At 49.0% G+C, this 57,671-nt stretch carries 53 protein-coding genes (1 of these 53 running past the window's edge); 40 read left to right on the forward strand and 13 right to left on the reverse strand.

All coding sequences use genetic code 11. The annotated features are described in order from the left end of the window. Positions 1–277 precede the first annotated feature (277 nt). Positions 278–1,384, forward strand: coding sequence for an integron integrase (locus IC617_RS14975; protein ID WP_369410414.1), 1,107 nt, complete (start codon positions 278–280; stop codon positions 1,382–1,384). 177 nt (positions 1,385–1,561) lie between these two features. On the opposite strand, the gene IC617_RS14980 is transcribed toward IC617_RS14975, so the two are convergent. Together IC617_RS14980 and IC617_RS14985 are read right to left on the reverse strand one after the other, a co-directional pair. After that, the gene (locus IC617_RS14980) at positions 1,562–2,083 is read right to left on the reverse strand and encodes a YgjV family protein (protein ID WP_191145796.1); all 522 of its coding nucleotides are present in this window, start codon (positions 2,081–2,083) and stop codon (positions 1,562–1,564) included. A gap of 349 nt (positions 2,084–2,432) precedes the next feature. Continuing rightward, positions 2,433–3,428, reverse strand: a complete 996-nt coding sequence (locus IC617_RS14985; protein ID WP_191145797.1) for a helix-turn-helix transcriptional regulator — start codon at positions 3,426–3,428, stop codon at positions 2,433–2,435. 137 nt (positions 3,429–3,565) lie between these two features. Here IC617_RS14985 and IC617_RS14990 point away from each other — a divergent pair, with 137 nt between their 5' ends. From IC617_RS14990 to IC617_RS15060, 15 genes are all read left to right on the forward strand, one after another. After that, the gene (locus IC617_RS14990) at positions 3,566–5,698 is read left to right on the forward strand and encodes a TonB-dependent receptor domain-containing protein (RefSeq protein ID WP_191145798.1); all 2,133 of its coding nucleotides are present in this window, start codon (positions 3,566–3,568) and stop codon (positions 5,696–5,698) included. A gap of 98 nt (positions 5,699–5,796) precedes the next feature. After that, positions 5,797–6,378, forward strand: coding sequence for a PepSY-associated TM helix domain-containing protein (locus IC617_RS14995; RefSeq protein ID WP_191145799.1), 582 nt, complete (start codon positions 5,797–5,799; stop codon positions 6,376–6,378). Positions 6,379–6,399: 21 nt separating this feature from the next. Further along, positions 6,400–6,894, forward strand: coding sequence for a DUF2271 domain-containing protein (locus tag IC617_RS15000; RefSeq protein WP_191145800.1), 495 nt, complete (start codon positions 6,400–6,402; stop codon positions 6,892–6,894). Between the two features lie 36 nt (positions 6,895–6,930). Next, the gene (locus tag IC617_RS15005) at positions 6,931–7,791 is read left to right on the forward strand and encodes a DUF4198 domain-containing protein (RefSeq protein ID WP_191145801.1); all 861 of its coding nucleotides are present in this window, start codon (positions 6,931–6,933) and stop codon (positions 7,789–7,791) included. 27 nt (positions 7,792–7,818) lie between these two features. Further along, positions 7,819–8,109, forward strand: coding sequence for a hypothetical protein (locus IC617_RS15010; RefSeq protein ID WP_191145802.1), 291 nt, complete (start codon positions 7,819–7,821; stop codon positions 8,107–8,109). An 8-nt stretch (positions 8,110–8,117) separates the two neighbouring features. Beyond that, on the forward strand, positions 8,118–9,728 hold the full coding sequence (locus IC617_RS15015) for a PepSY-associated TM helix domain-containing protein (protein WP_191145803.1): 1,611 nt from the start codon (positions 8,118–8,120) through the stop codon (positions 9,726–9,728). 13 nt (positions 9,729–9,741) lie between these two features. Continuing rightward, entirely contained in the window at positions 9,742–9,978 is a 237-nt protein-coding gene (locus tag IC617_RS15020) for a hypothetical protein (protein WP_191145804.1), read from the forward strand. Between the two features lie 60 nt (positions 9,979–10,038). Further along, a complete protein-coding gene (locus tag IC617_RS15025) occupies positions 10,039–10,968 on the forward strand; it encodes a 1-phosphofructokinase family hexose kinase (RefSeq protein WP_191145805.1) in 930 nt (309 codons plus the stop codon). A gap of 132 nt (positions 10,969–11,100) precedes the next feature. Beyond that, positions 11,101–11,262: a hypothetical protein gene (locus tag IC617_RS15030; protein ID WP_191145806.1), complete on the forward strand. Its 162-nt coding sequence runs from the start codon at positions 11,101–11,103 to the stop codon at positions 11,260–11,262. Between the two features lie 137 nt (positions 11,263–11,399). After that, positions 11,400–13,517 (forward strand): LruC domain-containing protein, encoded by a 2,118-nt coding sequence (locus IC617_RS15035; RefSeq protein WP_191145807.1) that lies wholly within the window; start codon positions 11,400–11,402, stop codon positions 13,515–13,517. A 17-nt stretch (positions 13,518–13,534) separates the two neighbouring features. After that, on the forward strand, positions 13,535–14,062 hold the full coding sequence (locus IC617_RS15040) for a hypothetical protein (RefSeq protein ID WP_191145808.1): 528 nt from the start codon (positions 13,535–13,537) through the stop codon (positions 14,060–14,062). Positions 14,063–14,071: 9 nt separating this feature from the next. Continuing rightward, positions 14,072–15,094 (forward strand): glycosyltransferase family 4 protein, encoded by a 1,023-nt coding sequence (locus IC617_RS15045; protein WP_191145809.1) that lies wholly within the window; start codon positions 14,072–14,074, stop codon positions 15,092–15,094. Between the two features lie 250 nt (positions 15,095–15,344). Beyond that, positions 15,345–16,127 (forward strand): polysaccharide lyase, encoded by a 783-nt coding sequence (locus IC617_RS15050; protein WP_191145810.1) that lies wholly within the window; start codon positions 15,345–15,347, stop codon positions 16,125–16,127. A gap of 244 nt (positions 16,128–16,371) precedes the next feature. Then, on the forward strand, positions 16,372–17,148 hold the full coding sequence (locus tag IC617_RS15055; protein ID WP_191145811.1) for a hypothetical protein: 777 nt from the start codon (positions 16,372–16,374) through the stop codon (positions 17,146–17,148). 5 nt (positions 17,149–17,153) lie between these two features. Continuing rightward, positions 17,154–18,125 carry a hypothetical protein gene (locus IC617_RS15060; protein ID WP_191145812.1) on the forward strand — a complete coding sequence of 324 codons (972 nt, stop codon included), beginning with the start codon at positions 17,154–17,156 and terminating at the stop codon, positions 18,123–18,125. A gap of 105 nt (positions 18,126–18,230) precedes the next feature. Here the strand turns inward: IC617_RS15060 and IC617_RS15065 are convergent, their stop codons facing one another. The 7 genes from IC617_RS15065 to IC617_RS15095 all read right to left on the reverse strand — a co-directional run bounded on the left by IC617_RS15065 (position 18,231) and on the right by IC617_RS15095 (position 29,261). Further along, positions 18,231–21,491: a BNR-4 repeat-containing protein gene (locus IC617_RS15065; RefSeq protein WP_224746043.1), complete on the reverse strand. Its 3,261-nt coding sequence runs from the start codon at positions 21,489–21,491 to the stop codon at positions 18,231–18,233. A gap of 398 nt (positions 21,492–21,889) precedes the next feature. Continuing rightward, on the reverse strand, positions 21,890–23,365 hold the full coding sequence (locus IC617_RS15070) for a sulfatase (RefSeq protein ID WP_191145813.1): 1,476 nt from the start codon (positions 23,363–23,365) through the stop codon (positions 21,890–21,892). Between the two features lie 25 nt (positions 23,366–23,390). Beyond that, a complete protein-coding gene (locus IC617_RS15075; protein WP_369410415.1) occupies positions 23,391–24,242 on the reverse strand; it encodes a DUF1961 family protein in 852 nt (283 codons plus the stop codon). An 89-nt stretch (positions 24,243–24,331) separates the two neighbouring features. Beyond that, on the reverse strand, positions 24,332–25,780 hold the full coding sequence (locus tag IC617_RS15080) for a BNR-4 repeat-containing protein (protein WP_191145814.1): 1,449 nt from the start codon (positions 25,778–25,780) through the stop codon (positions 24,332–24,334). A 134-nt stretch (positions 25,781–25,914) separates the two neighbouring features. Then, positions 25,915–27,540, reverse strand: coding sequence for a LamG domain-containing protein (locus IC617_RS15085; protein WP_191145815.1), 1,626 nt, complete (start codon positions 27,538–27,540; stop codon positions 25,915–25,917). After that, positions 27,527–28,123: a sigma-70 family RNA polymerase sigma factor gene (locus tag IC617_RS15090; protein ID WP_369410416.1), complete on the reverse strand. Its 597-nt coding sequence runs from the start codon at positions 28,121–28,123 to the stop codon at positions 27,527–27,529. The genes IC617_RS15085 and IC617_RS15090 overlap by 14 nt, the downstream gene beginning before the upstream one ends. A 217-nt stretch (positions 28,124–28,340) precedes the next feature. After that, on the reverse strand, positions 28,341–29,261 hold the full coding sequence (locus IC617_RS15095) for a glycosyltransferase family 2 protein (protein WP_191145816.1): 921 nt from the start codon (positions 29,259–29,261) through the stop codon (positions 28,341–28,343). Between the two features lie 63 nt (positions 29,262–29,324). Here IC617_RS15095 and IC617_RS15100 point away from each other — a divergent pair, with 63 nt between their 5' ends. From IC617_RS15100 to IC617_RS15175, 16 genes are all read left to right on the forward strand, one after another. Continuing rightward, a complete protein-coding gene (locus IC617_RS15100) occupies positions 29,325–30,758 on the forward strand; it encodes an O-antigen ligase family protein (protein ID WP_224746044.1) in 1,434 nt (477 codons plus the stop codon). Positions 30,759–30,898: 140 nt separating this feature from the next. After that, positions 30,899–31,939: a glycosyltransferase family 2 protein gene (locus IC617_RS15105; protein ID WP_191145817.1), complete on the forward strand. Its 1,041-nt coding sequence runs from the start codon at positions 30,899–30,901 to the stop codon at positions 31,937–31,939. Positions 31,940–31,947: 8 nt separating this feature from the next. Beyond that, a complete protein-coding gene (locus IC617_RS15110; protein WP_191145818.1) occupies positions 31,948–32,940 on the forward strand; it encodes a glycosyltransferase family 2 protein in 993 nt (330 codons plus the stop codon). A 14-nt stretch (positions 32,941–32,954) separates the two neighbouring features. Then, the gene (locus tag IC617_RS15115; RefSeq protein WP_191145819.1) at positions 32,955–34,349 is read left to right on the forward strand and encodes a lipopolysaccharide biosynthesis protein; all 1,395 of its coding nucleotides are present in this window, start codon (positions 32,955–32,957) and stop codon (positions 34,347–34,349) included. A gap of 197 nt (positions 34,350–34,546) precedes the next feature. Further along, positions 34,547–35,269 carry an acyltransferase gene (locus IC617_RS15120; protein WP_191145820.1) on the forward strand — a complete coding sequence of 241 codons (723 nt, stop codon included), beginning with the start codon at positions 34,547–34,549 and terminating at the stop codon, positions 35,267–35,269. Next, positions 35,266–36,441: a glycosyltransferase gene (locus IC617_RS15125; RefSeq protein WP_191145821.1), complete on the forward strand. Its 1,176-nt coding sequence runs from the start codon at positions 35,266–35,268 to the stop codon at positions 36,439–36,441. The genes IC617_RS15120 and IC617_RS15125 overlap by 4 nt, the downstream gene beginning before the upstream one ends. Positions 36,442–36,457: 16 nt before the next feature. Beyond that, entirely contained in the window at positions 36,458–37,888 is a 1,431-nt protein-coding gene (locus IC617_RS15130; protein ID WP_224746045.1) for a GNVR domain-containing protein, read from the forward strand. 1 nt (position 37,889) lies between these two features. Then, positions 37,890–38,981 carry a glycosyltransferase gene (locus tag IC617_RS15135; RefSeq protein ID WP_191145822.1) on the forward strand — a complete coding sequence of 364 codons (1,092 nt, stop codon included), beginning with the start codon at positions 37,890–37,892 and terminating at the stop codon, positions 38,979–38,981. A 24-nt stretch (positions 38,982–39,005) separates the two neighbouring features. Beyond that, on the forward strand, positions 39,006–40,172 hold the full coding sequence (locus IC617_RS15140) for a glycosyltransferase family 2 protein (protein WP_191145823.1): 1,167 nt from the start codon (positions 39,006–39,008) through the stop codon (positions 40,170–40,172). Between the two features lie 189 nt (positions 40,173–40,361). Continuing rightward, positions 40,362–40,721, forward strand: coding sequence for an STAS domain-containing protein (locus tag IC617_RS15145; protein WP_191145824.1), 360 nt, complete (start codon positions 40,362–40,364; stop codon positions 40,719–40,721). A gap of 25 nt (positions 40,722–40,746) precedes the next feature. Next, positions 40,747–41,550 (forward strand): OmpA family protein, encoded by an 804-nt coding sequence (locus IC617_RS15150; protein WP_191145825.1) that lies wholly within the window; start codon positions 40,747–40,749, stop codon positions 41,548–41,550. Beyond that, positions 41,534–43,663 (forward strand): SLBB domain-containing protein, encoded by a 2,130-nt coding sequence (locus IC617_RS15155; protein ID WP_191145826.1) that lies wholly within the window; start codon positions 41,534–41,536, stop codon positions 43,661–43,663. The genes IC617_RS15150 and IC617_RS15155 overlap by 17 nt, the downstream gene beginning before the upstream one ends. Next, on the forward strand, positions 43,663–44,349 hold the full coding sequence (locus IC617_RS15160; protein ID WP_191145827.1) for a P-loop NTPase family protein: 687 nt from the start codon (positions 43,663–43,665) through the stop codon (positions 44,347–44,349). The genes IC617_RS15155 and IC617_RS15160 overlap by 1 nt, the downstream gene beginning before the upstream one ends. Positions 44,350–44,373: 24 nt before the next feature. Continuing rightward, positions 44,374–47,160: a PAS domain S-box protein gene (locus tag IC617_RS15165; protein WP_191145828.1), complete on the forward strand. Its 2,787-nt coding sequence runs from the start codon at positions 44,374–44,376 to the stop codon at positions 47,158–47,160. A gap of 2 nt (positions 47,161–47,162) precedes the next feature. Continuing rightward, positions 47,163–48,593: a sigma-54-dependent transcriptional regulator gene (locus IC617_RS15170; protein WP_191145829.1), complete on the forward strand. Its 1,431-nt coding sequence runs from the start codon at positions 47,163–47,165 to the stop codon at positions 48,591–48,593. 107 nt (positions 48,594–48,700) lie between these two features. Beyond that, positions 48,701–49,738 (forward strand): CobW family GTP-binding protein, encoded by a 1,038-nt coding sequence (locus IC617_RS15175; protein WP_191145830.1) that lies wholly within the window; start codon positions 48,701–48,703, stop codon positions 49,736–49,738. Between the two features lie 22 nt (positions 49,739–49,760). On the opposite strand, the gene IC617_RS15180 is transcribed toward IC617_RS15175, so the two are convergent. The 3 genes from IC617_RS15180 to IC617_RS15190 are packed head-to-tail and all read right to left on the reverse strand — an operon-like array spanning position 49,761 to position 51,535. Further along, complete coding sequence (locus IC617_RS15180; protein ID WP_191145831.1) at positions 49,761–50,372, reverse strand: ZrgA family zinc uptake protein; 612 nt, start codon at positions 50,370–50,372, stop codon at positions 49,761–49,763. 33 nt (positions 50,373–50,405) lie between these two features. Continuing rightward, a complete protein-coding gene (locus IC617_RS15185) occupies positions 50,406–50,951 on the reverse strand; it encodes a hypothetical protein (RefSeq protein WP_191145832.1) in 546 nt (181 codons plus the stop codon). 14 nt (positions 50,952–50,965) lie between these two features. After that, a complete protein-coding gene (locus tag IC617_RS15190) occupies positions 50,966–51,535 on the reverse strand; it encodes a DUF3299 domain-containing protein (protein WP_224746046.1) in 570 nt (189 codons plus the stop codon). Between the two features lie 118 nt (positions 51,536–51,653). On the opposite strand from IC617_RS15190, the gene IC617_RS15195 reads away from it, so the two are divergent. The 3 genes from IC617_RS15195 to IC617_RS15205 are packed head-to-tail and all read left to right on the forward strand — an operon-like array spanning position 51,654 to position 54,096. Next, positions 51,654–52,364: an ABC transporter ATP-binding protein gene (locus IC617_RS15195; protein ID WP_369410417.1), complete on the forward strand. Its 711-nt coding sequence runs from the start codon at positions 51,654–51,656 to the stop codon at positions 52,362–52,364. Positions 52,365–52,366: 2 nt separating this feature from the next. Next, positions 52,367–53,611 carry an ABC transporter permease gene (locus IC617_RS15200; RefSeq protein WP_191145833.1) on the forward strand — a complete coding sequence of 415 codons (1,245 nt, stop codon included), beginning with the start codon at positions 52,367–52,369 and terminating at the stop codon, positions 53,609–53,611. Positions 53,612–53,643: 32 nt separating this feature from the next. Further along, the gene (locus tag IC617_RS15205) at positions 53,644–54,096 is read left to right on the forward strand and encodes a Fur family transcriptional regulator (RefSeq protein ID WP_191145834.1); all 453 of its coding nucleotides are present in this window, start codon (positions 53,644–53,646) and stop codon (positions 54,094–54,096) included. Positions 54,097–54,100: 4 nt separating this feature from the next. Here the strand turns inward: IC617_RS15205 and IC617_RS15210 are convergent, their stop codons facing one another. Further along, positions 54,101–54,502 carry a thiol-disulfide oxidoreductase DCC family protein gene (locus IC617_RS15210; protein WP_191145835.1) on the reverse strand — a complete coding sequence of 134 codons (402 nt, stop codon included), beginning with the start codon at positions 54,500–54,502 and terminating at the stop codon, positions 54,101–54,103. Between the two features lie 209 nt (positions 54,503–54,711). Between IC617_RS15210 and IC617_RS15215 the strand changes: the two genes are divergently transcribed. The 5 genes in view from IC617_RS15215 to IC617_RS15235 are tightly spaced (at most 45 nt apart) and all read left to right on the forward strand, a layout consistent with a single transcriptional unit that may run on beyond the window. Beyond that, complete coding sequence (locus IC617_RS15215) at positions 54,712–55,290, forward strand: SOUL family heme-binding protein (protein WP_191145836.1); 579 nt, start codon at positions 54,712–54,714, stop codon at positions 55,288–55,290. A gap of 32 nt (positions 55,291–55,322) precedes the next feature. Continuing rightward, a complete protein-coding gene (locus tag IC617_RS15220) occupies positions 55,323–55,508 on the forward strand; it encodes a DUF6435 family protein (protein WP_191145837.1) in 186 nt (61 codons plus the stop codon). A 45-nt stretch (positions 55,509–55,553) separates the two neighbouring features. Continuing rightward, positions 55,554–56,903: a DASH family cryptochrome gene (locus IC617_RS15225; RefSeq protein WP_191145838.1), complete on the forward strand. Its 1,350-nt coding sequence runs from the start codon at positions 55,554–55,556 to the stop codon at positions 56,901–56,903. Between the two features lie 9 nt (positions 56,904–56,912). Further along, entirely contained in the window at positions 56,913–57,068 is a 156-nt protein-coding gene (locus IC617_RS15230; RefSeq protein ID WP_191145839.1) for a DUF2256 domain-containing protein, read from the forward strand. Continuing rightward, on the forward strand, positions 57,065–57,671 hold the beginning of the coding sequence (locus IC617_RS15235) for a cryptochrome/photolyase family protein (protein ID WP_191145840.1). It continues 950 nt past the right edge of the window; only the first 607 of its 1,557 coding nucleotides appear in the window; its start codon is at positions 57,065–57,067; its stop codon lies off the right edge, out of view. Before IC617_RS15230 ends, IC617_RS15235 begins: the two co-directional genes overlap by 4 nt.

Raw genomic sequence — 57,671 nt, forward strand, 5'->3', positions numbered from 1 at the left:
CCTAAAATCACTAATGATACGTATCTGGAGAGTTTGAATGCCCGCTTAGGTATCGAACTATCCCACATAAGTCTACATACTCCATGTACAGCTAACAGTGTATTACTGCGAATTCGCAGTAAGTCCGAAATTCGCAATATAATTTTTCAATGATTCATTCATGACTTTTCCATCAAGAACAAGGTGTTGGAGGGGCTTGAGCGCCACTTTCGAGCCAATCCTTGGTGTGGAAAGTGAGAATGATGATTTATGTAGGTCTATATAAGCACATTAGTCGATGCTAAATCGTGTTTCAAATCATAAAGATAAAAATCGCCGCTTGCGTGAAAGTGAGAATTTCTTTGCGGGAAAGTGCGACTTACGTTGGCAGATCTGGGAATTTTCACTTATAACTGTATTTATATACAGTAATTGGGAAGGGAATCTCATGTCACCATTCATAGAATCAGTTCGAGTTGAAATTAGAACTCGCCAATATAGTTTGCAAACCGAAAAGTCATATCTTAACTGGGTAAGAGCATTTATTCGCTTTCACGATCGGCGTCATCCAAAAGAGCTTGGAAACCAAGAGATAGAGCAATTTCTTAATCATCTTGCAGTCAATCGCCAGGTCAGTTCCGCCACGCAAAATCAAGCATTATGTGCGCTGATTTTCATGTATCGGTACGTGGTCGGTCGCGAAATCGAAGGTCTCAGCTATGCATTCACCAAGGCGCCTAAGAGAATGCCAACGGTTCTTAGCGCAGCAGAAGCGCAACTGATCATTAGTCACATGCAGGGCAAATATAAACTGATCACAGCCTTATTATACGGCGCTGGCTTGCGTATCAATGAGGCGCTTAAGCTTAGGGTTAAAGATGTTGATTTTAACCATGGGTCAATTTTTATCTTTCGTGGCAAAGGAGGAAAAGATCGGTATTCAATTTTACCTCGGTCTTTAGTTGAGCCGTTGCGCCAACAAATTGAAAAATCGAAGCAAGTTCACCAACGTGATGTTGGCGATGGGTTTGGCTTGACATCGCTGCCAGCAAGTTTAATACGTAAATACGGCAATGCCGCTAAAGATCCATGTTGGCAGTATGTTTTTCCATCGTCGACACGTTGTCAGCATCCGCACGATGGTTATATTTGTCGCCACCATATTCATCATTCAGCTTATCGCAAAAATTTGCGACAAGCTGTACTCAAATCTGGTATTGCGAAACGTATAACCGCGCATACATTTCGCCATACCTTTGCTACTCAGCTGCTGCTAAATGGCTCCGATATTCGAACCGTGCAAGATTTATTAGGACACAGTGATGTGCGTACTACGGAGATTTATACCCATGTCATTGGTAGCCGGTTTGGCGGAACCATCAGTCCGATAGATATTCAACGTTAAGTATGTTTAACGTCCATTATTCATCGTGCCCGATTCCACCTCAGAACGCAGCGAACAGCTGCGGCGACTGATTCGCTTAATTGTTGAGTAAGTTGCGAACGTAGCCAGTGATCTCAGCATCCTGACTATTGTCGAACAGGCATTGCGCTGCTGTGGCTCGGCGTGCTTGACGTGTTTTTAATTCGTTAAAGAAGGTTGTTTTGTGCGCACCATATGATGGAGTCGCAATAGGTTGATGCAAATGACGGTGGACTCAAGTAGCACACCACCAATCGAGCCAATAATTAGGTTGTTGATTAACCAGCAGGTGGCGCCGCACAGAAAGCCGATTCTCATGGCGATCCCAGTTAATCTGAACAAAGTGAATGTGCCAATCACTGAGCCAGCGATTGCAAAGCAGTCCAGCCATGAGGTTGCTAGCCACAGACCCACAACGAGGTTGACGATAATGAATCCGGCAGCCACCACCATGGAGGACAGGTAGATCGACGTTGCGGTGCGAAGTACTGAAATAAGCGCACCAAAAGCTGCTACTGGTGCGTCCATCAACAGAAAGTGAATCAGGTGGTTGATGTTGAATATCAGCATCATGACTTTTAATCGCCGCGTGTCACGTTGATAAAACGTCGCGATACCTAATGCATAGCTGAGCAAACCAATGCACTGAGCAACGGATAATTCGAGGGCTATTTGTTCCATGCGTCGAGCCTGATTAGTGGAGTGATGCAGAGCCGCAGAAATTGGCGAAGGCGGGCATAACTCCCGGCCATCAAGGCCGCATTGCCCGGTCGCTCATAAGGATTAGGAATCATGGTACTGCTCACCTTGTTGCACTGGGTTTTGGCGGCGGTTGGTGTTTTAAATCGTTACTGGGAACAGGGACTGTTTTCGTGAGCGCTACGATACAGGAATAACAGAGTTGACTCAATGAAAATAAAACGATGTTTCATAATTAATTTGTAAAAATGAATGCTTCGTGTAAACCGAGCGTTAACGAACAGCTTGGGCAAGCGTGGCTTGCTTATCAAAAGATAACAGTAGGCGCTGGTTACTTTGGCTCACTATATCGCTTGGTAAGCTGTGCCGGAGTCATGTTGAAGTACTTGCGAAATGCCGTGACGAAATTGCCGACGTGATTGTAACCGGCTAAATAAGCGGCTTCGCCAATGCTGGAGTGTTCAAACAACAGAGCGCGACGCGCTTTTTCAAGACGCTGGTTACGAATGTATTCAATCACCGTGAGCTGGTGATGACTTTTAAAATAGCGTTGCAAAGTGCTGACGCTGGTACCTAGCTGTTTAGCAATTTGTTGCAGCGATAGACGCTCGTCGAGGAGGCTTTCGATTTCACTTTCATAGTGGCGCGATTGCTGGGCCGAACGTGCAGGCGAGGGGGCAATGGCAGTGACTTGCGCACTGGCTAGGTTGATTAATTGCGAGCAATGAGTGCTAAGCAGTTGATAAACCAAATGCTCTGAATCGAGTTTATGCGCTAGATCATCGGCGTGATGACTTATGAACAATCGATTGACCACATCTAGCGTTTGTTCAGTTAACTGCCATTGATAAACCGATGGTTGATTGCTGAACAACTGGTTGCCTTGCAGCCGATCCTGCTCGGCAGAGCAACGATTCAACAGCCATTGCTTATCAATCGTGATATTCAATTTTTTCACCCGCTGGCCGCTCTTCAAATAGCGGGTAAATAGTTGCGGACCACTCACCACATTGACAAAAAGAATAGGGTGTTGCTCGGCGCTAAAGGTGTACCGGCGTTCGCCTAAACCATAGTCAACCCGGCCTTCGAGCAAAAAGTTAAAGCTAATGTGGCTATCGACTTCAGCACGACTCACTCCGTCCACACTCTCATTGGCATCAGTGCAATGCAACATCACGCCTGAAGCCAGATAATCGAAGCAAATTTCACCAGATAAGACGGCTTGCTCCACCTCGGCTTTAGCATAAAGTTGCGCATTGCGATAACCGGCGTCGTGTAATTTGCGCGCGAGTTGCGGTTTTGTGAGCTCAACAGACTGATTGTCCATAAAAGTCCCTTTAAATGACGATTTGGCAAAACAAATTGGCGATTTGGCAAACCATTTAGACCGAACGGAAATTTAACACAGTGTTACCATAATGATAATCATTATCATTCAATTATTTTCACACTTAAGGGAACACTATGTTAAACCAGCGTTTTCATCGCTGCGCGATTGCGGTCGCGGTATCCTCATTCTTTGCCGTCCACTCAGCTTCGGCGGCAGAACAGCAGCAACAGCAGCAACAAGACCAGCAACAAAGTGTTGAGCGCATTGCGGTATGGAGCACCGCAGTTAGTTCATCGTCCATGTACATGAGTGCTGAGACCATTGCTGACAAGCAAGCGGATCACATTAGCGATTTATTACGCACCATTCCGGGCGTTGATGTTGGCGGCGCCCATTCCTTAAATCAGCGGATCACCATTCGCTCAATGGACGATAAAGACCTCGATATCTCCATCGATGGTGCCAAACAAAACACCTACATGTATCACCACATGGGCAACTTGCAGATCCATGCCGACATCCTCAAATCGGTTGATATTGATGTCGGCACCAATTCGGTGATCAATAGTGGCCTTGGTGGCTCGGTACGTTTTGAAACCAAGCAAGCACGTGAATTATTGCGCCCCGATCAAACTATTGGTGGTCGCATTCAGGTGACCGCAGGAGACAACTCCGGAGAAAATTACTCTGCCAGTGGCTATGGCCTGTTAGGCGAAGACTTCGATTTTCTTGCCTACTACAACTATGTCGATCGTGATAACTACGAAGTTGGTGGCGGCAAAATCAAAAATGGTAGCGGCGAGGTCATTGAGGGCACTGATGGCAAAGTTCGCGGCCTTGAAGGAGAAGTTGATGATCTGCTATTGAAGCTCGGTTGGAATTTGACGGGCAATCAACGCCTGCAACTAAGTTATGAGTCGTATAAAGACGAGGGGGATTACAGCTACCGACCTGATATGGGGCTGGCGACCGACATTGCCATTACTGAATCGTTGCAGATCCCGTTGCTGTGGCCTACTGAATTTACCCGCGACACCGTCACTCTGAACTATGAATTACTGACCGATTCAACCTTGTTAAAGGCGGCTGTATACACCAACAGCAGCGAGCTTTGGCGTGATGAAACCGGATATGGGCAAAACCCTGCTTATGCGGCGTGGGCGGCGATTGTTACCGGTGAAGCCAAAAATAGCGGCATCAATATGTTGGCTGAAACCACTGTTGATGATGCCGATTCGCATGAAATCACTTGGGGTTTTGACTACGTCAAACACGACACCGACTACAAAACTAAGTCCGACGCAGGCCAGCTTACGTCTGGCGAAGATGCCAGCAACCTCGCCATTTTTGCGCAAGACCGTATCCGCTTTAATGACCAATTTTCGATTACGCCAGGTTTTCGATACGACAAATATGACATTGACTCAGCCGTTATTGACGACAGTTTCAGTAACACCGCATTTGCCTTAGCAGCCGAATATCAGCCTGTCGATAACCTAGTGATTAAGCTGAGCGGAACGCAATTGTTCAAAGGTCCGGAAATCAGTGAAGTGTTTGTCGGCGCAGGTCTAGATGAGGTGCCTAATCCAGATATTAAAGAAGAAACTGGGGTTAACTACGAGGCCGCGTTCGCTTATCGAGCTGATCTCAATAGTGCCGGTACTTTGTCCGTTGGCGGCACCGTGTTTAAGACCGAAATTGACGGCTACATCTATGACTATGCAACGCCGCCAGAGGGTGTCCGGGCACGTTATTGGAAGGACAATATCGGTGACATGGAGCTCGATGGTTTTGAGGCTTACAGCAACTACAGTATTGGCGAATTTGATGCCGGTATTACATTTTCCCGCGCTGAAAGCGATTTGAGTGCATTTGCCGGATATGAGCAATATGACGGTGCTCGTTTAGATCGGGAGCAGGGCGATACCATCAGTGCCAATGCTGGCTACTTCTTCGCGGCTATTGATTTATCGGTGTTTTGGGAGGTGCTCCATGTTGACGATGTGGATGCCGGATTAGATTTGGATGGCGCATCGTTGGATAACAGCAAAGATGGTTACACGGTTCATAATATTTCAGCGCGCTGGGAGCCAGCCAATATTACTGGTTTGACCGTCATTGCTGGTGTTGACAACCTGTTCGATGAATTTTATGCCTCGCAGTCATCGCGTACCGGCACCTCGTTCCACCCGCGTTTTGGTGAACTCTATCTGCAAGACTACGAGCCAGGTCGTAACATCAAAGCCACTGTTGCTTATCAGTTCTGATGAGCGACGTTCACTGCAGCCTTAAGGGCGCTGCTGATCAGCGCCCTCAAAGGAAATCAGCGGCCAGCTCGCTACTCAAATCAAAAAAGGCTAAACGAGTGTTTAGCCTCTGCCGTTGGTTGCACATCTATGTGTCGTGCGCACTGTTCAGTCTATTACTGTTCTTTGCCGTGACGGGCATCACCCTCAACCATCCGCACTGGGCGGCAACGCCGGTTGAGCACCTGCAACAACTGCCACTGCCTCCGCAGTTGCTAGTGCCGGTTGATGGTGAATTGCCGCTACACAAGCTACAGCGCCACATTGAGCAGCTGACAGGGCTAGAGAGCCCTCGCCGTGTCGATGTCGATTTGGCCCTTGGCGAGATCACTTATGACTTTCCGGTTCCTGCTGGATACGCCTTTGTCACTGTCCTGACTGACTCTCAACAAATTGAGATTGAATATCAGCGCGGGCGCTTATTGGCGCTGCTGAATGACCTGCACAAGGGGCGCCATAGCGGTGCCAGTTGGTCTTGGTTGATCGATATTTCTGCTGGATTGATGGTGCTTTTTGCCGTCACCGGCATCGTTATCCTTTTGCAAAATGCTAAACATCGAAATCAGGCGTGGTTACTGGTGCTGCTGGGAACGGCAACGCCTTGTTTGCTGTACCTCTGCACTGTCCCGCGGCTGTTATAGGGAATCACTATAAGGATTGCTATGAAGAACCTCATACACCCATTGTTCATTGTGCTGCTAGCCGTCATCCCAAGTGTGTCAGCTGAAACCCTTTATGTTGATATCGAAGTGCCAGACATCAACGCTAATCCCTACCACCGGCCTTATGTTGCGGTTTGGGTTGAAACGCCAGAGCGAAAGGGAGTGCACACGTTGGCGTTTTGGGCTGAACAGGCGGATTGGTACAAAGATTTGCGGCAGTGGTGGCGCAAAATAGGACGTAAAAATAGCCCGAATTATGATGGTGTTAGTGGTGCAACGCGCAAACCCGGCAGCTATCAACTCAGCTGGGATGGCCTCGCTGCCGATGGCATCCCAGTCCAGCCGGGCGATTACATACTGCATCTGGAATCGGTTCGCGAGCAGGGCAGTCGTGAATACCTCCGTCAAGCGATTGTGCTTGGCAAGCAGCAACCTCAGCACTATCAACTGCAAGGCTCGGCTGAACTCGGCCTGATCTCCATTTCCATCAAATAAATTTGGCGAACCATTGTTGACTAAGGAAGCAACCGAATGACCATGAAAAACCACCTCAAAGCAATTGGCCTAGCCGCTGGTCTTGTTACTGCATGCTCGGCAATTGCCCATGAACGATTTATGGTACCAACGCACACCCAGCTATCTGGCGATAAAGCGCAGAGCGTGACTATCATCGCCAGCATTTCTAACGATATTTTCCACCCTGATAGACCTTTGGGTGACAGCCAAACCGGCGCTGATGTTGGTGATTTGGTGACCCTTTTTAATCTCCTTGAACATCAGTTAATCAGCCCTGATGGCAAGCGAAGTAATGACGTCCGCTGGCAGGCTTTTTCGCGATTATCGGTTGCCGATGTGGCGATCACCGAGTCTGGAACGTATCGAGTTGGTTTAGTTCAGCCCGAAGTCCACATGACTACTTTTGTCAAGCCAGATGGCACACCGTCGCGGGTATTTGGCAAAGGCACGCCACTGCCCGATGGTGCCACCAAGGTGATCCGTCGCACTACCCAGTCTCGGGTTGAGACCTTTGTTACCGCCAATGAGCCTAATCTAGCGGCGGTGAAGCCCGTTGGTGTTGGGGTGGAATTGGCTGGAGAAACTCATCCGAATGATTTATTTGCCGGCGAGACGGCGAATTTTCAATTGCTGTTTAACGGTAAGCCGATGACCACAGCGGGTGAGGTTACGGTCATCAAAGCAGGGACAAGGCACCGCAATGATCGCAACGAACAAGCATTAACCGTGGGGCCAAATGGTGTGTTCACCTTTACCCCAACAGAAGCGGGCTTCTATTTCTTATCCGCATCAACCATGGTCAAGGTGCCGCAACCGGCGGAAGTAGATGTTAAGCATTTTAGCTTGTACCTCACATTGGAAGTATTCCCTGAATAAGATGGCAGATCACCGGAGTTTTTGGCCATGACAGACACAACTCGCGCCGCCAAAAGGACTTTCAGTCAACCAAAGCAGCGCCATTTTTTGGCGTTGTTTTTAGCCCTGATCACCGCCACTGTGATGATCCCCGGCATGACAACCTATCTGCCTCTGAGTGCGGCCGATCAGGTGGCTATCCCCATTTTGTTATTCCCGTTTATTTGGACCGGATTATTCGTATACGCCTATCTGGCCCCAAAAGCATGGCATGCGACCCTATTGATGGTGGTTTTGACTCTGTTGCACGGCGCTTTGTCGTACGTGAATGTGGCCTAGGGAGACGGATGAAAAGTTTAACCATTAAAAAGCTCTACACCATTCATAGCTGGGTTGGCGTCATCACGGGGATATTGTTGTTTGTGGTGGCTTTTACTGGCGCTGTGGCGGTGTTTGGTCGACCCGAGTTAAAGATATGGGCGTCTCCAGAAATTCGCACGCCGCTTACACTTGATCCGATTCGAATTGAGCAGTTAGTTCACGAGTATGCCCAAAAGGTACCGGCAAACCATTTTGATGCAATCAGCATCAGTGTTCCTGGCGTCCGCTCCGCTTCGGCCTTGCTCATCCGCTATGAATATCATGGTCATGACCATGAAAATGGCGGGCCAGATAGTGTGATTCAATACGACTTTGATCCGCGAAGCTACCAGCTGCTTAACGAAAAGCGGAGCGACTTTGAGAGTTTGTTTGCCGATTGGCAGTACGATGTCGCCGACTTTATTGTGAACTTCCATGCCGATTTGCACCTTGGTCGCCCTGTTGGCTTGCTCATCACCGGTCTACTTGGCCTTACCCTGATGGCCTCGCTGGTGACAGGCGTTATTATCCATCGCAAGATTCTTCGTCAGATGTTTACCTTCCGGCCCTTCAAAGGCTTCAGCTTACTGGTCAATGATGGCCATAAAGTGATGGGAATATGGGGCGTCGTGTTTCACGGTTTGATTGGTTTTACTGGGGCCTTTCTTGGTTTGGCTTTGGTGATCTTGGTGCCTGCGGCTGCATACGTCAGTTATCAAGGCGATATGGATGCCCTGATTGAAGATTTTACCGCTGCTCCCGAACCCGTGTTAGCACAAGTTGATGCGCCAACCCAGATAGCCGGTCCATTGCGCCACGCTTTTAACTTCCACCCAGATTCGGTGGCAACAAGCACCCGCATTGTCGGTTACGGCGATCAGAACGCAGTGATTTACACCAACATGATTGGCGGCCCTCAAATGTATGGCCAAACCCTTGAATATCAGGGGGCTAGTGGCGAGTTTGTCCAAGCTTTCGGTAACTTTGGCAAAGTGGATGGGGTTTCAGGGATCATCCTCGACATCATGTTCCCAGCGCACTTTGGCAATTTTGGTGGCGTGCTAGTGAAAATTGTCTGGACGTTACTTGGTCTTAGCACTGCGCTGTTACCGCTGTCCGGTATCATGCTTTGGCTAGAGCGGGGCATCAATAGTGCCAATCCTAAATTCAGAGTCACGACCTACCAACGTTTTAACCGCTTAGTGATTGGGTCATGTGGTGGCGTAGTGGTTGCTTGTGCGTTGCTATTTCCAATCCAATTGTTGCTCAATTTTACGTCGTTAAACTTGCCCAATAATCAACTTATTTTTGGATCCTTCTTTGTCAGTTGGGTGCTTTGCATCGTGTGGGCATTGATGGCCTTTGATGCCGCTCTAACAGTCAAATGGATGACGAGGATTACCGCAGGATTGCTGATCAGTGTGATGCCATTGGATGCACTTCTTAGTGGTAGTCATTTATTTAATCTATTCACTACTCAACATTTTGTTTCGGTAGCTGTGGATTGGGTGCTGTTTGCCATTGGTTGTTTGCTGTGGTGGTTGAGTGCTCGCTGGCAACCGCGATCGGTCGCTTTTCAATCGACGAAGATACATTAAAGGAGGAACAGCAATGATCGGCCTAATGTTGTTAGTATCGCTACTGTTATTGTTTATTGCTTTTTGCTTACTCAGAGAAGAGGGCGGTATTGCGCGTGGCCTAAAGCCTTGGTTGTTCGCCGCGCCATTTCTTATTGCCGCGCTGGCATTACAAATTTGTGTTAGCGGCACGATTACCGGTAGCTTTTTATTCATCGGCAGCGTCAGCATGATGGGCATGATCGCGGCGTTCATCCCTTCCGAACGCTAAGTTTTGGCTGTTGATTGCAACTATCGTATAAAGTAATCAATTAGCCATAACGGAGCCACCATGAAGCAAATCATTACCGTCACCCTTAATCCGGCACTAGATTTAACCGGCAACTTGTCTGAGTTAGTGCTGGGGCAGGTTAATGGGGTTACCCATGCCAGTCTTAGGGCCGCCGGCAAGGGGATTAATGTCGCCTCGGTATTGGCACAGTTTGGTCATCAAGTGACGGTCACAGGATTCCTTGGCAGAGACAATGACCGCGACTTTTGTCAGCTATTTAGCTCTCTCGGCATGATCGATGCGTTTATTCGAGTAGATGGTAAAACGCGAACCAATATCAAATTAGCGGAACGTTCGGGTCGTGTGAGTGATATTAATTTCCCCAGCTTCAATGTCAGTGGCGCCGAGCAACAAAGACTGCTCAACAAGTTAACCACGCTTGCTGATGGCAACTGTCTGGTGGTGATTGCTGGTAGTTTGCCTGATGGCGTTGAGCCGAATTACATGGTTGAGCTCATCTCCTGTGCGAAAGCCGTTGGCGCTCAGGTGTATGTTGATACTAGTGGCGCCGCGTTGAAAGCGGCACTAACTAGCGAGGCCGATTTGTTCAAGCCGAATTTAGACGAGTTGGCGCAAGTGCTCGGTGTGACGGCCGAAACCGAGCGCGTCGTTTTAGCGGCCAAAAATATATTGGCGTCGAATCAGCAGTCTCTGGTGTTGTCTGCAGGAGCCGATGTATTGTATTCATGGGGCGAGCTAGGACAATTTCACTGCCAGCCGCCCGAGGTTCGCGTCGAGAGCACTGTTGGTGCAGGCGACACGCTGGTTGCCGGTCTGTGCCTAGGCTGGCTTTACGATGATATGCCACAAGGTTGTTTGACTCGGGCCTGTGCGTTAGCAGCGTGGGCAGTAACTCAGCATGGCGTTGATATTCCAAACGATTACAAGTTAGCCGAGCTAATGGCAAAGGTGGTTATTAAGCCTCATTAGCACTGCTTTACTGATGCTGACTCGATAAATAGCAATGAAATTTGTGTGGCTATTCATTTTTGCGATGGAGTTGGCTATATTGAATTCAATCGCTCAATGGATTTGAGCGTATCACTGCAAAGGACGTGCATTATGAATATCTCCAAACCTCTTGTTCAAGACTGGTTAGATAACGCTACTGATCACACTAATCCTCAAGCTCGGGTTGACGCCATTGAGCGCATTATCGAGTGCTTTGGCTCTTTTGAGTTGGCCGAGCGTTACCTGCAAATTCATGGCTCTGAAACCAGCTGAGCTGCCAGTTGCATTTTGCAAAAACACATAAAACAAAAATCTATTCAATACCGATAACTGTCTACTAATCGTTTAGTTATCACATCCGGAATAATCTGTGCTGAGTTCCGTTCACATGCAGTGAACAGGACTCAGCTATGATCAGCGAACATTCAATAAACCTTCTGTTTGGCATCGGGCTCGCCTCGGCGATGAGCTGGCAGGTGCAGGCAACGCCTTTTACCGAGTGTCCAACGCCAGCCTTTCTCGTGCAAAAAAATACCGCCGAGATGTTCGGTGTTAATCTGGCGACGGGCTATTACCAAACCTTGGCATCCAACATGGGAACCTCTGGCAAGGTCAATGCCATGGGCTTCAACTTACACGACAACTATATGTACGGTTGGAGCCGTGAATTTGCCACCTTGGTTCGCATTGGCGCCGATTTTCAAATTGAGCCACTGATGTTAACCGGCGACGATCCGCAACTGTCGTTTTTCGTGGGGGATGTGTCATTAGTTGATAACGCCCAGTACATGTATCAGCGTGGCAGTGGCAAAGGTTTGTATCGACTGTCGTTGGACGCCAGCGCTGATGATTACTTGCAATGGCAAAAACTAGTTGATGGTGGCAGCCTCAATATCAACATTTTTGATTTTGCATTCCATCCCGATCGCCACATGCTCTACAGCGTTGATAGCAATGGCCGCTTGTGGATGATCGATCCGCAATCCGGCGATGCCAGTCAACTAGGCAACGTCGGGCAAAGTGGCACATTCGGCGCAGTATATTTCGATGTCGAGGGGACGCTGTACATCAGTCGCAATCAAGATGGCCAGATCTTCCGAATTGATGTCGACGCTGAACAGCCGAGCGCAGAGCTGTTTGCTCAGGGGCCGTCTTCGTCCAACAATGACGGCGCCCGTTGTGCCATAGCACCTATTGTCGAGCCGGGCTCAGCTGATATCGACTTTGGCGATGCGCCTGCAAGTTACGGCACCTTGCTGAGTGACAATGGCGCTCGCCATCAATTAGCAGCGGGGCAATTACGCCTTGGCCAGCAAGTTGATGGAGAGGCCGATGCCAAGGCTTATCCGCAGTCTGATGATGCAGGATTCTGGTTTGATGACGAAGATGGCGTGATTTTCATCTCGCCGTTACAAGCTGGCGCCGACTTTCTGATGGTCGTGCAATCATCGGGCGCAGGATTTGCCAGTGGTTGGTTTGATACCAACGGCAATGGCCAGTTTGATGCCAATGAGCAATTGTTGGCTGATGCGCCGGTCATCAGCGGCGACAATGTCTTTTTGTTATCGGTGCCAGCCGATGCAGTTGAAGGCGAAACGTGGGCACGGATTCGCATGAGCAGTGTCACGGGGCTCGCTGCAATCGGTGGTGCGCCCGATGGTGAAGTCGAAGATCATGCCATCTACATATCTGATCAACATACCAAAGTTAGCTTTTATCCGGGCCTGCAACAAAAGGCGACACTGGCCTTTGAAGACAACTGGCCAATGGCCGGAGACTATGATCTCAATGATCTGGTGGTGCGATTTCAGAGTCGCCAAATTAGTGATGCTGAAGACAACATGGTTCGCTTTGAGTTGGAAGGCGAGGTGGTCGCCATGGGCGCGAGTTTTCACAACGGCTTGGCGTTCCGGTTGCCTGGGGTCGATCCGGCGAGCATTGATCAATCGCTGATCCGTTTTGAGGTCAACGGTGAGCTGCAGTCGCAATCTCTGTTGGAGTCGGTGGCAGGAGATTCCGTACTGGTGTTGTCAGCGGATTTGAAAGCCCATTTCCCTAACCAAGGCGGCTGCGATTTTTATCGCACCGAGCAGGGTTGCCAAGGCAATGGCAGTTTTAGTTTCTCGCTGCGGGTGCCTTTCAAACAAGGCCTCACTGTTAATGAATTCCCTGCTGCGCCGTACGATCCATTCATTTTTGCAACGACTGATAGTCGTGCCCCTGTGTTGGATGTAAGTCCCGGTCGTGCCCTTGAAATACATCTTAAAAACCAACCACCAACGTCGATGGCCGATGTCAGTTTGTGGAATTTGTTAGATGACTTTTCCCAGCCCAGCAGTGGGTTGTATTACCAAAACGCCAACGGTATGCCATGGGCCATTGTCATCCCTTATCCATGGCAGCACCCAATAGAGCGCGTGGATATTAGCGCCGCTTATCCGTTGTTCGCCGGTTTTGCTCAAAGCAGCGGCACAATCAATCGCAGTTGGTATTTGCCCGCTAATGGCAAATCTGAGCTCTTGTATTAACCAAAGGACGACTCGTTATGAAACGATCAATTGTTATTTATATCAGTGCATTAACCTTGGCCGCATGTGGCGGCGGGAGCAACGCGCCTGCCGTATCGACAACAACGTCAACAGGAGCAACAAGCAATGAACAGCCACCTAGCACTCAAACTGAAATTGCACCAAGCACACAACCACAAGCAAACAATGAAACCGAGCAGCCAACAGCGGTTGCCAGCGACCAGCTCCAAATCGATGCCAACTTCGACTTCGACCATCAACAACAACTGGCAGTGACCATTGAAACGCCTCTAATCAGCGGTAGCCGTTACTTTGCCACCATTTGTGCGCAACAGGCCGTCGCAGAAGATGATGAGCTAAGCGCCGATTACAGTCAGTGTTTGTGGCAAGCAACCTTAGTTGATGAGTCCACTACCGCAGCCATTGTGCTACCCGCTCACATTCAGCAGCTCGTTGCGGAGCTGTGGCAGATCCATCAAGGCCAGTATCAGGTGCAACGACAGACACTGCAGTTTTACGATGGCGCAGCCACTGTCATGTTTTAGGAGTGAGCGATGGACAAGGCAATTTGGTTAATGCTTGATAGTCGCAATGTCGGTGGCATAGAAAGTCATGTTGGGCAATTGGCGAAAGCCTTACACAAACGAGGCTATGATGTTTGGGTGGTGTTTTGGAAACTGTACGATTCAGAGCACCCGCTGCGCTCTGAATTGCAACAACGTGGCGTTAAAACGCTGCTACTCGGCGGCTCGCCATGGCGATTTATTCGTGCGGTTCGCCGCTGTAAACCTCGTATTGTGCATACTCACGGCTACAAAGCCGGATTAGTTGGCCGTTTCCTTTCATGGTGTGGCGGCGCTTCGGTGGTGTCGAGTTATCACGCCGGCGAAACACCAACAGGGCGAGTTTGGTTATACGACTGGCTCGATCGCCAGTCAGCTTATTTGTGTCAGGCTCGCATTGCAGTGAGCGAACAGATAGCCAGCAGACTGCCTTGCTCGGCAATGGTGATTGACAACTTCGTTCAGGCCGCCGAACCAGCAACTAATGAAATCGCTGGCGATCAACAAATAGCATTTGTCGGCCGCCTCAGCGTTGAAAAAGCGCCAGAGCGAATACTGAAAATAGCAGAGCAGTTGCCGCAGCAGACCTTTCATCTATATGGAGACGGGCCGTTATTGAGCGACTTGCAAAGTAAGGCGCCAGACAATGTTGTATTCCATGGCAAAGTGGACGACATGAGCCAGTGCTGGCCGGCTATTGAGCTGTTGCTGATCCCAAGTCGTGCAGAGGGGCTGCCCATGGTGGCGTTAGAAGCCATGGCCCATGGCGCGAGTGTGATTGCATCGCCGCTAGGAGGATTGCCAAGTCTGCTGAAGGACGTCGACGGCTGTTGCTTAATTGATGGTGATAATACCTATGGTTGGGCAGCTGCTATTGATGATTACCAGCAACTCAGCGAAAGCCAAAAGCAACCGCTGGCTGAACAAGCGAAGGCAAAGGTTGAGCGAGCGTATTCCACAACAGCAATATTGCCACTATTCGAATCCATTTATGCCAAGGTGTCTCGGACTTGAATGATAGTGCTTGTGAGATTATTTGACTGGTTGTTTGTCGTTATCTCTAGTTTGTGACCAAAAGAGCAAAGTATTAGGTTAACTACATCTCAAAATTGAATGTTAATGATTTGTTATGTGTGACATTTGACCGTTTTGGATTGCTTTAGATTGCTCAGGACTAATGCCCTGCGTATGTTATTGCCGGACGAAGCGTCGTCGTTGAGTAAAAAAACATTCAATATCATTTAGATCAAAGTAGGCCCTTAAAATGAAAAGATTTAAAGCACTAACGTTGATAGCCGCTACTTGTGGCGTTATGACTGTATCTGCTGTTACTCAAGCAGAAGCCTTATATGAGCAGTACTTTAGTGGTGTGCCTACGGGGATCTGGAATAAAGAACAAATTAGTTATAATTCATCCAGCAAAGATATCAGCATTAAATATGATATTTACAAAAACGACACTCAAAAGGGGTCTTATCCCAAACTCGTCAGTTACGAAGATATCAGTAGAAAAACTAACAGTGCTACGCTCAAGTATAGGATTAAATTTGATAAGGATTATTCTACCACCCAAGGCGGCAAGTTTTTTGGTATCGCACCTGAAAACCATGTGACTGGCTGTAAAGAGGTGGAAGTAAATTCATGGAGTGCCAGAGTCGGATTTGCCAATCGAGTGCCTCAATTGTATTTGTATTTCCAAAATAAGCCAGACCGTTGCGGTCAAGTTATTCCATCGACTACCGGTGCCCAGTTGAATCTTGATCAGTGGTACGATGTCGCTTTGTACGTAGAGCTTAACAGCGAAGGGAAGTACAATGCGAAAGCAAAACTGTTCATTGATAAGCAATTGGTCGCGAAAAAAACAGGTTTTCGATTTCACGGTTTAAGTGATCTAACTGATGAGGTCAAAATCCATAAATTTATGCTCAGTACTTTCTTGGGATCAATTTCGAGTACAAGTGGTGCCGAATACTTAGAAGATCAAAGCGGCTACATCCACTACGACACGTTTAAAGTCATTGATGGCTATGCTTGGGATTTACCATAGGTTTTGATCCTTCGTATCAAGCGAAATACTCGGCTATTACTAGCCGAGTATTTTTCTCATAGTTAAAATGATAGATATAAAATATTTCAGCTTAGGTTTGCTAGCCTTGGTAACCCTGTGGGTTGTCACGTTGTTTACGCAACATCAACATATTAGTACAACTGCGCTTAGTAGTATTTCATCCTCCGAGATCAGTCACAGACAACCACCAGAATTCAAGTGCAATGATGACGTAACAGTAGTTATGTCAGAACAACGTGCTAATGAAACCCCTCGGATTAACTGGCAGTTATCGAATGATGATTTCTCTGCTGGATCGTCAATCACGACAGAAGTTCACCCAAGTGATCCCGATATTTATCGAGGCCTATTACCCCACCAAACTGAACGCCAAATTGCCGACATACTAGTCGATGGCCTTACCGAAGAGCAACGAGTTAGCTTTATCGAAGGGCCTACTGAATCAATCCCTAGTCGTTTAGTGGAGCAGCCATATTTAATTGGGTCGGTGGTCGATAAAATAAAGGAATTGGAGCAATCAACGTTCAGACAATACTTATTAGCACTTATAGGCGGATTGCCTGAGCAGCAGCGTATGTTCGCTGTTGAGCAGTTAATGAGTTCCAATCGTCAGATTGACCAAATGGATGCTGTTGCGTTGCTTAAGTTAGATCAAAGAACGCTATCAATTAGTCAACAAGCTCAATTGCTAGATGCTTACTACGAGATTGATGATGTCACACAAAGGCTGCAATTATTATCTGATTTAAATATTGAAAATGGCATTGATAAAGAGATTTTCACTGATCTACTTATTCAATTGAATAGCGAGGATGAGGAACATATCCAACAATCGTTGGCTGTAATGTCTACTTGGGTGGGGTGGTCTAATGGCAATTTGCCTGAGGGTCATACTCAAGAGCTGATAGGATTTCTTAATAGCTTAATCAATGACACCGGACGAGATATTGATATCAGGTTATCTGCTCTTGGAGTTCTGCAAGGTATAAATGGGAATTAAGTCAGTTGTCTAATAATAGAAAAATATTTTCATTTGTATTGGGTTCTATTTTGGGAACAGGTTTTATGTTGATAGTCAATGTGTTTTTTTATCCCGACTATGGTGGTTCGTACCCTGAAGGTAAGGTTGTTTCCTCTCGAAATACCGTTCAGGACTGCCAAATTGGAATGACAAAGAACATTCATTCAATAAAATATTCTCATAACGAAACACATGACTCAGACCATGAACCAAAATTTAGAAGTCTTGACGAAATTCTTGAAGGTGGATTGACCGAATCTGAGGTTTTAGTATTAGAACATGGTAATGAGGAAATTTACGCTAGTGAATTACCTGAGATTTCTGAACGGTTGCTAATTAGAATTGTTAGTAAAATGATAATGTTAGATGACCCATATACTCGACGTTACTTAACTCGGTTAGTGAAGAAATCGTCTGATAATAATAAGTTATCGGCAGTACGGCTGCTGTTAGAGTCTCATAGGAAATCTGACCATCAGATCGCGATAGAACTTGCAAAGTCAATTGATGAGCCAATCCTTGTTGCTGAGATTTTTCAGCATATATTTCAACACCAATTTGATTCAGAATTAACTTACTTTTTATTGGAGTCGGTAGCAGGTATAGAGGCGCTAAAAAACGAAGAGGGAAATATTAATAATTTGATTGATTTTTACTATCAATCTGAGTCTGTTGAATTAAAATCAATGTTGTTAGTCGCCATGACGCCATCAGTATTAAACGATAGTAGATATCAGCAAATTTTGGCTTTAATTCAATCTAGCTCATTGCCAGATTCGTCAGAGTCGCTAGAGATACTCAGGGAGTGGGTCAAGCAGAGTCGAACAAATTTAACCACTTCACAAGCCAATTCATTAACTCATCAAATGAATTTATTAGCAATGAACGATTACGAAACATTTGCTAAACGCCGCCATGCATTAGAGATTGTTAAAATTTTGAATTATATTCATTAGGTGAAGTGATAGCGAAATGTGTGTGTTGCCAATATAAATAAGCCCTAATAGCGAATGACTATTAGGGCTCAGTTAGTCAATGGTTTTTATTGATTAGTTGCGGCCTTATTCAAAAAGCACTTCAAGCTCATTTATATTTGGCCAATTACCAATGGCCATTAACTTGACATAACGACCTTGGGCGTAGAACTCAGTCACAGTAGGTTGTGCGTCATCGTTCTTGTTTTGATGTTTAGCCACTTTAACGAATTCGTCATCAAGTGAATTCGCTACATAGACTTGATACTTAACCGCTTGGCCTTCTGTCGTCCAAAGCTTGGTGCCGACAATTGTTTTTACTGCCCCTAAATCAAGGATCACGTTTTTAGTACCGTTGTTAGCCGCTGACCAGCTCGAGCTATCGCTCGCATCGCCATCAAAAAGATTCGATGCTTCAAAGCCTTCTACTTCTGAATCAGCAAAAACCACCGATGGCTTAACGGTAAAGCTCATTTCTACCTCTGACGATCGACCATTGCTGTCGGTAACAACCGCTTTGAGACGATGCGTGCCCGCTGCTGCGCCCAGCAACTCGGTAGGGTAGTCGTCAGCGGTCCAAGTAAATGGCGCATCGTAAATTTCTCCCACTAGCATGTCATCTAAATACAAAGCGCTGTGCTCAATAGCAACCCAATCTACCAGAGATGACGCCGTAACTGACGCAGAGAAGTCCTGATAACCAACCGATAAATCCATCTCCGCGTCGACAAAAGCAACATTTGGCGCAGGAACTTCTTCGACAACAAGCGTCATCGACGCTGACGTTTCTAAGCCGATATTATCTTTTGCTACAGCAGTAAATGTATGGCTGCCAACGCCGAGCGGATCCGGGTTAGGTTGGTGGCATGGGCTAGGCACCGGATCTTGATCGCAACTAATCCAACCCATAGCGCCTAATTCATAAGGAGCGTATGGATGGCCAAAATTCCAAGAAGGTTTAGTGTCGACACGCACCAATTCGCCATTGCGATATAAGGTAACCGACTTAATTGAGCCGCCTGGATTTGGCGATTCAGCCTTCAGAATTTGCATTAATTGAGGGTAGCCTTCATAAACAGTCACCACTTCATTGGGCCAAGTTAACACTGGTGGCTTAGGCGCAGCTTTAACAATTAGCTTCATCGTCGCTTCGCTTGATTCGCCGGCGCTATCAACAGCGACCGCTTTAAAGACGTGTTCCCCTGCTGTTAATGGGTTAGGGTTTGGTTGGTGGCAAGGGCTAGGAACCGGATCTTGATCGCAGCTAATCCAACCCATAGCACCGGTTTCATGGGCATTGTATTTGTGCCCAAAATGCCAAGAAGGTTTGGTGTCGACACGGACTAGTTCATCATTGATGTACAAGGTGACTGATTCGATGGTGCGGCCTTCAACTGGACTGCTGGCGTCTACTCGAAATTCGAGTTGCTCGTAACCTTCATTAACGGTCATTTGCGGGGCTGGAAACGCAACAACAGGACCGTCAGATAGAACCGTTAAGGTCATCGTAGCAACACCAGTAGCGCCTTCGCTATCAAGCGCAACCGCCTTGAATGTGTGCGTACCAGGAGGTAATGGATTCGGATTTGGGCTATGGGTATCTAGCCAACCCATCGCACCGGTTTCGTGCGGTTTACTGGCGTGACCGAATAAGAATTTGTAAGAATCATCGACACGAACTAATTGATCGTTGATGTATAAAGTTACCGATTCAATTGAGCGATCTTCTACAGCGGTTGCTTTGACTTCGAAGATCAGCTTTTCATAACCTTCATCAACCGTTTTGGAAGAAAACGGGAACTTAACCTCTGGTGCATTTTTGTCGCTCTCAATATCTAAATCAATAACTTGAAGGTGAACCGGACGCGCATTGCCGTCGCTTTTTTCCATCAAGTAGTAATAAAGTTTGCCGTCATTAATATGGACTCGGCCATGGCTGAAGGTTGTTCCTTCGGTGGCCTCATAGATACGGGTAAATTGGTCGGTTCCGCCAAGGGTTTTTTCAATAAAGGGGTAACCTTTGGTGGTTAAACCAATGATATAGACGTTTTCGCCAGCGGTATAAATGTTGGTGGCACCAGCAAAGTCCGTCGAATGAATAAACTCGTCGCTACCGGCAGGTTTGTACGAGTGGATATGGACTTTTTGGAAATCGGCACGCTTGCTATCAGCGGATCGGACGCGACTGATGATGTGAATATCGCCACGATCAGTCACGGTCCAATCAAAATAGCTAACCATATACACCGAGTTTGCATCTTCATGGCCGGTGATAAAGTCACCCGGTTCAAAGACTTTAATTTCGTCTGAATTAACAAGCGGTAAGGTCATGTTTTCGCCACGATGGTTCTTCCAATCAGCAAAGCCTTCTGGGTGATCGGAATAGGCGTAATACACGCCGTTTTGATGGGTATAGCGATCGTCTTTTAAGGCGGTACGTTGCTGGAAGCCAACACGAAGCTTACCGTTGACGTATTTCATATTGCCATATAAGCCCCAGTTGTAATCATTACCAAACTGAGTGGCGGCATTTTCAACATTAAATTTGGTAAACAACGACCATTTTTGCGCAGCGGCGTCATAGCGACAAAATTCATAACTACCGTTTGAGTCACTGCCTTTGCGCATGTACAGCAGCAAGGTGCCATCAGTATTAGTAAAGAAAGTGGGGTAGGTTTGCTTTTGATATGCCTGCTTATCCGCCAGATTACCGGTCATGGTTAAGTGTTTGTAATCATCCGGCCCTTCGCTAATTGCACTGGTATCTTTAACAAACTGATCGAGCGTGAAGTTTTCGTCACTGACCTCGGCTGCACCTTCGTAACTGAATGAATAGCGGAAGTAATCATTTTTAAATTCGCCATCAGAGGGGCGCCAAGGGCTATAGCCGTGCATATCATAGAGCAAATGAATGGTGCCGTTGATTGGGCTGATCGCTACTGCAATCGTGTTGTGCGATTCACCAATGTGGCGCTCGCCGATGTAACCGGTATGTTGGTGCGGGAATTCAATGGTTGCTTTGGTGCCGGTTAAGGTGTTGTATCGGGTTAACATCACATGGCGATCGTCTTTGCCTCCGCGATACCAAGTGGTGAATACATAGTGCTTGTAAGTTTTCACACTATCGCCATGGGCAGATATTTGTGGCCCATACAAGTAATCGTATTTATCGGTGCCGTTATCTGGTGTGCCAGCGCCCACTTTAACGCCATCGAAGTGCAACGCGTTGTCCGCTATTTTTGTCGAAGACTCTAACCTAACCTCGGCATTTGCAGCTGAAGAACACAGTATCGACATCATCAATAATGATGGTATGCCGACTATTCCTTTGAGTGTTTGACCTTTCATTTGTCTCTCTTTCTAGTCCTGATTATTTTGCAATGGAAGCAGACTGCAGTTACTTGCTTCGGTTAACCCAATCGATTTAAGCCAATTAAGCAATGTCCCAACAACGTTGCACAACCGGCTTATTGATCGGCGAGTTTTGAATGCTTCTGATTTTTTTGGTGTTCGAAATAATTGTTCGATTCACTCTATTTAAAAATCATTAATTGTCTAATGGTGTCATATGTAATCGTGATCGATCTCAAGTGGTCATTTTAAGTAATCTGGTATGTGTCAAAGTTTTTGCTTGGCCACATCTGAGCGACATTTAGATGAGGGAAAACGGGGTTACTTGAGCGGTAAATGGGGGATTGAAAATCCCCCATGTTGGTCGTTGGAAAAGAATGAGACAAATACTGTTATTAGTGAGTCTGACAGTGTTGTTGAGACATGCAGTCCGTTAATTTTTCTCTCAATTGTTTAGCTTTGGCTTGATATTGCTGTTCGCTCACAACGTTAACGGTCTCGTGTGGGTCGGCTTTCAAGTCATACAGCATTTCTTCTCTGGTGTTTTCATCTTGAGTCGAGTATGAGCTGAAAATAAAGTCATCACTAATAATTGAGTCGCCAGCTTTAAATCGACTATATAGGTATTTTTTATGTGGCAAAGACGGATCTTTTAATAACGGCTGAAAGCTCTCTCCGGCAATATCATCGGGTGGGCTGACTTGGGTAATTTCAGACACGGTAGGGAAGATGTCGAGTAATTCGACCAATGCATCTGTACTGACATTTTTCTTAATATTTGGCCCAGCCACGATTAAAGGAACACGCAAAGCGGTGTCTAACACTGTGTGTTTACCCCAGAAGTTGTGCTCGCCTAAATTAAAGCCGTGATCGCTGGTCAAAATAATGGTGGTATTGTCACGCAAACCCAATTGATCAATTTGTTGAATGACGTCACCAACCAGCGCATCAATATAACTTACCGATGCGTAATAGCCGCGAACAGAAGCTTTATGGAATTGATCGCTATTAAACTCGTACTCTTTAAAGTGGTAACTATGGATCTCACCCGATCCTTTTAATGAAGCCGGGGCGTTTTTCGGGTTGTCGCGGTGAAAAAACGGCGTGAATTTACTTTCAGGGTGTAAATCATAATATTTTTTCGGCGCGTTAAACGGCAGGTGAGGGCGAATAAAGCCAACACTTAGGAAAAACGGTTGCTTTTGGTTGGCAAGCTTCTCAAGGGCGATCAGCGCTTTTTGCTTGACCTTTCCATCTGGATAATCGGTATCGCCGACATCCGCGATTTCATACCAAGGGCCCTTTACTTGTTTCGGATTTTTCTTGTTGGGCTTTAAATAGTTTTCTGAATCAGGATTCAACCGAGTTGCGTGAGAGAGTCCAGATGATTGCAGTTTTTCGCTCCAGCTTTCCTCCGCTAAGTCCTTGCCATTATGGAAAATCTTACCAATACCCATGGTGTAATAACCCGACTCTCTGAGCACTTGTGGCAACGATTTCGCGCCTGGCGCGTCTTTTTCGGCGACGGCTTTATAATTGATAAAGCGAGTTGGCGTCGGCCGCAGGCCGGTTAACAAGCTGGCACGAGAAGCACCACAAACAGGGACATTGGCATAGGCGCGCGTAAAGCTAACGCCTTGCTGCGCAAAGGCATCAATATTTGGTGTATGGGCATTTTTGTCGCCATATGCACCGAGCACTGGGCGTAAGTCATCAATGATGATCATCACAATGTTTTGTTGCTGGGCTGCCATGTCGTTGTCGATGGCATCTTGTGCCGAGCTAGCCGAATTTGGTGCATGACACGCGGAAATCAGGCCAGCAAAACCAACTAAGGCAAGCGGCGATAGGTATTTTTTAAGTCGTTGCATATGTAGTTATCTAAAGAAGTCACTATTAATCTGATAAGGTCGACACGCTAAAATCTTTATAGATAGCGCTGCGGGTATACATGTGGCGCAGGCCTATGCGGCCCTCGCTGATGTCCGGATGGCTAGCGGTGGACCATTGATACACCTGAGATTGTTGGTCATTAGCAACCTTCATCCACAACTCATCCCCTTTTTTGATGACGGTAATTTGGTGCGGTACGCCTGTTTTAAAGAATCCGGTATTAAAACTATCTCCCTCAAGTGCAGTGCCTTTTAAGCCATTATTTTCGAGGGGCATATACCGGCGGGATCGGACATAGTCTTTGTCGGCATCTTCATTGGTGATACCGTACGCAGCGTAGCTAATATGGTAGGCATTCATATTGTCAAAGTAGTGCCGCATATAAGGCTCGTTGCGGTAATCAGCCCAGTCCATGATGTCTTTGCTAAATTCAGCCGTACCTTCACCGGTTGCCAATACATATAAAATGTTGACGTAGCGGATCGCGTCATCGGTACGGGTGTATTCGTACTCAATTTTCACATCACCTGAGAAGCTTTGTTTGGTCCAAACGACAAAGTGATGGGCATGATTGTTGGCTTCAGGTCCAGCCTTGATATGCATTCCTTCAGGTGTGTTTTCCACGCTGCCAATTAAACCGTCAGCCAACCAATGTTGGCGCCAATCGCCACTGCCGGAATCAAATAAAACCTGCTGCCAGTTACCGTTGCTAACAGCTTCAAACTGATCGTTGCTGCGGGTTATGGCTGTGGCTGCAGCAGGAGCTTGCGCCGTTGTCATATCTGAGCAACTGATCGGCAGCAATAGCAAGCTGGCCTTAAGGAGCGCAGGTAAATACCTTGATCGTGTTTTCACTGAATTTCTCTCGTTCATCATCTTGCCTGTTAACTCGACGACATGTTTTGCAAATTAACGGGCGCGTTAATTACCGATGGTGCTCTGTGTTACTTGGTAATTAGGTAGCGCTGTTTCATTTCATCACTGGCTTGATGCGCTTCGCTCTTTGCGCGCATGACTGGGCCGTGCTGTCCTACTAGGTACATTTTTCTTAAGTGTGAGTTGTCGATTTTTTCCGAAACCAACATCAACGCGTCTGGGTGGGCATTGCGAATAAAGGAAGACACTTGAACCCCAAAGGTTTTATTGGCTAATACCACGTCGCCTTTTTTGAACGTTTTACCGCCATCTACACTGTGTCGCCACGAAATCATATGGCTCTTGTCTTTCGCTCGGCTCGCCAGCAGGGTGCTTGTTTTTAACGGATAGTGGACAACGTGGTCGCCATTCGAAATAGGCAGTTGACCGGTTTTACTGACTAGCCATTGCTCGCCATCCCAGCGGTAATAGTGCGCCTTTTTAGGGCCGCCTTGATGGCGATTCTTGTGATGGCCACGGGCAAAGCGAATGTGCGGGTAGCCATTTTCATCGAGGTGAACGGTACTAATACCGGTCCAATCATCGGTGTGATCGGTTTTCAGCACTAAGGTTTTTTCATTGGCGATATCGCGAGTGACAGGGGTTGCAATGGGTTCACCTTGAACATTGCTCCATTGGCCAGTGTTGGTATCCATTTGCATGTAATAGCCATTAGTCCGCTCGCCTAAGTGTTTGCCGTTGGGGTGGTTGTTACCGCAGCGATGATAGATGTAACCCAAGGCAATGGTGTCGTTCGCTTCCTCCGAAAAGTAACCGTACCAAGAATCGACGCCTAAACCATCGTCGCGCTTTTGGTGTTTCATCACCGAAACCCGCTCACCAAAGGTGCGGCCGTGATCAGTCGATTTTTGGTAAACCCAGTGGCTCTGGTGGGCGCCATGGCGGTAAAACAAATAGAGATCACCATTACTAGTTTTCACCCATTGGTTATAAGTACCAAACGGTGAAACATTATTAAGCTCCTGCCATTCGGTAATGTCATAAGGGCGTTTGGAGACAATATGTTTTAACTTGCCATAGTTGTAGTTGCCGAGGTCATTGTCGCCCATCTCAGGGGTGCCACCATGACCACCAAAAGCGATGTGAATGTAGCCTAAATCGTCAATGATCAAGGCGGGCTTGCCGTGATTATCAATTTTACGCGTGGGATCTTTACCCATGGCACTGGTGCCGGCTTTGATTGGGCCTAACCACTGCTTGGTGTTGTGGTTATATGCCGCGACGTACGCGTCTTCGAGTGGGCCTTGATAGGTGACGTAAGTAATACCGTTGGCGTATTCGCCTGCTGGGTGCTGTAGCGTCGCCACTGGGTTGCTCAAGCCGGTATCAGTAAAATACTCCACCGAGTCAACCATGGCAGTTGTTTGGGGTTGGTCGGTCGGCGTACTGGTGCTTTGGCAAGCGGTTAAAGCTAAGGTGCACCATGCAACTAAGCCGGAGAGTTTAATGAACTGCATTAATTGTCCCTCGATCGAAAAACGGTTCTACAAAAATGTATGGTTCTTGCTAAGACAAGTTGCCTAGCTGAGATATTGATACCCCCCAATTTTGAGTTTTTTTATTAAGTTGAACCTATCGCAGTATTTTTCGGCTAATGGCGGCCTTTGGCGCTGGGTTGAGGCGAATCTCTGCCAATAATTTTGCGCGGCAGGCCAGTGTTCTTGTCTAATTCAACCACGCTGTTGCTGGGCAATTGCAATTTCACTCGCCGTGGTAATTTTGTCGAGGACGGCGACAAGCCGAAGTAATTTAATCCTTGGCTAGCGTTTTCTCGGTGCAAGCCGACGGTAAATTCAGGTACAGCAAAATCATAAAACGCCACTTCATCAATCGCGCCATAGAACGCGTGTGTGTCCATCAGTGATGGCGTTGCGCTATTGCCAATGGTCGTGGTGCCGGCGCCGCCGCTGATGACTTTGGAGCCTGCGGGGTATTGCAACGATGCCCGCGGCACGCCATTGATGTAGATGACTTTGAGCCCTGTTTTTACATCATAAGTGGCAGCGATATGATGAAAATTGCCGTCAGTTATATCGGCCATTGTCGGCCGGCCATTTTGACCGTCCAAAGGCATGATTAATTCCTGATAGCCTTGTTCCAACATGAATAAACCGAAAACCAAACTCACGTTGGCGTTGTCGCCTGTCCGAAAACCGAGCAGTACCCGCGCATCACGATCAGCATATTCATTACGAAATATATCGTTCTGCGCGCCTAGTTTGGCGAAATGATCGGGCCGAACTAACGCTTCAACGGTAAGGCCATCGGTGACCGCAAAAGAGCCGGTGCCTGCGACGGTGCCGCCGCCACTGCCGAATTCAATTACCGCGTGGTTATTAGGGCTAAAAAAGGCCGCCTGACCGACAGCACCTTTCACTGTTGTTGATGATGAAGGGATGCCGTAAGCGCTGCCGACAGCGTCAATAATGCGATCGCTTTGGCCCTCAAAGGTCCAAAAATGGGTCGGCTTCCAACGGGCTGGATTCAATAAGGTTTTGTCGCCCGTGGTAAGAAGCGGAGTGGATGCCGTCAAATCTAAGGCGATATCACCGCCATTTGGCTGGATAAGATAGTTTGGTCGATGCAAAAGGGTGCTGGGGAGCGTCGATGATTCCACCATGAAATGACCATGCTTGGCACGTATCTCTCTGTTATTGAAGATCTTGATCAGTGTGTTCGGGCCAAGGTGCAGAGTGTCGCCGTCAAACAGTTTGAGCGTTGCGCCTTGCTCGGTCTGATAAAAACCGGCGATTAAATAATTATCATCAATGTCGCCCTGAGCACCAACGATAGCTAATTTGCCTTGCACAATTTCAGCAACGGCAGCAGAAGACGCGCTGCGACCAACCAGCAACCAAATCAACGCCATAACGACCAGTACCAATACGGCCAAAGCGCCGAATAGTTTGTAGTTAGGGTGTTTGTCGCTGCGGTCTTGGGGGAGGCTTTGATCATATTGGGCCAGCAGCTTTTCAGCTCTGGGGCGAACGATAAACTCTTCTGCTTGGGTGATACGCCGATAGACAAACTCCATACATCGGTCGGCGGACGACTTTAGCTCGACATGGGTTCTGATGTAATCGTAATAAAACTCTTGCGCCGCAAAATCACCTTGCAACAAGTTGTTGAGTTGACTCAGTTGCTCTTGGCTGACGCAATCGTCGCACACGTCATCGGCAATTTGGGCAATTTCTGCAAACTGCTCACTGCGACTCATGGCGGTCACCTTTGGTTTTTAAATCAACACAGTCGATTAGTTTTCGGCGCAGTTTATGTACCGCCTTTCTAACGGCATAAAACGAGCGGCCAGTAATTTCTGCGACTTCTTTAGCGGTTTTGTTTTCTACATAAAAACGTTGATAGATGTTGTTTAGCGGCGAAGACAGCGTTGCCCGGCAATTGTCCAAGTGATGCCACTTTTGCTCCTGCTGGATAGCGTTGCTTTCGATCACCGCGAGATTGTCACTGAGTTCCTTTAACAAGTCTTCATTGAGGCCCAACTGATATTTTTTGTGCTTGGTGCGAAAGGTCAGCACCCGGTTGAATGCGATGGTATTGGCCCACTTGGAAAAATTAGTGCCGAGTTCAAACTTGTCGAATTGGTGCCACAGAGTCAGGCTGGTTTCTTGAAAAATGTCGTCCGCTGCTGCTGAGTTGGATACGAAGGCAAAAATATAGGCATACAGTCTATTTTTGTCGGCTTCAAATAACTGCTCAAACAGGCGCAATTTATCATCAGCGACTGCCGGAGTTGCTTTGGCTTGCGGCAATTGATTGTAGGAAACTGTTTGGGACTGCACGCTTCGACCTTGATAAAACCCATAGATGACCAATCACATGAGACGATATCCTCAACACCAGTCAATGCGTTGTGATGCTCGCGATTGCTGGTGTCAGGCGGACAGGTATTTAAATTGGTATCTAAACTGTTAATAGAATTTACTATAAATGAAAGTTTATGTGACTTTCTATGGTCAGGTTCAAGCATTTTGAATCACATCAAATCAAGTTGAGTGTTCAGGTTGGTTTCAATAGTGCCGCTAGCTCTTTTGCCTGACGCTTGCTTGGCTGTAGCAGTAGCGATTGCATTTTGGCTTGCAGGGCTTCACCAAGCCGGTGAGATGCTAAAGCCAGATCAGCCTTGGCATTGGCGATGCGCGCTTGGGCGCGTCGCTTGGCGCGCTTGTCACTGTCATCGAGGTTGGCTTGATGGCGTTGATAGATGATCTCCAATGCTTGGATTCTTGCACCTAATTTGCTGCTCTCTGAGCCGGCCCTCATTAGGTAAGTCATATCGCAACTGGCGCAGAAGCTCACCCCACCAATTGTTGCTAGCTTGAGCCACAAATCCCAATCTTCTGCCGATGGCAAGGACACATCAAAACCGCCGACCTGCCAGATCGCCTCAGTCGATACCATCACGGTTGAGGTGCCAATACAGTTGCAGGCAAATAGAAATGACAGCGGCTTATCCAAGGAGCGGAATTCGCCGTTGGCGCTTTGCAACTCAGTCAGTTGCCAGTAATCAAAGCAGCTGCCTAAGTCTTGCCCTTGCTCGTTGACATGGCGGTAGTCAGTAAAACTCAGCAGTTGCTCGGGGTGTTGTTGGTGATGGCGCAACTGGCGGCTTAGTTTGTCATAGGCCCAAACATCATCGGCATCTAACATTGCCAACCACTTACCATTGGCAACTTGAATGGCGGCATTGCGCGCTGCGGCGGGGTGATGGACACAAACCGGTAGTAATCGAATTCTCGGATCTTGCTTAGCTTGAGCTTCAATCCATTGGCGGCTGCCATCACTTGAGTCGTCGTCAGCAATAATCAGCTCCCAGGCCGTCATGTTTTGTGCTTGGACACTGGCAACGGCAGCTTTTAGATAAGTCAGGCAGTTGTGATTGGGCATGATCACGCTGACAAGTGGTTGGTTGTTGTTCATAAGCACCTCGGCACTGTAATTGCTTTGTTGTGGGTATCAACCCGGTAATGAGCGTTCATTTGCATGATGCAATCATTACCAATGAGGAGTGCAGAAGCTGTGCCAAATAGCATCAATGAACAACACCAAGCGCAACTTGCCAATCAACTCGTCACTAGCCGTAGTGCTCGGTTTTCGGTTGGTCTATGGGCGCTGATGGTGCTAATTGCTGTTGCATGGTATGCATTGCCAACGCCTTTATTGGCAGTGGCGCTGGCGCTATTACCGGTTGCTATTTGGCTGATGCTGAATTGGCCATTTGGTATGGTGCTCGGTTTTGTCTTGCTGTCATTCTTTCGCTTACATGAATTGTATCCGCCCTTGATGGCGTTGCGTCTGCCGCAGCTATTTGCCTTGGCGGCATTGGTATCGATGGCTTGGCAGTTGTTGGTGATTCGCAAAATGCAAATCTACTGGAATCGCGACTTTAACTGGTTGATGGGCTTCTTTGTGTTGTGCGCCATTGGCGTATTGCTTGCCAGTAACCGTTCGGTTGCCATGGCTTATTTCAATGGCGTGTTTAGCAAGATAGCGCTGATGACCATCATCATTGCTTGGTTGCTGCGAGCGCCGAGCGATTTTAAGCAGGCCGCTATGGCTTTTATTATTGCTGGCAGCCTGGTTGCTATGGTGGCGCTGAGTAATGCCGCTGCCGGTATCGAAGTGGTTGAGGGCAATCGCGTCACCATCGGCCGCTCGTTTGGTTCGACATTGGGCGATCCGAATGATTTGGCTTTGGTACTGTTGTTTCCGCTGGGCTTTACCCTGGGTTGGTTGCTCCATGCTCAAGGTTGGTCTCGGTTGGTGGCGCTGGTTGCCTTGGTATTGCTGGTTATGGCGATATTGGCGACCCAAAGCCGCGGTGGCTTATTGGGCGTGATGACAGTCGTTGGTGTGTTTGCTTGGCGCCGGGTCAAGAACAAAACCTTGCTGCTGCTTGTTGCTGGCGTCGCGCTGATGGTGTTGTTTGCCTTGGCAGGAATTGATCAGCGCTCATCTGGCGGGGCAGCGGAGCAGGGCATTGATGAGTCGGCAATGGGCCGGATCTACGCTTGGCAAGCAGCTTTTTCGATGGCCTTGCATTCGCCGGTAAGCGGCGTTGGGCTCGATAATTTTTATGCCAATTACTACTTTTATTCAAGCCATTGGGATGGCAAAAACCATGCGGTTCACAGTACTTGGTTTGGCATTCTGGCTGAAACCGGCTTTGTTGGCTTGGCATTGTTCATCGCGGTGTTGTGGCGCATGGTGACTCGCATTATCAGCGTCGCGAATATCAGAGCGCAACATCCGGCAACGCTGATGGTGGCAGAGTCAGTGTTAGCCGGTTTGCTAGGTACTGTGGTCTCCGGCACCTTTCTCACTCAGGGCTTCACCTGGCCGTTTTACATTTTCTTCGCCCTGATCCTCGCGCTACGCCAATCCATCAATCAGCAAAATAGTGATTTTGCAAAATGAAAATTGCGCGATTGGTTTACACCTTAATGATCGTTGGATTGATTCATAACTAACTAATAATTATTAACTAATTACTTCTGGCTTAGTGCTTGCTGTGGGTTGCTAAGGAATAACTCACATGTACATAGGGGAGCCAGTCGATGACAGTACCGGCATTACACAAAGAGCAGGCCAAGCAGGGAAAGCAGATTAACTCGCCTGCGGTCTCCATCATCGTACCGATTTACAATGCGGAGCAGTGGTTAAGCGAATGTCTCGATTCGTTGCTCAATCAAACCTTAGACTCGCTCGAAATTGTATTGGTACTCGATGCACCAACCGATAACAGTCTGACCATATGTCAAAACTACATCGCTGAAAATCCAGGTCTGTTTACCCTGGTCAGTTTGGCAACCAATCAGGGCGTGTCGGTTGCTCGTAATCGTGGGCTCGATGCGGCATCTGGCCAGTACATCGGCTTTGTCGATGCCGATGACTGGGCACACCCGCAGATGTTTGCCAGTTTGCTCGCTACCCTTTCCGAGCAAACAGCCGAGCAAAAGGCCGTTTGGGCCCGCTGTGATATGTGCTCATTTGATGATGACCGCAGCGATTCGAAATTGATGGATCTAAAAGCGCAGTTTGCCGATACCTTTTTGACTAACAAACTGTTTGCTGCAGATGTCATTAAGCAACATGGTCTGCGGTTTTATCCTGATGTGATATTCGAAGATGAAGCCTTCATCTATCTAATGCGAATGCTCGAAGGACCGGCTGCGCGCTGTGACGGCCAATACTATTGGTATCGGTTGAACCCCAATGGCCAGTGTCGTGATGAATCGAAGCACCGCTTTAACTTAATGGATAAGCAGGCAATGCTCAGTCGCTTGTTGGCTGAAGTAGATTCGCGCCAATTGCTATCGGCGCATCGAGATTTGCTGCTGGAGTGTTTAACTAATCATGCCTTGAGTGCTTTGTACTACCCCATTGGCCATGCCGACCGGGTAGCATTCTTTCGCTTTATTCAGTTTTTGATTAAGCGCTACCAATTACTGCCTGCCAACCGGCTCCAGCAACATCATCAACACAACTATGTCATCAGTCGCTTTTTTCGTTTTATACGCCAGCCACTTTGTTTGGCGCCGCTCGCATGGTGGTGTCAGTTGCGGCTGCGACTCAATCAACTGGCCAATCAATCCTGAGGTGGGTGATGAATACAACAACTAATCGAGTACTCAACCGCGCCAGCAACCAACCGCTGATCAGCGTCATTGTGCCGGTGTACAACACTGTTCAATACCTTGGTCAGTGCCTGGACAGTATTCTCGAACAAACGCTAACGGATATTGAGATTATCGCCGTTAACGACGCCAGCCCTGATCAATCGTCTGTGCTGTTAAAGCGTTATCAGCAACAGTATGGCAACCGAATTAAGGTAGTGACTCATGCGGCCAATCGGGGGTTGGCAGCAGCGAGAAACACAGGCTTAGACCATGCCCAAGGGCAGTTCATTGGCTTTGTCGATAGTGATGATTTTATTGTTGCTGATATGTATGAGCAGTTGCTCAGCGCAAGCCTTCAACAAGGTGCAGAGCTGGCTGTTGGCGGTATGACACTGCAATCAACTGAGCACAGCCAAGTACTGGCCTTTAAAAGTAAAGTTGAGAACACCTCGGCGTGCAATAAGCTGTTTGATCGGCAATTGATCGAACGCGCACAATTACGATTTGCCCACGGTCAGTTGTTCGAAGATGAAGTATTTGTTCTGCAGGCTTTTATGAACGCCAAGCGGATTGCTTCTGTCGATCATGCTGGCTACATCTATCGTGCCAATGAGCAAGGTATTTGCCGCCGCAAGGGCCAGGATCAACATCGTTTGCACGCCCGCATGGCCACCATCACCGATTTACTGGCAACCACCAAACCGCAATCCCTTGCTGCCGAGCATCAACAAATGCTGCTGTTGGCGCTATGCCGCCATGCCATGCTGCAACTGCAAAGTAGTGTCGATTGGTACGACTTACGAAACTACTGGTTGTTTAGCCGCCATTTGATTGAGCGCTACCAACTGAATTGCCAATTTGACGCGATGGCAGATGACTATTTTGTCCGCCACTTTAAATCCGGTAGTGAGCAGCTCGGACGCTTATGGCTGTGGTTCCATAGTCAACAGCTACGCCGCTGGTTGCAAGCAGCAGAATAAATGGCGGGCGGACGATGAAACACTCGGTATTCTGGCAGCTTGCTTTGTATGGTGGTTTAACACTGTTGCAAAAGGGCATGGGTTTTATTCTGCTGCCCATTACGACCCGCTATTTATCGCTCGCAGAGTACGGCACATTAGAACTGATGGTGTTGACGCTCACCTTAGCGTCGCTATTTGAGATCAGTAGTGGCGCCTTGCCAAAAATGGCCGCCGAGCAGAAATCCAATGGTCATAAGTTACTGTCATCAGCGGTCAAGCTCAGTGCCAGCTATGGCCTATTGGTGGCTGCTGTTTGTTGGTTGCTAGTAATGAGCAATCCATTTGACCTTTACCGGCTGATCAGTTGGCAGCAAGCCGCTTTATTGGCTTTGTGTGTGTGGTTGATGATGGTGCTCTATCCGCTGCAAGTTTGGCTACGAATCAAAAACAAGCCAGAGCATTATTGCCTGCTTGTTGGCAGCCAAACACTGGTGCAAGCCAGCGTCACGCTCTATGGCTTGTCAGCCGGATGGGGGATCAATGCGATTCTGATTGCTGGTGTCGTCGCTAATTTGGCCGCGGCGTGTTTGGCGTTGGCACTGCTTCATCGCGAGTGGCGAGTCGCAGTTGATAGCAAGTTAGTGAAAGACATCGTCAGTTACCAATCGCGCTTAATTGGCGCATCGCTGGCATTATTTGTGCTGTATGGCCTCGATCGCATGATGATCAGTCATTGGCTTGGGCCGCAAGTGTTGGCGCAGTACGGAATTATGCTGAAGCTAACTGAAGTCATCGCGGTATGTTTTGCCGTGTTTGAAATGTGGTGGGGGCCAAAGCGTTTTCAACTTGCTGGCACCGCGGCCGGACGCGACTCGCTAGTGGCAGTGCATCAACTGGTGCTGGTATTGCTAATGGCCGGTTTGTTGTTGGTCAGTGCCATTGCTGCGCCGGTGATGCAGTGGTTATTGCCACCGGACTACCTCGGCGGGATAACTTGGTTACCGGCAATGTTGGTCGTGCTGGGCAGCCGTTTAAGTACCTCGATTTTAGATTTTGGTTGTTATACCCAAGCCAAGCCGGTTTGGTTAACCCGTATTAATGGCGGCTACGCCATCATCGCCATACCCGCTTTGGCATGGGCCATTCCGCAGTGGGGCGTGCCAGGATTGTTGGTGGTTAGCGCAATTTTGTATGGCTCTCGGCTCGTCGTTTTTAGCTACTTGAGCCAACGTCTATTGCCGTTGGATTACCAGTTCAACCGATTAATTGCGCTGGCAGTCACCAGTGCCGCGATTCTCTTATTGCAGCCGCTCATTTCCCCTTGGCTCACCGGGTTACTCGTCACCACTTGGTTGCTAACAGCTCTCGCGGTGTTGCTGCGCCACCGTGTAACCTTGTCATTCGATACCCTGACCAACCTTCGCTAACGTCTAGCGAGCCTCTCACCATTTTTCTGCTATCCCAATCACTGTTTTTGCATATTGCAAAACAGCGATTGGTGATTGCCTGAGTTGCGCCGAAAATCAATGTAACTAACTGAAAAATAGCTAATAAAAATTTTGGCAAGGTTTCTGCTGTAGCAATACATACGAACGCGGTTGTCGTGTGAATTGAGGAAAACAGCATGATCCTATGGTTAGAAAAAACACGTTGCTGGTTAAAGCATTCTGATTCTTCATCCGTGCAATCACTGGTCGCTGCGCTAAAAAGCCTGCGGTTGATCAGCTTGCCTCGGTGCGACTGGTTGTTTGGTAGTTGCTATGCCGTGCGCAATTTGTGTTTGGCGAGCGTAGGAACACTTGCTCGGGTGTTGTGGGCTACGCCGCTATTTCGCTCTCAGGTGATTGGCAGTTGCAATCGGCTATACCTCTACTGCGGCATTCCATTTGTCGCTGGTAAGCTGCAAATTCATGTCGGTGATGATTGCCGAATCTCCGGTCAAACCACCTTCTCTGGGCGTGCTGACCCATCCATTGAACCAATTCTCTATGTTGGCAACAACGTTGATATTGGCTGGCAAACCACCGTTGCTGTCGGGCGTCGAGTGGTATTGCAAGACAATGTTCGCATTGCCGGCCAGTGCTTTCTTGCTGGTTACCCAGGACATCCACTCGATGCCAAACAACGAGCCGCGGGGTTGCCATGTGAGCAATCGCAGGTGGGCGACATCGTGTTGCAACGCGATGTTTGGTTGGCAACCGGCGTCAAGGTCATGGCTGGTGTCACCATAGGGGCGGGAACAGTAGTGGCAGCGGGCAGTGTTGTTTGTAGTGACTTGCCTGCTGGTGTTCTGGCCGCTGGCGTGCCAGCTCAAGTGATCCGTCAGTTAGCGGAGGCAACGTCATGAAAAACTGCAAACAATCAAGCCCTCGCGCCTTACTCGTCTTTGGCGAAGATTGGGGCCGTCACCCAAGTAGCACTCAGCACATCGTTCGCTCGTTGGCTGCTGAGCGTCGAGTGATCTGGGTAAACTCCATTGGTTTACGTCGGCCAAAGTTTAGTTGGCGCGATTTGCTAAGAGTCACCGATAAGCTTAAACAATGGTGGCGGGGCGGCAGTGAAAGCAGTCAGTCAACAGCAATTGCAACGCCAAAACAGCTAACCGTTATCGCGCCTTTGGTGTTTCCCGCTGCGCGCTCCAGCTTAATTAGAAAGCTCAATGTTTGGTTGGTTAATCGCCAAATCAATAAGGTTCGCCAACGTTATGACATCGGTTCATTGGATTTGTGGATCTCGCTGCCAACCGCAGTGGACTGGCTCGGACACCACAATGAAAGCCACAGCTTGTATTACTGTGGTGACGATTTTGCCGCGTTGGCTGGTGTTGATCATCACCACGTTAGCGACTGTGAAGCGAAGTTAGTCCAGCGGGTCGATAGCGTTTGCGCTGCCAGTAAAACCATACAGGCCAAATTGCAACGCTTGGTCGGCGCTCGTAAGCGTGTTGAGTTACTGCCTCACGGTGTCGATATTCGTTTGTTTTCGGCCCCGACTGAACGGCCAACAGCGCTCTCAACGAATAAGCCGGTGGCTGGTTTTTACGGCAGCATTGCCAGTTGGCTAGATATTGATTTGCTGGCTAATTTAGCGCAAGCCATGCCGCACTGGCATTTTGTCTTAATTGGCGCCATCGAAACCGATGTCTCAGCGCTAATAGCCATCGACAACATTGAGCTGATTGGCGCGGTGCCACATCAGCAACTGCCAGCCTACGTTCAGCACTGGCAAGCGGCGATTCTGCCATTTCGCGATTGCGCTCAGATCAAAGCATGTAATCCGCTCAAGCTGCGCGAATATTTGGCCTCTGGCACGCCTGTTATTAGTGCGCCATTTCCGGCGTTGCAGCCCTACCGAGACTATGTCCAACAGGTGACTTCATTGGTGCAGTGGCAAGCTGCCTTGAGCAGTTGCCAGCGCCCAGTGACCGCCAGCTGGCGTCGTCATCAGCAATTGGCTGTCGCCGCTGAAAGTTGGGATATCCGAGCCCGTCAGGTCAATCGCCTGCTGCAGGCGTGGTGAGTCGGAGTAACTAGTCATGAACGAATTACTACCTCGTTTTCACCTTTGGCTTCATGCCATCTGGCGACGCCGCTATTTGCTGGTGATGCCGGTGTTGGTACTCCCCGTGGTTGGTTTAGTCATCGGCTTAACTGCAGCCAAAAAATACAGTGCTCACACCACTTTGCTGATTCAAGAAACTGCCAAGCTGAACCCATTCTTGGAGGACTTAGCTGTGTCGGCCAATCTCGATATGCGGATGAATGCGCTGACGACCTTATTGCACAGTCGTCACATGTTGACGCAAGTGGCAGAGCAGCTTGATTTAATTACAGCAGAGAGCGAGCCATACCGCCGAGAGCAGGTCATTCAGCAACTGTCTGCAGCGTTATCGGTTAGTCAGATTGGCCCCGATGTGATCCGCATTGATTATCAGTCCGCCAATCCTGCCGATATAGAGCAGGTGTTGCAGCTGGTTACCAACCGCTTTGTTGATAATTTGCTGGCACCAGAGCGTTCTTCTATTCGTGAATCAGAGCGTTTTTTAGCGACCCATTTGCAATCAAGCAGAGAGCAATTGGAGTTTGCAGAAATGGCGTTGGCCGATTTTCGTTCCGATAACGCCGATGGGTTACCGGAGTTGCATTCTGCAAACACTGAGCGGCTGGCCCGCATTCGGCAAAAACTGTTAGAACGCAAGGCTGAGTTGTCTGGCGCTGAGCAAAGCTTGGGTAGCCTCGATCAACAGCTATCGCGCACCGACCCTGTATTGGCGCGGTTGGAAGAGCAAATCATTAGTCGCAAGGCAGAATTGGTTTCCCTACGGGCTCGTTACACCGATGGTCATTCGCAAATACAAGCTTTGCAACGGACCATTCGACAGCTCGAATCTGAGCGTGCCAGTGCGCTGGCAAATCCAGTGGCGCAGCACAGCACGGGACACCAACAAACAGGCGGCTTCCAATTAGCGTTGGCGTTAGAAGAAAGCCAAGACGGATTGATGATGGTGCAACTCGAAGCATTGCAAAATGCTCAACAGCGCGTCAACGCTCTGCGCGAAGAAGTGAAGCAATTGCAAAGCCTTGCTGATTCGCTCAACCAACAGGTGAACTCGGTTGGCGATCAAGAACGTCAGTTGTTGGCGTTGCAGCGCGATTTAAGAGTCAAACGCGGCCTCTATGAGGACTTATTACAGCGCTATGAAATGGCCAAGGTGACTGGCGCGCTGGGTAAGTTCGAGCAATCTGAGCGGATCAAAATTATTGACCGCCCCTTTACCCCAACGCAGCCCAGCAACTTACCAGCATTGCTTTTTGTCATTGCTGGGTTGATCGGTGGCCTTGGTGTTGGTGCTGGCCTAGTCGTGCTGAGCGAATTGGCAGACCCCAGTTTGCGCACTATTGCCGATGTTGAAGCGATTACTGGTGTTGCAGTGATCACCCGAATTCCACCTCTGAAGGAGCATTAATATGAGCACCTATATTCAGGTCGTCCAACACTTAAAGCCCGGTGGTATCGAGACCATGGCGCTGGATCTGTGTCGCATGCACAAGCAGGGTGAAACCGGCTATGTGGTGTCGCTGGAAGGGCGTCGAGATGAAGCATTGGCCAATTGGCCCAAGCTCCAGCCTTATGCCGAGCGAATCATCTTCCTTGATAAAAAGCCGGGCTGGCAACCGTCGATCATCAAACGCTTGGTCGACCTAATGAATTTTTTCGCCATTAGTAGCGTCCATACCCACCATATCGGCCCCTTGCTATATGCCGGTATCGCCGCTCGTTTCGCAGGGATCCGCAATGTCATTCATACCGAGCACGATGCTTGGCATTTACAGGATGATAAACGCTGCCGCTTGCAGCGTTGGGTGCTGCGTCTAGTCAAACCGGCTTTGGTTGCCGATGCCAAGCTTGTGGCCCGCGACATGAGCGCACGATTAGGGTTGGCCGATGGCCGCGTCCACGTCATTCAAAATGGCATTAATACTGACCGTTTTCGCCTGGGCTCAAAATCGCAAGCAAGAGCGCAATTGCAGCTACCAGCCAACACCTTATTGGTCGGTTCAGCAGGGCGTTTAGAACTGGAGAAAGGTCACGCCGTGTTGGTTGAGGCGTTAGCGTCAATGAACCCCGCGGTGCATTTAGCAATTGCTGGCGACGGCTCACAAGCAAAAGCGTTAAAGGCGCAGTGCCGAGCGCTCGGCGTTGAAAAACGTGTGCACTTTCTTGGCAGTATCGATCAGATGCCAGCCTTTTATCAGGCTTTAGATGTGTTTTGCTTGCCATCGTTTAATGAGGGTTTGTCATTGGTGCTGCTTGAAGCCCAGGCCTGTGGTGTGCCTGCTGTGGTCACTGACGTTGGCGCGAGCCATGAAGCCCTGTGTCCGGCAACAGGACGTTTGGTCGCTGCCGGTGCGCCCAAGCAATTGGCCGACAGTCTGACAGCCACGTTGGCCAGCACTGAGCAATCGTGTCCGCGCCAGTTTGTTCGAGTTGCCGGAGACGGCAAGGTAATGGCAACGCGCTACGCGACCCTGCGTAATTCTTACGCTGCAGTTGCTTAGAACGCTGGAGTAAGAGGCATCGTCATGATTGAGTGCATCACGTTATTATCATTCGCTTTGGTGGCCTATCACCATGTGTTTTATCCGCTGTTGTTGAAATGGTTGTCGCACTGGCGAGCGCCGAAGAATGGCGAGCACTGGCAACAGCGAATTCCAGCCGAGCCGTCAGAGTGGCCAACCATTGAATTGCTGATCCCAGCCTATAATGAGCAAGACTTTGTCGCAGACAAGTTGAGCATGTTGGCATTTCTTGATTATCCCGCCGAGCGCCTAACGGTGCGTTTATTGTGCGATGGTTGCAGTGACAACACCGCTAATGTGGCTCGGACCCAGCTGGCAGCAATGCCATTTTGCGAATTCAATATCGAGGTCGTTGAATATCAGCAAAATCGGGGCAAGGTCGCGGTGATCAATCAGGCCATTACTGAATCTCAAGCAACCATCGTGGCCTTATCCGATGTGTCGGCGATCATTTCTGTCGATGCCATGAAGCTGGCTGCTCGCTATTTTCAGCTTAACCATGTTGGTGTGGTGTGTGGCTGCTACCAAATCCTCAATCCAGGTTCATCAGGCGAAGATAAGTACTGGCAATATCAACGTATGGTGCGTGAGAGTGAAGCTAATTTGGGGGCGCTGCAAGGTGCTCACGGCGCCTTCTATTTGATCCGTCGCGAGGCGTTTCGCAAACTGCACAGTGACACCATTAACGATGACTTCATCTTGCCAATGCAAATATTAGCGCAAGGCTATCGCGGTATTTATGAGCCACGCATTTGTGCTTTGGAATTGGAGCATGCTAGCGATCAATTAGACCGATCTCGTCGTCGCCGTATTGGTGCTGGCAACTTGCAGCAACTCATCCGTTTACGTGAGTTACTGCTGCCAAAATTCAAAGGTGTGGCATTCACTTTCATTAGCGGTAAAGCGCTGCGGGTGCTGTGTCCGTTTTTGATGCTAGTAGGCTTTATTGGCTCGGTGGTACTAGCGAGTGGCTCGGCCGCATTCGCGATGTTGTTGGTGCTGCAACTGCTCGGTGGATTACTAGCTTTATTGCCACGTTTGGCACCACAAATGGACTGGCCGCGCGCACTTAATGCCTTGAACTACTTATTGGAAGGCCATTGGAACTGCCTGCTCGGTTGTTTGAGCTACATCCAACGAGCCTTGCAACGCCACCTTTCCCGCGCATAGCCAAATAGCCCCCAACGATCGATCAAGCGATTCGTTTTGCAATTTGCAAACGGGTCGTTTTTGTTTTCTCTGTGATGCTCGGATTGTATTTTAACCCACTGATTAAAAGCCGTTTTTAATGGTTGGCATGAGCTTCGCTATTGTCATTGTGAAAAGCAATTTAGCAATCGTTAGTGGGAGCAGAGAATCATGCAAACAATCGAACTTCACAATCAAATGAACCATGAAATTCATATCGCATTGGTTTCTTCTAACAATGGAATTGAGGCGCAAGTTGAGCGCTTGTTGACCCAGCTTGATTTGGCCCGAACTGGCAAACAAGTCGTTCTGCATATGGCTGACGTTGATGAGCTGTCAGTGTCTGTACTAGCGAAGATGTTGCAACTTGCCAAGTACTTGACCACAAACGGCGGTCAGTTGTTTGTTGCCGACGTGCAGAGCAAATGCCAGCGAATGATGACATTGCTGCGGATCAATTTGCTGATCCCAGTATTTGCTGACCAGCAACCAACGACAAGCACTCCTCAGCCGTTGCCGGTTGCTGCTTAATCCAAGTTGTTGAGGAGTGGCTGTTATGCGCATCATCTTGGTTCTATTGGCACTGTTAGCGCAAGGGTGTGCTTCTTGGCCCCAACAAGGCACCGGCGGCTTTGCCGAACACAATAGTTTGTTATTGAGCCTGTTGGATTTAGCCAATGAAGAAGCCATGGGCCCAGAGCACGGCCTGCGTTTTGAGCTCATCATCAGTAAACATCAATTGGATCTGTTGATTCTCGAAGGCGCAGAGCTGTGCTTTCCAGCCTCGGTCGCACAAGCCAAAACACGGCAACAGCGGATCATGCGAGAACTCAAAGGTGGTCTGGAGCAAGATGCGGCTAATAGCCTAGAGGTGCAGCAGTACTTTCTTGCCGAACTGGAAAATCGTCTCGATGCGGTCAATGCTGGCGGCCAATGCCAACGAACTATCGCCAATCCACTCAAGCTTACTGATTTACAGCAAAATTTGTTACCGCTGTTGAACCGCAATAATCAATTCGAAACCGATTCGGCGCGGTTAACTCCGGCTTATCAAGACCAATTACAACGGGCCGTACCTATGGTGTCTGCCTTGCCATTGGACTTACTGATCACCGGCCATACCGACGCTGCTGGCGGCGCTGAGCATAATCTCAAACTGTCGATGTTAAGAGCGCAAGCGGTGGCTGATTTCCTGCAACAGCAAGGTGTCGCAGCGCAGCGAATTAGAGTGCAGGGCGCCGCGTCGAGTCGGCCGTATCGGGCAGGTGATTCAATCGAGCATTTTCATTCCAATCGCCGGGTCACCATTGATCTGATCGAACAACACATCAACGGAGCGCCTCATGAACAGCTTCATTAAACAATCAGCCATCACGCTGTTAGCTGTGTTTGCCAATATGACTGCGGTGCTAGCTGACGAACAAGCCAAGGCCAATGTAGAGTCCATTCAAAGCGGTTACCAAATTAAAATCGTGATGCCGGGTGAGGAAAGCTTTGAGCAACCGTTTGAAGTCGACCGTTCTGGGCGCTTGCAATTGCCCGAGGTCGGAGCCGTGCCCGTAGCGGGCATGGCAGAGCCGGAAATGGCGCAAGCGGTGACACAAGCGTTGAGCCTCGCTTACCGAGATTTGTCTGGCTTGAAGGTTTATGTCGCAGACCAGCGTATCCGCATTCAAGTCATGGGCTATGTTGAGAACCCCGGCGAAATCACTATGTCTGCCGATGCTGGGGTACAAATCGCTCTAAAGTTGGCCGGTGGTATGCGCGCAGGAGCCCAGCTCGATCGGATGCAATTACGCCGTCCGGGTGAGCAGTATGTGTTCGATTACAAGCGCTATCTAGATAGTGGCGATTTAACCGCATTGCCTAAGCTGCAGTCGTTAGACACTATTTTCGTCCCAGCATCGAAGAACATTGGCAATATCGCAACGATATTTGATCCGGCAGCGCTTAATGATAAAGGTGATGCAGCAGAGACGCGAACCGCCATTAAAGTGTTTGGCGAGGTGTTTAAACCGGGCAGTTTTTCTTATCGTCCAACCGCCTCATTGGTTGATATGTTGATGCGTGCCGGTGGGGTGACTCGATACGCCAGTGTCGAGCAAATCAGGGTGATTATTTCAGGCCAACCCATGCTGTTTAACCTCACTCAGTATCTCGACAGTGGCGATGTCAATCTAATGCCAACGTTGCAGCCGGGTACCACTATCTTCGTGCCCAAGCAGCAAGAAGAAATCAAAGCAGGAGCTAACACTGTTTATGTCATGGGTGAGGTATTTAAACCTGGCGCCTATGAAGGCAATGCCGATGCTGGATTCTTGGATGTGTTGGCCAATGCTGGTGGCCCAACTCGGTTCGCTGAGACTCGCCAGATCCGGGTGATCCGTCCACATGGCCAAATCGAAGCGTTTGATCTGCTTGCTTACACCGAAGGGATGACATCATCCTTGCCGTCGCTCTCTCCAGGTGACGCTATTTTCGTCCCAGAAAAAACCGATTTGAATGAGAAATCGTGGACTAAAGTGGCGCCGAGTCGTGCCGTGCAGGTGATGGGGGAAGTCAACCGACCAGGGCGATTTGAATGGTCTGATGAAATGTCGCTGATGGATTTATTAGCTCACGCTGGTGGCCCTAAGCGCAATGCCGATACGGCCAAAATCCAAATTGTTGTGCCCCAGGGACAGGGCCGGACTAGAACTGAAGAATTTAACCTCAATGACTTTTTAGCCGGTGATTTAACCAAACAACAATTGCCGCAGATCTCCGCAGGTACTTTGGTGATGGTGCCAGAGTTACCGGATGATCCCAGTGACAACAAATCACAATGGGTCCGCCAAGCCTCAGATGATTCTATTTATGTGTTTGGCCAAGTCGGTGCTCCGGGGCGTTATCGCTTTGATCCGGCGATGCACTTTCTCGATATTCTGGCCGCTGCCGATGGCCCAACGGGCAATGCCGATATTAGCAATGTTCGCATTAGTCACCGCAATGGCAATACCGCCAAAATCAGCAAACTGGACTTATCACTGTACTTTGAAACCGGCGATGAACACTTGTTGCCTAAGGTGGTGCCAGGCGATTCGATTTACATTCCTGAGAAAGATCGTTTGTGGCTTGCTGAGTCAAAAGAATCGACCGTTCGGGAGCTAGGCGCAGTGGGTAAACCGGGACGCTATCGCTTCAACGATGACATGACGTTACTTGATTTGTTAGCCGAGGCCGGTGGCGTCAATGACAACAGCTATCCAGAAAAAATTACCGTGGTTAACCTGTCTTGCTGTCGAGACCAAGCTCGGTCTTTTGATCTGCTGGCCTTCAGCCAGAGTGGTGACTTCTCCATGCTGCCGGTGCTGCGTGCAGGTGACACCGTTTATGTACCGTCGGAGAAGGACAGCGATTGGTTTAAAGCCAGACAAGGTCTCGAAGACATCTTCCGAGTGGTGAGTATCAGCGCTTTGTTGGGGTTCATCTAATGACATTACCAGTAAGCTACCAAGAATTAGAGTGTGTTTATCAGCGGCTATTGATCAGCAGTGTTCGATGCTTAGCAGTGTCGGCAGCGAAATCTGGCGAAGGGGTCAGCTTAATGGTCGATGCGCTGGCCAAGCGCTCCGCTAGTGTTGGCAAAAAAGTGTTGGTAGTGGACTTCAACTTGTTTCACCCACGCATAGGGGCTGATGACTGGCATTGGTCTAATGGCCAAGCGCCGCAACCACGAACCATGGACGATGATTCAATCTGGTACTTGCCAGCACCGTTGGATGCGGCCAGTCGGCTGCGGTTAAAAGAGCCCGGTCAGCTCGAAGCGCTGGTTGCGCAATGGACTGCCGAATTCGACTTGGTGCTGTTTGATTGTGCCGCGCAACAATTGAACAACCAGTCAAACCTGCCACCGTCGCGAGTAATGGCGGCTGCTGATGGTGTGGTGATTTGCTATTTGGCGGGGGTGACGGCGAGTTGCCAACTACAAAGTTGCTGTCAGCAACTCACTCAGGATGGCGTCAACATCGTTGGCGTGGTGATGAACGATCGCTTTAATCCGTCGCTAAAGCTTGAATTAATTCGCAATTTGCAAAAGTTTTCTCATCGCTGGCCTAAACTAACCACATGGTTCACTAAAAAAGTTTACGATTCTCAACTACTTTCATTGCGTTACTAACGCTAAAGCGGCTGGAACCTTAAGATGAAGTTAGGTATACGTTGGAAGATTATTGGCGCTATTGCGGCTGTTGAAGTCTTGTTATTTGCAGCCATTGCAGGCTTCACATTTCACTGGTTTACCGCCAGTACCCAGCAAACCATCAGTGCAGAGCAAAGCTGGCAACTGATTGGCGCTCTGGCCTTGTTGGTGCTGCTAGCGATTGGCTCGACTGCATTTGTGGTTCACACCTTAAGTACCCGTTTTGCCAGACAGTTGATTCGGCTGACCGAAACGGCGCGAGAAATTCGTCACAAAGGGCCTGGCGCTCAAGTCGAAATTGCCGAGGACGATGAGTTAGGCCGACTGGCCAGCGCGTTCAATAAAATGTCGTTGTCGTTGCAAGCAACGCAGCAAGAATTACAGGCCTCGATTGAAGAGCAGCAGAAACTATCAGAGCTTCTTGATACCCACCGTAGCATTCTCACTGCCACTATTTCTTCTGCTAATGACGCGGTGATCGTGATTGATCACAACGGCGACGTGGTCGAATACAACAAGTCTGCCGAGCGAATTTTTGGCTTCAGCCGCTATGAGGTGTTGGGCAACGAACTGGCCGAACTCATTATTCCTGAGAAGTTTCGTAACGCCCACCGCGCTGGTATGAGGCGCTTTCGCGAGTCTGGCGAGGCAAAAGTTCTCGGCCAGCGGCTGGAGCTGGTGGCGCTCCACAAAGACGGTCACGAATTTCCTTGTGAACTGGCGATCCATGGCGTCAAAGTCGGCAAAGAAACTCACTTTACCGCCTTCATGCGCGACATTAGTGACCGGATTAACTTAGAACAAGAGCTGCGCCTAGCCGGTTATGCATTCGATGCCAATGAAGCCATTTTTATCACCGATGCTGACGCAAACATCGTTCGGGTTAACCAGGCCTTTACTCGTATTACTGGCTATCAAGAAGATGAGGTTATTGGCCAAAATCCAAGGATCTTATCCTCCCACCAGCACACCGACGAGTTTTATCAGGACATGTGGCATACCCTGACCACGACAGGCAAATGGTCCGGAGAAATCATGAATCGCCACAAAAATGGTGATTTGTTGCCCGAATTACTGAGCATTTCCTCGGTCACTCAGGAAGATGGCAGTATTAGCAACTTTGTTGCTCACTTTGCCGATTTGCGGGAACAAAAAGCCGTTGAGCAGTCGCTCCGCCAAGCGCGCACCGAAGCCGAGTTGGCAAGCCAAGCAAAGAGCCGGTTCTTGGCCACCATGAGCCATGAAATTCGCACGCCGTTAAATGCCATTATCAACATGAATCGTTTGTTGCTTGAAACAGCGTTAACCGAGCAACAGCGGCACTTGGTCACTTCTGCCGACGATGCTGGCAATGTGTTGCTAGCAATCGTTAATAACGTGCTGGATTTTTCTCGAATCGAAGCCGGCCAGTTCGCCCTTAACCCCGATTGGTTTAACCCTTTGCACGTTACCCAATCGCTAGTCGAATTGTTTCAAGCCAGCGCAGCCCAAAAGTGTATTGGCCTGAGTATGGGACATCAGCTCGACAATCCAGTTGAAGTTTATGGTGATGCACTGCGATACCGTCAGGTTTTGCTTAACTTGATTGGCAATGCGGTTAAATTTACTCAAAAAGGCGATGTGAGAATCGAACTGTTGATCGATGCGTCAGGATTGAAAGTCAGCGTCTCAGATACTGGCCCTGGCATCGAATCAGCCAAGCAACCTTATTTGTTCGATGAGTTTTATCAGCTCAAAGATATCAACAGCATGGAGCGCTCCGGCACTGGCCTTGGTTTAGCGATTACCAAGCAGCTCATTGACATGATGCAAGGAAAAATCGAGCTAACCAGCACGTTGGGTGAAGGCAGCACCTTTACCATTTGGCTGCCATTGGAAAGCCGCGCTGCCGAATCTGAGCCCAGTGACAATCGCCTACCAACTGGCAATAAAACCTCTTCTCGCAACATCCGTATCTTGTTAGTCGAGGATAGTGCTTCAAATCGGGCGGTTGCTCATCAAGTGCTCGCCAATTTAGCCAGCGAAGTGGTTGAAGCGGAGAATGGCAAAATTGCGGTTGAATTAGCCGCCAAGCAACGCTTTGATTTGATCTTGATGGATGTGGCGATGCCGGTGTTGAATGGTTTGCGCGCTACGGAAATGCTGCGCGAAGGTGAGGGGCCAAACCGCGACACGCCCATTGTCGCAATGACTGCCAATGCCTTTAAAGAAGACAAACAAGCTTGCTTGGATGCCGGAATGGATGACTTCCTCAGCAAACCAGTCGACATCAGTGCGATGCGGGCCAAGGTGGCGCTGTGGTCGGCTCAACGCTCTGAACGCTGGCTTGAAGAACAGGTTGCTGCTGACCGTAAGGGCGAGGATGCTCATCCAGCTGTGGAGGCCGAGCCAGCCTCAGAGCAGGAACAAGCCAAATACGAAGCCATCGAGCTCCTCAATGAGGACGTGCTTCATACTCTGATCCGAGAAACCAGTCGCGCCACGGTGAAAAGCATTCTCGATACCCTCAAAGAAGAAGCGCAGGCACGCGTATTTGCGGTGAAAGTGCTGGCAGGAAACGCCAATTGGCAACAGGTTGAGATAGAAGCGCACACCCTCCAAAGCAGTATGGGTACGTTTGGCGCCAGCCGATTTCAACAGCTGGCTAAGGACATTGAGCACGCCGCTAAAGCGCAAGATCAGCAAGCAGTAAACAATCTGGAACATCGCCTACAGTTGATGTTGGACGTTACCATGGCGGCACTGGATAGCTTTTTGGCCGAAGATGTTGTGGACCAACAGGAGCCGTAGATATGGGTAGGAATGATTCGATCTTGCTGGTTGAAGACAGCGATTCACTGGCCGCCGTTTATCAAGCCTATTTGGCGGATGAACCCGCGCAACTGACTCGCGTTGCCAGTGGCGAAGCCGCGATTCGAGCAATGACAGACAACCCGCCGAGTGTGCTATTACTCGATTTCAAATTACCCGATATGAATGGCTTGGACGTCTTGCAGTGGCTCAGTGGCCAGCGTTTTGAGCCTGTGGTGATCATGATCACCGCCCACGGCTCTATTGATGTTGCGGTCGATGCCATGCGCTTAGGTGCCATCGATTTTCTTGAAAAGCCCTTTGATGGCGCGCGTTTACAGGTCACTGTCCGCAACGCCATGAAACTCAGCCGCTTGCAAAATTTGGTTGAGGGTTATGAGGCTGATAGCGCGCGATCGAGCTTTCAGGGCTTTATCGGCGGCAGTTTAGTCATGCAGCAGGTCTACAAAATGATTGAAGCGGTGGCACCAAGCAAAGCCACTGTGTTTATCACCGGCGAGAGTGGCACCGGCAAGGAAGTGTGCGCCGAAGCAATTCATAAGCAAGGACCAAGGGCCAACAAGCCTTTTATTGCATTGAACTGTGGCGCAATTCCCAAAGAGCTGATGGAAAGTGAAATATTCGGCCATGTCAAAGGTGCATTTACCGGCGCTCAGCGTGAGCGAAAAGGGGCTGCTTCGCTGGCTGACGGCGGCACCTTGTTCTTAGATGAAATTGGCGAAATGGATATGGATTTGCAGACCAAGTTACTGCGATTTGTCCAAACTGGCCGCTTTCAACGGGTCGGCGGAAGTGCTGAAGAAACCGTCGATGTCCGCTTTCTCTGCGCTACCAACCGCGACCCGTGGCAAGAAGTGCAAGCAGGGCGGTTTCGTGAAGATCTTTACTATCGCTTGTATGTGGTGCCAATTCACTTGCCGCCCTTGCGCGACAGAGGGCAGGACGTTTTGGCCGTTGGCCAGATGCTACTCAACCAATATGCCAAAGACGAAGGGAAGAAATTCCGCCGCTTTTGCCACGATGTGAAATTGGTCCTCAGTCGGTACCAATGGCCCGGTAACGTCAGAGAGCTGCAAAATGTGGTGCGCAATATTTGCGTGCTCAATGACGGCGAGCAAGTGCTCGTTGAGCATCTGCCACAAAACCTTAGCGCCAAACTTGATGAGTTATTACCCGAGCGCGAACTCAGCGGCGACCTTGAATTTGAAATGGAGCAAACAACCGAGTTTGTTATTGAGGAGGAGCCGCAACAAGTCGTCAGACCGATACAATCGCTGTGGCTGACTGAAAAACAGGCCATTGAACAAGCCATTGATCATTGTGATGGCAATATTCCTAAAGCCGCCGAATTACTCGAAGTTAGTCCATCAACCATTTACCGTAAAAAACAAAGCTGGGAGCAAATGGAGTAGCGGCCCGTGGAGATTAGTAAATGCTGAGGTGGCACTTCACGTTAGAAAACAATTGCCGTACAGTCGGCAATCACTAAACCGTCAAGCAAACTAAGAAGCGGCAGACGATGTCAGACAAGCTCCGTCGAATCCCAACCAATATCATTACCGGTTTTCTCGGTGTTGGAAAAACCACCACCATTTCTTATTTACTCGCCACCAAACCTGCTAATGAGCGCTGGGCTGTGCTGGTCAATGAATTTGGCGAAATCGGTATTGATGGCAGTTTGTTGCAGGGCAAGCACAGCGCTAAAGAACAAGTATTCATTGCCGAAGTGCCCGGTGGTTGCATGTGCTGTGTGATGGGGCTGCCGACTAAAGTAACGTTGAACAAACTGCTTAAGCAAGCCAAGCCCGATCGCTTGATTATTGAACCGACTGGGTTGGGCCACCCACAGGAAGTGCTCGATTTGCTCCGCTCTGAGCACTATTGCGATGTGCTCGACGTTCGCTCGACCATTACATTAGTCGACGCCCGAGTGCTTGCTGACCGACGCTATACCGAACACGATATTTTCAACCAACAACTGCAAGTTGCCGATGTGGTTGTGGCGAGTAAAAGTGACTGTTATCAACAAGAGCTGACACAGCTAGAACAGTATGTGCAGACGATTGCAGGCAAACAACATTGTCCTGTCGTTGCCATTGAGCAGGGCAAATTACCACTGCACTGGTTGGATTCAACAGTATTTGCTCGCGACTCAAAACACCAGCACCATCATCATGAACACGATGAAGAATCGGCTTTGGAGAAGTCAGCGGAGGTGTTGAATCAGCAGCTTGCGGAGCGCGGCTACGCTGAAGTTAGAAATCACAAGGGCGATTACTTTAGTTGTGGTTGGCGCTTTAACGACGATTTGCTGTTTGACTCGGTGCAGATTGAGCAAACTTTACGAGAGCTCCAATGTCAGCGCATGAAGGCAGTGTTTGTCACCGACGCAGGGCCATTCGGGTTTAGCTTGATTAATGGCGAACTGGCCAAACAAGCATTGCAGTCAGCTCAGGGCAACAGCATTGAGTTGATTGATCAAAATGCACTCGCTTTCGATTCGGTGCTAGAACAACTACTTCAAATCAGAAGCAGCACCGATGGTGGTGCTGCCTGATGATGGGGCACTTCTGCTGTAATTAATTCAGTGTCAACTTGCTGGCTTGTTTAGACAACTCTGAGCTACCTTGTTTGTTTTCGATAAACCACTGTACTTTAATGGTTTCAAGCTGCGGCATGACACTAAACAACTGAGTCTCTATCGCTGATACTGAGCCAGAACAGCTGAACTGATAGTGCGCGGTTAGGTTGCTGTGCTCGCCGTGATCATGGTGTTCGTGCTCGTCATGATGCTTGTGCTCGTCGTGATGCTTGTGCTCGTCATGATGCTTGTGCTCATCATGGTGCTCATGTTCATCGTGATGTTCGTGCGATTCGAGCTCGAACGGAAACTCCACTTCTTGCCCCGTAAGCTGGCAATCAGCGCCGCTAAAAGAGAAAGGTGTGCTGGCTTTATAAACAGTTACTGCCGCTTGGTAAGCTTTGATTTGCTCGCCGGTTTCGGGCTCATGCTCAAAGCCAACAATGTTTGCCAGCGGCGAGCTAAATTCAATTTCTAATGCTTGACCTTGTTGTACGAGGTTAAGTTCAGCAATGCCATGCTGATGAGCGCCAGTTTCAGCGAGAGCAGGCGTAGCGCCTAATGCCAGCAGCGACAGGGTGAAGGTAGTAAAAGCGGAAGCATGTTTCATGTGGTTACTGTCCGTTTGTTCGGAGCCAAGGGGCTAGTTGGTTGTTTTCGCTAGGTTGCCATCTTCGCCAACGGCTTTAATCAGAATGAAGGCTGATTTCGAGGCCGATTGGCTATCCTGTTCGCCGCCGAGGGTGCCGCTTAGTTTGCCACGAACGACATAAGTGCCGGCTTTTGTTGGCGCTACCGTTAATACCAGTTCGGCATCAGTTGCCGGTGCGATTGCTTGGTCATAAGCGCCGCTCAAGTTCACGGTGTCATCGGCTTGCCACAGCACTTTAGCATCGCTAAAACTCTCTGGCACGATAACGGTATAAGGCACTTCAGAGGTTACGCCCACTGCCACTGTGTAACGCGGCTTAGAGGCTAGCGCCATACCTTGCGCGATCGGACTGCTTAAATCTGACGCCGATTTAAGGTGTTTGTTCATCGGATAAAAACCAAAGCCCGGACCGTGATTGTCGCAGCTTATTGCCGTCATCGGCATCAACAAACTGCAGCAGGTCACAAGCCATGCTGCTGTTAACCGGCGAGCAGGTCTTGTTTGCTGTGTTGTTTGTCTGGCAGTTGGGTTTGTCATCAGCTGAAATCCAATTACTCGGAGTACGGTGCGACGGAATCAACCACTAGGGTGTAAGCCGCGGTACCCATATCGCTTGCCGTTGTTTCTACCTTTAACGTGCCTTCGAGCCAAAAAGCGTCTTGGTATGAGCTCAATGTCACGCCATCGGCGTAAGTGACATAGACAATTTGATTGGGTGGCGGTGGCGGCAAGTGCAAACATGCGCCGAAAAATGGCACCAACAAAAATTCGGTAGCGGTGAATTCGTCTTTCATCTCTAACGGGACAACAAAGCCCGGTAGCCTGATTTTGCTGTTATTGAATTCTTCAACCACGCGGGTTGATTCCAGTGCGGCCAAATAGCGTTTGGTGGCCTCGTCTTCGGTTCCAGCTAATCCCTCGACCGAATCTTCAGCGCTGCCATCAGCAATTTGATCGATCGTCTCTGGCGGATTCAGTAGCGCGTCTAAATCATCCGCTGGCATTAACTCAATCCATTCGATTTGGCGATATTCGCTATTCGGCGCGTCGGCAGCAGCAGAGAAAGAAAGCGCGGCGAGCAGCATTGCGCAAAGGGCTGATCGCAGTTGAGCGATGAACATTGATAGAAACTCCAGTGAATGTCGAATGGTAACAAAAACGTGTTATAACATATCGACCCAGTTCGATGAATAGAGTTCCAACTCTGTCACTATAGTTTCACAAAAGGTCTCTCGAGTAGTGCAAAACGTTCAATTGGCCGAACAGCAGGCCGCCATTTGTTTGCGACAACTTCGCTTCTCTTATGACGGCAATTCCGACGTCATCAACATTCCCCAGTGGACCCTAGAAAGCGGTCAAAAGTGTTTTGTTTTTGGCGCATCAGGCGCGGGAAAAAGCACGCTGATGAATCTACTATGCGGCGTGCTGAAACCAACGGCTGGTGATATTCAGGTATTTGGCCAGGCGCTGACTAAGATGTCGGCTCGTCAGCGTGACCGTTTTCGTGCAAAGCACATTGGCGTGGTGTTTCAGCAATTTAATCTGATCCCCTACCTGACGGTGGCTGAAAACATTCGTTTAGCCAGCTGGTTTGCCGGTAAAACTACATCGTCAGATGACCAAAACTTTCAGCAGCGGCTATTAGAGTTGGTTGCCGCGCTGCAACTAAAACCTGAAGTGCTTCACCGACCAAGCCGCGAATTAAGTGTTGGCCAGCAACAGCGTGTGGCGATTGTTCGCGCGCTAATTAACCAACCTGAATTACTAATTGTCGATGAGCCGACATCGGCGCTCGATTCCTACGCCAGAGACAATTTTATGCAGTTATTGATGTCAGTATGCGAGCAGCAACGCAGCAGTCTGCTGTTCGTTAGCCACGATTTGTCACTGCAATCGTACTTTGATGTTGATGTCAATTTGGCCGATATCAATACCGCAGGAGGCCAGTAATCATGTTGATGAAATTGGCCTACAAGAGCTTGATGAATCGTAAAACCTCGGTGCTGCTAACGCTATTTTCAATTGTTGTGAGCTTGTCGTTGTTGGTGACTGTGGAACATATTCGCTCGCAAGCTAAAGCCAGCTTTAACCGCACCGTGTCGAGTGTTGATTTGATCGTTGGTGCCCGAACGGGACAGCTGAATTTACTGCTGTATTCCATTTTCCGGATGGGTAATGCCACCAATAACGTCGGCTGGGACAGTTATCAAGCTATCAGCGAACAGCGCGATGTCGTGTGGTCGATCCCGTTGTCACTTGGAGACTCTCACCGTGGTTACCGCGTGCTTGGCACCAACACCGATTACTTTGAGTTTTATCGTTATGGCGATAAACGGCAATTGGCGTTTGCGGATGGCGAGGCGTTTAGTAATCCCTTTGGTGCGGTGATTGGCGCCGAAGTGGCCAAAGCGCTCAATTATCAAGTCGGTAAGCGAATTGTGTTGTCGCACGGTATTGGTCAAGTCAGTTTCACTAACCATGATAATGCGCCGTTTGAAGTGGTTGGCGTATTAGCGCCGACCGGCACACCGGTCGATCGCACCGTTCATGTCAGCCTTGCCGGCATTGAGGCGGTGCATATGCCGCCAAGTCAATTGCAGGCATTACAGCAAGCGGTTACCGAGGGACGAGACATTGACGTTGAGCCGGCTACGATCACCGCATTTATGCTGGGTTTAAAGTCGAAAATGTCGATTTTCAAGATCCAGCGGTCGATTAATAATTACAAGCAAGAGCCTTTAATGGCGGTACTGCCCGGCATCGCCCTTGTTGAGTTGTGGTCGTTGATCAGCTCTGTCGAAAACATCTTGCGAGTGATTTCGCTGTGCGTGTTTGTATCAGCGATCCTCGGTCTAACCACCATGTTGTTGTCATCCATGCAGGAGCGGCAGAAAGAAATCGCCGTGCTCAGAGCCATAGGTGCCGGACCTGTTGTGCTATTTGTTCTCATTCAGCTCGAAGCATTGTTAGTTACAGCGACAGCAATTGGCTTATCGCTAGGTCTAGTGTGGGCGGTGTTTTTCGGAGCCAGCGATTTATTGGCTAGCCACTATGGCATTTTTGTATCGACTCAGATTATTTCTACGACGCAAATCATCCAACTTGCTGCTGCGCTTGGCGTGACCTCGCTGGTCGCGTTAATCCCTGCAACCAGTGCCTACCGAAAAGCGCTGCACGCCGGTTTAGGGCAACAGTGAGTGAAGGGCAGATGAGTACAGAGGCAAAGAATATGATGAAGATTGAGGCGGGACTAAAAAGTGCGCAGCAAAAATGCCAGGCTGCGGGTGTTAAGCTGACCGAGAAGCGCTCCGCCATTCTTCGCATTTTACTCGCTGAGAATGCACCGTTATCGGCCTATGAAGTAGTGGCGATTTACAATCAGCAGCATGCGCAAGCGATGCAGCCGATGTCGGTGTATCGGATCCTTGATTTGTTTGTTGACATTGAATTGGTTCACAAGCTGGCCTCTTCAAATAAGTATGTGTCCTGCGCCCATCTTGCCTGTTCTCATGAGCACCAAGACCAATTCTTTCTGGTTTGCAAATCGTGCGGCGCCACCCGCGAAATTGCGATGAGCGACAGTTTAGCCGCGCAAATAAAAGCATCCGCCAGCGACGCAGGATTTCTGTTGTCGCAGTCGCAATTTGAAATCAGTGGTATCTGTCGTCAGTGCGGTGAATGACGAGCTATTTGTTTTGATGGTTAATGTCACAGCGATTCGACGTACATCGCGCAGTTCCAGTTAACCACATCGAAATTTTGTAGCGATTATTGGCGAAATAGAGATAACAGCGATCGGCAATGGGCTTGATCCACTTCCACCGCAGTGGGGCGTAAAGCCACCCTTTACCCACTAATTGCCACGCCCTATAGGTAACATCCAGCCCCAGCAAAAGCTGCTGCTGATCGTCAATCGCGTGCAAAATCCGGTTGGCCTGTTGCTGATCAATGTCGGGAAACTGGCAAAATTCGTCGCTGTAGATATCAACCGTTCTGATTGCTTGGTTTTTGTCATAACGCTGTAGCGCACTCATTTCTTTGACGCACAATGGACAGGTGCCGTCGTAAAACACCGTGAGTTTAGTCATCTATCTCTGGCTTTATTGCTGATCTGCTCTTTAGTACGCCATCTCGATGCTTTTCGTTCATTGTCACATCGATCCATTTACGGTGTTCATCCGTTAGCTGAGTTAATGCAACAACAATCACAGTGGAACACAAAGCCGTGACTCATTTCTTCAACACACACGTTCGCAGCGTGACCGCACTAATCGCAATCTGCCTTTGGAGTACCGCGATGGCCATCGAACAACCAAGCTACCAAGTGCTAAAGAGCGAGGATGATTTTGAGTTGCGCCAATACAACAGCATGATCGTCGCCCAAAGCCAGGTTCGCGGAGCCATGGATGATGCCTCTGGCGATGGCTTCAGGGCAGTGGCTGATTTCATCTTCGGTAATAACACTGCGGCGTCTGGTGGTAGCGAGGAGATTAGCATGACGGCGCCGGTGCTGATTGCTCCGAGCGACAATGGTCAGCAACTGAATTCTGCCGCCGCCATGAACGATGAGCGAGGGAAGTGGGTGGTTGGATTTGTGATGCCGAGTCAATTCACCCTCGACACCTTACCGTCGCCAAACAGCGATAAGGTTGTCATCGAGCCGGTACCCGAGCGAAACGTCGCGGTGGTGACCTTTTCCGGCTTTACTGGGGAAGAAAAAGTGGCCGCCAAGACGCAGCAATTGTTGTCGTGGATGAGGCTGCAGGGCTTAACGCCACAAAGCGCAGCCACGTTAGCACGTTACAACCCGCCATGGACACTGCCGTTTCTCAGACGCAATGAAGTGATGATCGAATACTCAGCCAGTAATCCCTAAAAAACCGACTGTGATAAGCCAAGGAGCTGTCGATGTTTAATTTGTTCAAATCCAATCCGAGCAAAAAGATGCGCAAAGAGCGCGACCTGCTGCTGAAAAACGCCATGTTAGCGCAACGCCGTGGTGACATCCGCACTTACTCAATGCTGAGCGCCGATGCCGATCAGCTCAGCCGAGAAATTGATGAACTTGAACAACATCGCGAACAACAACGGTAACACAAAGCACATTGTTGCCTCGAACGAGCTAGGTTGGAGCAACCGTTGAATCGTAAGACATCATTGATTTGGTTTAGCCATGATCTGCGGATTGATGATAATCCAATACTTCACATGGCAGCGCACAGCGATGCATTGGTTTGTGTGTTTTTTGTCGAGCCTGAATGGTTTCAGCCGATAGCCACGAGCCAACCAAGCGGTCCACGGATTGGACCCCATCGCTGGCGATTCTTACAGCAAGCCTTGGTCGACTTGAGCGAGCAACTGACCTCCTTAGGGCAACGTTTGCTGGTTGTTTTTGGTTCGCCTCAACAGGCCTTGCCACCATTGCTACAGCGCTTTTCGGTCAACCGAGTGCTTCGCAGTACGCATGCCACTAGCTACGAGCAGCGCCAATGGCAACAGCTACGCGACGCTCATTGTCAGATTGAGTGGCTGCAAATAGACAGCCATGATTTATTTCAACCCCAGCAACTGCCGTTTGCACGGGACCAGCTACCAACCAGTTTTAGCAAATTTCGCAAGCTGGTTGAGCCGCTACCGATTGCTGCGCCATTAGAGCCGCCAGCATGCTTGCCTTGGTCGCCTTTAGACCAACAAGCCGTCAAGCAAGCTGCAGCCGAGTTACCGCAGGTGCAACCATTGCCACACCAAGATAGCGACTGGTTGCAGTTGATCGGCGGCGAGCGCAGCGGTTTAGCGCATTTGGCTCGCTATTTCGACAGTGAAATGCCGCTTTGCTACAAGCAAGTGAGAAACGAGCTGGATGGCTGGCAGCACTCGACTAAGCTGTCGCCTTGGCTTGCTCTTGGTTGTATTTCGGTGCGCCGAGTGGTTGCTGTTCTGAAGCAGTATGAACAGCGATTTGAGGCCAATGAGTCAACCTACTGGATTTACTTTGAGCTGCTGTGGCGTGAGTATTTTCACTGTTATGCCAAACGTTATGGCAATCGCATCTTTCAGTTTAGAGGGTTAAGGGACGCTCGACCTTTAACCAGCTTTTATCCTCAGCGTTTTCGCCAATGGAGCCAAGGCCAAACTCAATACCCATTAGTTAACGCTTGTATCAAGCAACTCAATGCCACCGGCTACATGTCCAATCGCGGCCGCCAAATCGTTGCCAGCTGCTTGGTTAACGAAATGCAGGTCGATTGGCGATATGGCGCGGCTTATTTTGAGTATCAACTAGTGGACTACGATCCGGCGGTGAATTGGGGCAATTGGCAATACATTGCTGGCGTCGGCGCTGATCCCAGAGGTGGTCGCCATTTCAATATCGAGAAGCAGCAACAACAGTATGATCCAGATGGTGACTATATCCGCCGTTGGCAAGGCCAAGTCGTTAACGCTGCGTGCGATGCCGTGGATGGTGCTGATTGGCCGACGTATTCGTGAGTCGAAGACATGTTTAAACAGCACTTAGACGGCAAGATCTGCGCAACCTGCGGTCGTTATTTTCAATGGCGCAAGCGTTGGGCCAACAATTGGTCAACTGTGCGCTATTGCTCGAAACGATGCGCCGGTAATCGCAACCGAAAATCAATGGACAATCAAACATGACTGGACCTGCCCACACCTTACGCTTGATCCTTGGCGATCAACTCAATGCCAGCCATAGCTGGTTCGAGCGCAAGGACGATGGCGTGTTGTACTTAATCGCCGAATTGCATCAGGAAACTGGTTATGTAAAACACCATGTTCAAAAAGTAGGGGCGTTTTTTGCCGCGATGAAGGGCTTCGCCGAGGCCTTAGCATCGGCGGGCCACCGCGTGCTCCATTTGACGCTTGATGATACGGCTGAGTTCGCATCGCTGCCGCAACTAATTGACGGGTATGTGCGTTCGCATCAGATACAAGTGTTCGAGTACCAGCGACCCGATGAATACCGGCTACTGCAACAGCTTGAGCAGCTCGAATTACCGCAGGGCGTTACCAAACGACAGTGGGACACCGAACATTTTCTCGTCGATTATGACGAGCTACCACTGTACTTTGTCATCGACAAAAATCAGCGCATGGAAACCTTTTATCGCAAGATGCGGCAGCGCTTTGACATTTTAATGGCCGGCGGCAAACCCATCGGTGGTCAATGGAATTACGATGCTGATAATCGCGCCAAGCTCAAGTCGGCCGATATCGCCGAAATACCGGCTCCGTTACTAT

The sequence above is a fragment of the Neiella litorisoli genome (assembly GCF_014773395.1).
In the GTDB taxonomy this organism is placed as follows: domain Bacteria; phylum Pseudomonadota; class Gammaproteobacteria; order Enterobacterales; family Neiellaceae; genus Neiella; species Neiella litorisoli.

Coding starts and splice junctions, on each gene's coding strand:
- IC617_RS14975 (WP_369410414.1), top strand. CDS start 278: ATGCTAAATCGTGTTTCAAATCATAAAGATAAAAATCGCCGCTTGCGT.
- IC617_RS14980 (WP_191145796.1), bottom strand. CDS start 2,083: ATGGAACAAATAGCCCTCGAATTATCCGTTGCTCAGTGCATTGGTTTG.
- IC617_RS14985 (WP_191145797.1), bottom strand. CDS start 3,428: ATGGACAATCAGTCTGTTGAGCTCACAAAACCGCAACTCGCGCGCAAA.
- IC617_RS14990 (WP_191145798.1), top strand. CDS start 3,566: ATGTTAAACCAGCGTTTTCATCGCTGCGCGATTGCGGTCGCGGTATCC.
- IC617_RS15000 (WP_191145800.1), top strand. CDS start 6,400: ATGAAGAACCTCATACACCCATTGTTCATTGTGCTGCTAGCCGTCATC.
- IC617_RS15005 (WP_191145801.1), top strand. CDS start 6,931: ATGACCATGAAAAACCACCTCAAAGCAATTGGCCTAGCCGCTGGTCTT.
- IC617_RS15010 (WP_191145802.1), top strand. CDS start 7,819: ATGACAGACACAACTCGCGCCGCCAAAAGGACTTTCAGTCAACCAAAG.
- IC617_RS15015 (WP_191145803.1), top strand. CDS start 8,118: ATGAAAAGTTTAACCATTAAAAAGCTCTACACCATTCATAGCTGGGTT.
- IC617_RS15020 (WP_191145804.1), top strand. CDS start 9,742: ATGATCGGCCTAATGTTGTTAGTATCGCTACTGTTATTGTTTATTGCT.
- IC617_RS15025 (WP_191145805.1), top strand. CDS start 10,039: ATGAAGCAAATCATTACCGTCACCCTTAATCCGGCACTAGATTTAACC.
- IC617_RS15030 (WP_191145806.1), top strand. CDS start 11,101: ATGAATATCTCCAAACCTCTTGTTCAAGACTGGTTAGATAACGCTACT.
- IC617_RS15035 (WP_191145807.1), top strand. CDS start 11,400: ATGATCAGCGAACATTCAATAAACCTTCTGTTTGGCATCGGGCTCGCC.
- IC617_RS15040 (WP_191145808.1), top strand. CDS start 13,535: ATGAAACGATCAATTGTTATTTATATCAGTGCATTAACCTTGGCCGCA.
- IC617_RS15045 (WP_191145809.1), top strand. CDS start 14,072: ATGGACAAGGCAATTTGGTTAATGCTTGATAGTCGCAATGTCGGTGGC.
- IC617_RS15050 (WP_191145810.1), top strand. CDS start 15,345: ATGAAAAGATTTAAAGCACTAACGTTGATAGCCGCTACTTGTGGCGTT.
- IC617_RS15055 (WP_191145811.1), top strand. CDS start 16,372: ATGTCAGAACAACGTGCTAATGAAACCCCTCGGATTAACTGGCAGTTA.
- IC617_RS15065 (WP_224746043.1), bottom strand. CDS start 21,491: ATGAAAGGTCAAACACTCAAAGGAATAGTCGGCATACCATCATTATTG.
- IC617_RS15070 (WP_191145813.1), bottom strand. CDS start 23,365: ATGCAACGACTTAAAAAATACCTATCGCCGCTTGCCTTAGTTGGTTTT.
- IC617_RS15080 (WP_191145814.1), bottom strand. CDS start 25,780: ATGCAGTTCATTAAACTCTCCGGCTTAGTTGCATGGTGCACCTTAGCT.
- IC617_RS15085 (WP_191145815.1), bottom strand. CDS start 27,540: ATGAGTCGCAGTGAGCAGTTTGCAGAAATTGCCCAAATTGCCGATGAC.
- IC617_RS15095 (WP_191145816.1), bottom strand. CDS start 29,261: ATGAACAACAACCAACCACTTGTCAGCGTGATCATGCCCAATCACAAC.
- IC617_RS15100 (WP_224746044.1), top strand. CDS start 29,325: ATGATGCAATCATTACCAATGAGGAGTGCAGAAGCTGTGCCAAATAGC.
- IC617_RS15105 (WP_191145817.1), top strand. CDS start 30,899: ATGACAGTACCGGCATTACACAAAGAGCAGGCCAAGCAGGGAAAGCAG.
- IC617_RS15110 (WP_191145818.1), top strand. CDS start 31,948: ATGAATACAACAACTAATCGAGTACTCAACCGCGCCAGCAACCAACCG.
- IC617_RS15115 (WP_191145819.1), top strand. CDS start 32,955: ATGAAACACTCGGTATTCTGGCAGCTTGCTTTGTATGGTGGTTTAACA.
- IC617_RS15120 (WP_191145820.1), top strand. CDS start 34,547: ATGATCCTATGGTTAGAAAAAACACGTTGCTGGTTAAAGCATTCTGAT.
- IC617_RS15125 (WP_191145821.1), top strand. CDS start 35,266: ATGAAAAACTGCAAACAATCAAGCCCTCGCGCCTTACTCGTCTTTGGC.
- IC617_RS15130 (WP_224746045.1), top strand. CDS start 36,458: ATGAACGAATTACTACCTCGTTTTCACCTTTGGCTTCATGCCATCTGG.
- IC617_RS15135 (WP_191145822.1), top strand. CDS start 37,890: ATGAGCACCTATATTCAGGTCGTCCAACACTTAAAGCCCGGTGGTATC.
- IC617_RS15140 (WP_191145823.1), top strand. CDS start 39,006: ATGATTGAGTGCATCACGTTATTATCATTCGCTTTGGTGGCCTATCAC.
- IC617_RS15145 (WP_191145824.1), top strand. CDS start 40,362: ATGCAAACAATCGAACTTCACAATCAAATGAACCATGAAATTCATATC.
- IC617_RS15150 (WP_191145825.1), top strand. CDS start 40,747: ATGCGCATCATCTTGGTTCTATTGGCACTGTTAGCGCAAGGGTGTGCT.
- IC617_RS15155 (WP_191145826.1), top strand. CDS start 41,534: ATGAACAGCTTCATTAAACAATCAGCCATCACGCTGTTAGCTGTGTTT.
- IC617_RS15160 (WP_191145827.1), top strand. CDS start 43,663: ATGACATTACCAGTAAGCTACCAAGAATTAGAGTGTGTTTATCAGCGG.
- IC617_RS15165 (WP_191145828.1), top strand. CDS start 44,374: ATGAAGTTAGGTATACGTTGGAAGATTATTGGCGCTATTGCGGCTGTT.
- IC617_RS15170 (WP_191145829.1), top strand. CDS start 47,163: ATGGGTAGGAATGATTCGATCTTGCTGGTTGAAGACAGCGATTCACTG.
- IC617_RS15175 (WP_191145830.1), top strand. CDS start 48,701: ATGTCAGACAAGCTCCGTCGAATCCCAACCAATATCATTACCGGTTTT.
- IC617_RS15180 (WP_191145831.1), bottom strand. CDS start 50,372: ATGAAACATGCTTCCGCTTTTACTACCTTCACCCTGTCGCTGCTGGCA.
- IC617_RS15185 (WP_191145832.1), bottom strand. CDS start 50,951: ATGACAAACCCAACTGCCAGACAAACAACACAGCAAACAAGACCTGCT.
- IC617_RS15190 (WP_224746046.1), bottom strand. CDS start 51,535: ATGTTCATCGCTCAACTGCGATCAGCCCTTTGCGCAATGCTGCTCGCC.
- IC617_RS15200 (WP_191145833.1), top strand. CDS start 52,367: ATGTTGATGAAATTGGCCTACAAGAGCTTGATGAATCGTAAAACCTCG.
- IC617_RS15205 (WP_191145834.1), top strand. CDS start 53,644: ATGATGAAGATTGAGGCGGGACTAAAAAGTGCGCAGCAAAAATGCCAG.
- IC617_RS15210 (WP_191145835.1), bottom strand. CDS start 54,502: ATGACTAAACTCACGGTGTTTTACGACGGCACCTGTCCATTGTGCGTC.
- IC617_RS15215 (WP_191145836.1), top strand. CDS start 54,712: ATGGCCATCGAACAACCAAGCTACCAAGTGCTAAAGAGCGAGGATGAT.
- IC617_RS15220 (WP_191145837.1), top strand. CDS start 55,323: ATGTTTAATTTGTTCAAATCCAATCCGAGCAAAAAGATGCGCAAAGAG.
- IC617_RS15230 (WP_191145839.1), top strand. CDS start 56,913: ATGTTTAAACAGCACTTAGACGGCAAGATCTGCGCAACCTGCGGTCGT.